This window comes from Halorubrum ejinorense, from assembly GCF_039522565.1.
GTDB lineage: Archaea > Halobacteriota > Halobacteria > Halobacteriales > Haloferacaceae > Halorubrum > Halorubrum ejinorense.
Genome location: NZ_BAAADQ010000008.1, coordinates 1 through 53,079, shown reverse-complemented (window position 1 = coordinate 53,079; position 53,079 = coordinate 1). Strand labels below are relative to the sequence as shown.

Here is a 53,079-nt window from a genome sequence, read left to right as displayed (position 1 = left end):
GCGCCCCGGCGATCGCGACGACGAGCGCGACGAGCAGAAGCGAGCTGTCCCACCCGGTCGACGCGTTGACGAGGATGCCGATCGCGACCCCGGCGAACGCCGTGTGCGCGAGCGTCTCCCCGATCAGCGCCATCTCTCGGTGAACGAGGAACGAACCGACGAGCGGCGCGACGACGCCGACGAGCACGCCGACCGCCATCGACTGCCACATGACCGGGTGCCGGAACACGTTCGTCCCGAACGCGGCGTCCATCCCCCGCCCGAGCGACCGGAACGCGTCGTACAGACCGCTCGCGACCGGGAGATCCTGCGCCCAGTAGAGCAGGAGGAAGCCGATCATTCCGGCCGCGACGACTCCCGTGAGTCCGATCCCGGCGAGCTCGATCCGTCGGCGGGTCCCGCGGTCGGGGCGGTCGAGCGCCGGCCCCTCGGCGGAGTTTCCCCCGTCCCCGTCCGTTGTCGTGGTCCCGCTCATCAGTGGTGGTGGTGGACGACCTGTCCGGTGGTGCCGTACGCCTCCGCGAGGGCGTCGCTCTCGACGAACGACTCGGTGTCACCGTGGTGGTACAGTTCGGTGTTGATACAGGCGATACGGTCCGCGCGGTCGGTGACGACGCCGATGTCGTGTTCGATGAGGATGATGGTGATACCGTCGTCGTTGAGCTCGTCGAGGAGGGCGTAGAAGGCGTCGCGCGACTCGGCGTCGACGCCGACGGTCGGCTCGTCGAGCGCGAGCAGGTCCGCGTCGCTCGCGAGGGCGCGGGCGATGTACGCCCGCTGCTTCTGCCCGCCCGACAGCTCGGAGACGAGGCGGTCGGCGAGGTCGCCGATACCGACCGTCCGGATCGCGTCGGCGACGGCGGCGCGGTCCGCCTCGGAGAGCCGCCCCCGGCCGGCGTGCGCGAACCGACCCATGGTGACGCACTCGCGAACCGTGACCGGCATGGCACCGCCCCGGCTCGTCGCCTTCTGGGAGACGTAGCCGATCCGACCGCCGTCGTCGAAGTCGTCGATCGGCCGACCGAACAGCTCGACCGTCCCGGCGTCCGGTTCGTGGAGGCCGAGCATGAGGTGAAGCAGCGTCGTCTTCCCGGAGCCGTTCGGGCCGACGAGGCCGAGGAAATCGCCCTCCTCGACCGTCAGAGAGACGTCGCTCACGGCGACCGTGTCGCCGTAGGCGAACGTCACACCGTCGAGGTCGACAACTGCGCTCACTGCGTGTGCCCGACGTGGGTCGCCCGCACGTTTAGCTCTTTTAGTCCGCCGTCGCCCCGCCCGCCACGTTGCCGGCGCGGCGCCGCACGGCTCGCCGTCGACGCGTTCGGTGCTCCGATCACTTGAGGCCGAACGCCCGCTCGAAGGCGGGCACGTTGATCTCGGTCATCTGTTCGAGGTAGCCGTAGTCTGCGTCGTTCCACTCCTCGGTCGTTCCGCCGGCCGGAGTGACCGCCCTCGTCTCCGTCGCGTCGCTGTTCTCGACTATCGTCTCGGCGAGCGTCGTCGACTCGAACCGGTCGTAGAGGACCGTGTCGATCCCCTCGGAGTTCACCAGTTCGATGGTGTCTGCGATCTCGCTCTGGCTCGGCTCGTTCTGCGGGGAGACGCCGACCGGCGAGTGGAGCCGGAACCCGTAGCGCGCCTCCAGGTACTGGAAGGAGTTGTGGCCCGCGATGACCGCCACGTCCCGGTCCGCGCTCTCGGCGATCGACTGAAATGCGGAGTCGACCGCGTCGAGCTCCTCGGCGTACGCGGCCGCGTTGTCGGCGTAGGCGTCGGCGTTTTCGGGGTCGGCCTCGCCGAGCCCGGTCGCGATGGTCTCGACCATCGTCGCCGCGAAGACCGGATCGACCCAGACGTGCGGGTCGTGCTGGCGGTCGTCGTCGTGACCGTCTTCGCCGCTCTCCTCGTCGTGACCGTCTTCGCCGCTCTCTTCGTCGTGCGAGTGGTCCCAGTCGAGGAGGTCGTCCTCGACGCCGGCGAGCGCGTCGACCACCGCGACGGAGTCGTAGTCGGCCTCGAGCGTCTCGGCGAGGTCCTGGGCCCACGCGAACTCGGGACTGTCGAGGTAGACGAACGCGTCCGTCGAGGCGACCTCCGCGGCGAGGGTCCCGTCCGGCGTCCAGCCGTGTCCCAGCCGACCGACCTCGACCGGGTCCTCGAAGCTCGCGCGGTCGGCCGCGACCTCGTTCGCCCAGTCGGTGAGCGTGAAGAAGGCGGTGTACCCGCCGTCGAACCCCGCGGAACCGCCGTCCGGGGCGCTCGAACACCCGGCGAGCGAAGCCGCCGCCCCGGCGGCCACCAGTCCGGCCCCGCGCTTCAGTACCGACCGCCGTGAGTGAGTCATACCTCCCTCTACCGCCGGTTAATAGAAAAAAGTTATTATTTCACAACTACAGATTAATAATAGGCTGCTCGAAAGCGGGGCGGATTAACAACTCGGCTCCGGAACCGGGGCCGCCGCCTCCGGATCACTCGGTGAGGTCGACGACGGTCGCGTCCGCGAGCTCGGCGAGCGTCTCAGGGTCGACCGCGAACACCGCGCTCGGCGTTCCCGCGGCGCCGTAGACGGTGTCGCACTCGGTGAGCGTCGGGTCGAAGACGGTCGGGAGCGCGGCGTCGTGACACAGCGGCGGAACGCCACCGATGCTCCACCCGACGACCTCGCGGATCCGCGCCGGGTCGGCCATCTCGACCTCGGCCGCTTCGAAGTGGGCCGCGACCGCGTCCAGGTCGAGCCGATTTGCGCCGCTCGTGATCGCGGCGACGAGACCGTCGGAAGAATCCTGACCGCCGGAGAGCGACACGACGATCGTCGACGCGATCGCGGCCGTTTCACAGCCGACAGCGTCGGCCGCCGCGGCCGCCGTCTCCGTGCCCGCCTCGAACTCTACCACGTCGGGCTCGAGGCCGTGACGTTCCCTCGCTCGCTCCGCGAACTCCGCGGCGCGTGGATGCATACTCACCGAGCCGCGTCCCGCCGGTATAAAGCCCCCGGAGCCGGTGAAACTGCGCCGTAAGTCCTCCCGGGAACGGCGTCAGCGGGTTCGAAGCTCGTCTTTGTCCTTGATCACGCGGACGTCGCCCTCGCCTGACGTGACCTCGTTGACGAGGTCATAGAGGTCGTTTTGAAGCCCGGCGGGGAAGGTGAGCACGCCGACCCACGAGCCGTCGTTCTGCCACTCCTCGCGTTCGAGGTCGCCGAACTCACGAATGCGCGCCTGGCCGGACCCCGCGTCGTCGGCCGGGAGCTGGACCGCCATCGTCACCTCCTCGAACCGGATCGGGATCACCGGACGGAGCGCGTCGAGCGCGTCGTCGACTTGGCTTTCCACCGGCTCCATCGGGTCGACCTGAAAGCCGGCCTCCTCCAGCGCGCGCTCGATCCGCTCGGGCGGGTGCGGCGAGTCGTCCATCTGCGGGTTCACCGCGTTGCGCGTGATGGTGTTGACGAGCTGGTTGTGCTTCCGCGCTTGCATCTCCTCGCGCTGCTCGGCGGTGATCTGTATCTCTCCCCGCTCGACTATCTCGGGGATGATCGCCATCGGGTCCGTGGTGCCGAAGACGGTCTCTAAGTCCTCCTCCGCTGGGCGGTCACCGCGCGAGGCGTTCTCGAAGACGTCCTCGGCCGCGATGACGTCCGCTAACTCGCCTTCGAACTCGCCGCGCCTGATCGCGAGCGCGGCGTCGGGGTCGATCAGGACTTCGAAGCGCTCCCCGTGTGACTCCAGTCGGGCCGTTACGGCCTCGTCGAGCGATATCATACCGAGAGCTACCACCCCCGCGGGCAAAAAGCCTCCCGCCGCGTCGGTCAGTCGTCCGCCGACGGTCGCTCGTCGTCCCACGCCGCGCGACACGCCTCCGAGCAGAAGTGGCGGTGGACGACGTCGGTGCCGTCGACCCACGTGATCGTCCGGTGCCCGGCGCCCAGCGCCGGGTCCCCACACGCCGCGCACCCGGGCGCGGACTCCTCGTCGACGTCTTCCTCGAGGTCCGAGGTCGGATCTACCATACCAGTGCGTTCGCCCGGGGGCACTTGAATCCGGGAAGGGCGGCAGTTCTGGCCACGGCCGTCGCGGCCGCCGGACCGACGCGACCTCGCGCGGTCGCCCGCACAGCCGAGGCCGACGCCGTCTGCGGTCTCTCGCGCGTGACGGCCGCGCCCTAGCGCGTCGTCCGGGCGTCGCGGTCGGTCGCCTTACGCGACGGGTGTTTGACGGTGATCTCTCGGTCCGCGCTCGGCCCGACGACGGTGCGCTCGCGCCCGTCCGGCCACCGCACGTCCACGCGCAGCGGCTCCGCGTTCGCGAGCCCGAAGTGCGCGACCGGCTCCGTCTGGCAGAGACAGCCGCCGCCGGCATCTATCGTCCGCCGCTGAACCCCGTCGACCGTCTCCAGGGTGACGACGGCGCCCCGGGCCGGCGCGCCGTGGCGCGTCGTCGGCCGCACGCGGAGCCACCCGTCGTCCGCCGCGTCCGGATCGCCGTACACCGTCACCGGCTGCGCGGCCACCTCCCCGTGAACGACGACGAGTTCGAGCGCGCCGTCGCCGTCGAGGTCGGCCGCGACCGCGCCCGTCCCGAACCCGTCCGGCTCCGCGGCCGCCCCGAGCGACGCGGGCTCCCAGCGCGGCGACTCGTCGGTCCGGTCGACCCGCTCGAACAGTCGGTTCTCGGCGTCGCAGACGTTGAAGAACAGCTCCTCGCGGCCGTCGTTGTCGAAGTCGGCGGCGACCACGGTCCGGACCGCCCCGATGTCGCGGAGCGCGGACGGGGCCACGTCCTCGTACCCGCCGTCGGGCGAACAGCGCAGGAGTCGGCTCGGCGCCGCCTCGTTGCCGACCGCGAGCGCGAACGTCCCTCCCTCGTCGACGAGCGCGGCGCCGCGCGTGTCGCCGCCGGGGTCCGAGAGCTCCGGCCCCCCGTCAGTCCGCGTGTAGTGGCCGTCGCGGTTGCTGAACAGTCGGTTCGGACCGCTCTCGACCCCCGCGAACAGGTCGCCCTCGCGGGAGCGGTACGGGACCGCGAGCAGCGACCGACAGCCGCCCTCGACCTCCAGCCCGACCGCCGCCGCCATGTCGGTGACCTCGCCGTCGTCGCCGAGTTCGTAGAACGCGAGCGGCGCGGCGTATCCGGAGACGGCGACCCCGTATCGCCCGGTCCCGAGCCGGTCGAGCGCGGCCACGGACCGCCCGGCGCGGACGTCGAGTCGATCCGCGTTCACCTCGCGGGCGAACACGTCGGTCCAGCGGTACCGGTCGGGCTCCAGTCGGCTCAAGAGGAGGTCCGGGTCGCCGCCGTCGACGCCGCGCGCGCAGTTGTGAACGTACACCTCCTCGCAGCCGTCGGCGTCGAGGTCGGCCGCGCAGACGCCCATCCCGTGGCGCGTCCCGTCGGCGACGATGCCGCAGGCGGTGTCGGTGAAGCGGTCTCCGTCCCGGGCGTAGAGCCGGTTCGGCTCGCCGTAGCCGGCGACGAAGACGAGCGGACCGTCGCGGCCGGGCGTCACCGCGACCCCGTATCCGCGCATCGGGCGTCCGTCGTCGACCAGCGCGGACCGCTCGGTGAACATGGCCGTCCGTCACCGCTCCGAGGATATGAACGCACGGGTTGGATACGGACGAAACTCGCCGAGAGAAATGATGGCTGAAGAACACGTCGGCGGAAAGTCGGCTACAGGTTCCGCTCGATGTAGCGGTTCACTCGGGAGATGCGCTCCGCGTCGAACGTCCACAGGCCGCGCCACGTCCGGGGGTCCGTCTCGACCGCGAGGAGCGCGACGCCGCCCTCGATTCCCCGTTCGAGGTCGCTGTCCGGATCGCTTTCGACTCGCTTCGGCCCCTCAGACGGGCGATACACCACGAACCAACTGTCCGTGAAGTCGCGGTCGTCGCCGGCGTGGATCACCGCGTCGAGGTCCCTCGGCAGTTCGTCCGCGACGCCGTAGAGGTGCGTGTCGACGCCGGTTCCGGTCACGCGCTCGTACACGTTCCGCGTGCCGACCTCGTCGTCGATCCGCGAGAGCCGCTGGAACGACGACCGCAGGGTCCCGTCGCCCGACAGCCACGCCGCCCGCTCGATGAACCGCGAGATGGTGATGAGAAGCAGCTTCTGCCGGTTCGACTCGGGATACCCCCGGAGCGTGAACGTCGCGTCGTTGAGGCCGCTTATCACGGAGGGGAGGTCAACGTCGCCGAGCGACCGACTCCCGGTGACGTACAGGTCGGAGTTGACGAACAACACCGCGTCGCCGAGTTCGGCGAGCGTCGATCCGGCCACCACATCGTCGCCTTCCATGAGCAGCACGAGGTTCTCGATATCGGCCGGGTCGCCGCCGTCGAACGGAATGTCCTCGCGGCGCCGGAGTACGTCCACGTCGAGCGAAACGTCGCCCTCCTCGACGTCCCCGTCCGCCGCGGTCAGGTCTCGGGCGGTCAGTCCCACGTCCCGGTCGGCGCCGATCGGTCCCGCCCCGTCGGTCGCGGGGCGGTCGCTCGGGTCCGGAACCGCGCTGGCGTCGGCCACCCGTACTACGTCGTCGCCGAACGTGTCCACGAGCATGTTCAAAACCGGGTCCGGGTCGGTGCGGTTGACGACGACCACGGAGCGCTCGGGCCCGTCGAAGCGATCGAGAAACTGTTCGAGAGTCACGTGCCCCACAGTGAGCGAGTTCGAATGTTAAGCGTTCTCGCGCAGTTATCGGGGCTGAGAACGAGCGCGAATCGGCTGCCGGTTCACCGGTCGCGTCCCGGGATTCGGTTACGCGACTTCCGCGTCTCACGCTCGGCGACCCGGCGATGAGACTCCGGGATCGGCTACGCGCCCAGCGTGTCCTCTAACAGCTGGAGCGGGTGTTCGATCTCGTAGCCCGTCCCGTGTTCCATCTGCATCGCGCAGGTCGGACACTCCGTCATCCCGACCTCGCCCTCGGCGTCTTCCATGTGCTCGAACATCTCCTCGCCGATCTCCATCGACTTCTCGTACTTCTCCTCCTTCCAACCGTAGGTGCCGGAGATCCCCGAACAGGAGTCGCCGACGTCCTCCATCCGGACGCCGTCGACGTCGCGGAACGTCTCGACGGCCTGCCGCGAGAGCCCCTGGTTGCGCGCGTGACACGGCGCGTGGTACGCGAACGCGCGCTCGTCGTCGAGCCCGCCTTGGGCCTCGAGTTCGCCCTCTAAGTCCTCGTGGATCCGGAGGTACTCCAGCGCCTCGAAGGTGTGCTCCGCGAGGTCCTCGATCCCGTGGAGGTCGAACAGCTCGGGGTACTCCTGTCGCAGCGACATCGAACAGGAGGTACAGGAGGCGATCACGTCGGCGCCCTCGCCGATGGCCTCGACGAGGTTCTCGACGTTCGTCTCGGCGTGCCGTCGCGCGTCCTTCAGCATCCCGTTCGCGAACATCGGCGTCCCCGAGCACTTCTGAGGCGGGACCATCACCTCGTATCCGAAGTGCTCGTAGACGCGGACCATCGCCTTGCCGACCTCGGGGGTGTTGTAGTTGGAGTAGCAGCCGTGGAAGTACGCCACGCGCTTGTCCGGGTTCTCCACCTGTGCGCCGCCGCGCGCCTTCCACCACTCGCGGAAGGTCTCCGTGGCGAACTCGGGGAAGTCGCGCTCCTTGGGGATCCCCATCACCTTCTCCATCGCCCACCGCGCCGGTCCGAAGTTCATCGCGAACGACGCCGTCCGCGGGAACATGCTCGCGAGGCTCGCCGACGTGCGGTAGTTGGCGAGGATTCGGTTCCGGACGTACTCGACCGAGAGCTTCTCCATCTGCCGTTCGACGAACTGCCCGCGGGCCTCGTTGTGCATCTGCGAGAGCGGCACCGAAGAGGGGCACGCGTCGTCACAGCGCATACAGTTCGAACAGGAGGTGATCGACTCGTCGATGTCGTGGTCGTCCTTCCGCTTGAGCCGCCACTGCTCGGGGCCCTGGAACTTCGGCCCGGGGAACTCGTCGTCGACCTCCGCCACCGGACAGGAGGTGTCACAGCTGGTACACTTGTAACAGGAGTCGGCCCCTTCACGGAGGTCGAGGTCGCCGCCCGGGAACACGTCGACGGGGTCGTACGCGTCGGGGTCGAGGTCGGTCGAGTCGGTCCCGCCGGTCGCGCTCTCGACGCCGCCGTCGGTCGCGGCGCGGTCCGCGGCGGAGTCATCCGCGGTCCCGGCTCTCCGCCCCTCACCCGCGTCCGTCTCCCCCTCGTCGGGGACGAATATCGACGGCTGCTCGTCGCGGCCCGCCTCCGGGACGCCGGGGCTCGGCGCTCCGCAGCCGCAGTTGTCGCCACACGACTCTCCGCCGTCGCCGTCGTCCGTGTCTCGTGTCATCGGTTTGCCTCCATGGCCGCCTGCCGTCCGGCCGTCAGGCCGGTCGCGAGCGACACCCCGCTCGCGGACTTCTCTCTCGCCGCGTCAGCGCCGCCGACGACGCCGCCGGCCGCGAAGACGTTCTCGTACTGTACCTCGCCGTCCGCGTCCAGCGGTCTGGTCCGCTCGTCGGGTCGGACCCCGAACCGCGCGTACGGCTGGTCGCCGAACGCGTCGTCGACGAACCACTCGTAGCGGTCGTCGGGCTGGTCGACGTGGCAGTCGAACACGGGCTCGCGAACGCCCTCGCGGTCCGAGTCCAGCCCCTTCCCGACGAGCCCGCCGGTCGCCAGCACGAACGCGTCCGCCCCGTACGGCGCCGTTCGTCCCTTCCGATCGACGGCGATCGTCTCGACGCGGCCGTCGGTCGCCGACTCGACGCCGACCACGGGGTTGCCGGTCTCGAACCGGACGCCCTCGGCGTCGAGCGCGTCGAACAGCCGGTCCTCCAGTCGGAGTCCGGGGAGGCTCGGTGGCCCGGTCGGGATCTCGAAGACGTCGGCGCCGAGTCGGTCGGCCAACTCTGCGCGGACCTCCTCGCCGCGGTCGTCGCCGAGGAACGCCGGGAAGCCAACGCGCTCGACGCGGTCGACGCCGCCCGACTCGTCGACCACGTCGTGGAGGTGGGGCGCGACCGCCTTCGCGAGCGCCTCGCGGGCGGGGACGCCCTCGATGTCCTCGTCGTGGTCGAGCGCCTTCGCGACCCGGGTGATCTTCGCGTCGGCCCGGAACGCCTCCGCGAACTCGACCTCGACGCCCGCCACGTCGAAGGGAACGCCCGCCGCCTCCAGCCGGCCGGCGAAGGCGCGGGCGTCGTACTCGGTCAGCGAGCGGAACCCGACGACGAGCATCGGCCGGTCGTCGCTCGCGAGGCCCGCCTCGGCGGCCGCGGGGTAGCGCGCGGTCGGCTTCACCGCCCCGCCGAACGTCGGGACGAGGGCGTTGCTGTCGGTGTGGCCGCCGCGGTACGCGTCGCCGGCGAGGTCGTCGAACAGCGCCAACCCGTCGCGTAAGGCGTCGGCGCCGACGACTCGGTACGGGTGCGACTCGGGCAGCCTGTCGATACCTTCGAAGGGGTCGGCGAGCGGTCCCTCCGGGTCGGGCCACTCGTCGCGGTCGAGTTCGCGGCCCGCGGTCGGCGGCCCGTCGCGGAGCGGTTTCGCCGGCTCGGTCGCCGGGACGTAGCCGAGCGCGTCGATCAGCCCCGACGCCTGCCGGAGCGTGCTCGCCTTGTGCGAGACGAGTCGCACGTCCGCGCCCTCGCGGGCCGCGGAGACGGCGGCCGAGACCGCGGCGAGGCCGCCCCCGATCACGAGGACGTCGCTGTTGATCGCCATCAGCGCCCTCCGTCGGCGGTCGTATCGTCCGCTGCGCGACCACCGTCGGCGGTCGTATCGTCCGCTGCGCGACCACCGTCGGTGCTCACGTCGTCCGTTGCGCGACCACCGTCGGTGCTCACGTCGTCCGTTGCGCGACCACCGTCCGCCGCCGCGGTCCCCGGCGACCCGGACTCGTCGGTGCCGGCCGGGCCCGACCCGGCGCCGGCGTCGAACGCGCCGAAGTCGACCGACTCGTCTAAGTTCGCCGGGTCGCCGTCGCGGTTCATGGTCGTCGCGTGAAGCATGTGGTTCAACATCGCCTGCGAGAGCTGTTCGCCCCAGAGGGCGTGTCGCTGGCCCTTCCAGCGCTCCTGATACAGCTCGTCTTCCGCGTCGCGGACCACCGGTTCGGGGTACTCCTGTGCGAGCTCCGACGCGATCCGATGCGTACAGAAGCCGCCCTGGCAGTTCCCCATCGAGGCGCGGGTCCGCAGTCGGACCGCGTTGAGGTCGGAGCCGGCGTCGTCGATGGCGTCTTGGACCTCCGCGCGGGTCACGCTCTCGCAGTTACAGACGATCGGGTTCGGGTCGGCGGTGTCGAGCACGTCGTCCGCGCGCGACCCGAGCCGCTGTCCCGAACGCCGCGCGACGGGCGAGCGCAGCCCGAACTCGTCCATCAGCTCCTCCATCCGCGCGTCGCTCTCCGAGCCCGGCAGCGGTGCTTCGGCGGTGTCGCAGGTCGCCTCGTGGCCGAGCGTCTCGCAGACGTGGTCGGAGATGGACTCGGCCATCATCCGGTAGGTGGTGAGCTTCCCGCCGACGATGGTCGTCATCCCCGGGAGGTCGTCGCGGTCGCCGTGGTCTAAGAGGAAGTAGTCGCGCGTGATGTCCGTCGGGTCCTCGGTGCCGGTTCCCGGGGGTTCATACAGCGGTCTGACGCCCCAGAAGGAGCGGAGCGTCCGGGCGTCTTCGAGCGCGGGCACCAGCTCGGAGAGCGTCTCGATCATCAGGTCGACCTCCCAGTCCTCCTCGGGGTAGTCCTCGGGGTCGTCGACCTCCTCGTCGGTCGTCCCGAGGATACAGGCCGTCTCGTGGGGGACGATGATGTCGGCGTCGCCCTTCGGCCGACAGCGGTTGATCACCGTGTCGACCTGCCGGGTGTTCATCACCGTCATCACGCCCTTCGAGGGGCGCACCTCGACGTCGACGCCGGCCATCTCGCCGACGTTACCCGCCCACGCGCCGGTTGCGTTGATCACGTGGCGCGCGCGTATCTCCTCGGTCGCCCCCGGCTCCCGGTGGACGCGCTTGCCCGGGCCGGTCTCGTGTTCGATCTCGACGCCGACGACCTCGCCGCCCTCGACGAGCACGTCCGTCACCGGGGCGTGGGTCTCGATCCGGGCGCCGTGCTCGCGGGCGTCCGCGGCGTTCGACACGCAGAGCCGGAACGGGTCGACCGCGCCGTCCGGCAGCGCGATGGCCTTCTCCACGTCACGCGCGAGGTAGGGCTCGCGGCGGCGCGCCTCCTCGCCGTCGATCACCTCGGCGGGGATGTCGCAGGCCCGACAGCCCTCCAGTTTCTCTTGGAAGTACTCCTCTGAGTCCTCCGGCCGCTTGACGAACAGGCCGCCGGTCTCCTCGACGCAGTGGCCCGCGATGTCGCGGAGCACCCGATTCTCCTCGATACACTCCGTCGCGCTCTTCTGGTCCGAGACCGCGTACCGGCCCCCGCTGTGCAGGAGGCCGTGCATCCGCCCGGTCGTGCCGTGCGTCAGGTTCCCCTTCTCGACGAGTACCGCGTCGAGCCCGCGTCGAGCCAGGTCCCTGACGACGCCGCATCCCGTCGACCCCCCACCGACGACGACGACGTCCACTTGTCTGTCCATGCTCGCCACTTGGACCCCGACCACTTTACTTTACCTCCCGGCGCGCCCTACCCATAACTATCAGGGACATTCAAGTAGTGTAGCGGCTGCCTTTGCCGTCAGAATTATATACTAGACTTTATGATTCGGGCCGATGTTCGGATTTCAACAGGAAGTTTATTATGGTAGTACATTATGTTCACGACCGGCGTGGTAGCTTCCGTGAAGATATGCCGCGGCGGCGATACGCGGTGCGGCCGACCCGGACCGGCTCCGGACGGACCGTGTCCGGTCGCCGCGCGACGCGGTGACGAACGCGGTTACGGGGTCGCTCTCGGCGGTGAGCGCGACCTCGTCACCACCGCGCACGGACCAGCGCCACAGGAGGGATCCACAACATGACACAATACGTCGGTGCGATAGACCAAGGCACGACCGGCACCCGATTCATGGTGTTCGACCATGAGGGCCAAGTCGTCGCGAACGCGTACGAACAGCACGAACAGATCTACCCGAACCCGGGTTGGGTCGAACACGACCCGATCGAGATCTGGGAGAACACGCAGCAGGTCGTTCTTGACGGGCTCGCGGACGCGGGGCTCGAAGCCGAACAGCTCGACGCGATCGGCATCACGAACCAGCGCGAGACGACCATCGTGTGGGACAAAGACTCCGGGAAGCCGGTCCACAACGCCCTCGTGTGGCAGGACCGGCGGACGACGGACCGCGTCGAGGAGATCCAGGAGGCGGGCAAGGTCGAGGAGATCCGCGAGAAGACCGGTCTGGAGTGTGACGCGTACTTCTCCGCGACGAAGACCGAGTGGATTCTCGACAACGCCGAGCCGCTCAAGATGCAGAGTTCCCGCGGCGGCGACCTCCGCGACCGGGCTCGCGAGGGCGAGCTCATCATGGGAACGATCGACGCGTGGCTCATCTACAACTTGACGGGCAACCACATCACGGACGTCACGAACGCCTCCCGGACGATGCTGTACAACATCCGGGAGATGGAGTGGGACGACGAGCTCCTAGACGAGTTCGACGTGCCGAAGGAGATGGTCCCCGAGGTACGCCCCTCGTCCGACGAGGACTACTACGGGCACACCGACGCCGACGGCTTCCTCGGCGCCGAGGTCCCGGTCGCCGGCGCGCTCGGCGACCAGCAGGCCGCGCTGTTCGGCCAGACCTGCTTCGACGAGGGCGACGCGAAGAACACGTACGGCACCGGTTCGTTCTACCTGATGAACACGGGCAACGAGGCCGTCAAGTCCGACCACGGACTCCTGACGACCATCGGGTTCCAGATGTCCGGCGAGCCCGTCCAGTACGCGCTGGAAGGCTCCATCTTCATCACCGGCGCCGCGATCGAGTGGCTCGAAGACGTCGACCTGATCAACAACGCGGCACAGACCGCGGAGCTCGCCCGCTCGGTCGACTCGACCGACGGCGTCTACATGGTCCCGGCGTTCACCGGGCTCGGCGCGCCGCACTGGGACGGACGCGCACGCGGTACCATCGTCGGGATGACCCGCGGCACGAGCAAGGAACACATCGTTCGGGCGACGCTCGAGAGCATCGCCTACCAGACCCGCGACATCGCCGAGGCGATGGAGGCCGACTCCGGCGTGGAGACGACGAGCCTGCGCGTCGACGGCGGCGCGGTCAAGAACAACTTCCTCTGTCAGCTTCAGTCCGACATCATCCAGACGGACATCGCCCGGCCGGAGGTCGACGAGACCACCGCGCTCGGCTCGGCGTACGCGGCCGGCCTCGCCGTCGGTTACTGGGACAACGTCGACGAACTTCGCGACAACTGGCAGATCGACCGCGAGTTCAGTCCGGAGAAGAGCCAAAAAGAGGTCGACAAGCTCTACAGCCGCTGGGACGACGCGGTCGACCGCTCCCGCGACTGGGCGCAGGACGACGAGGAGGAGGAGTAGATGAGCGTCGAACTGCTCCCGGAGCTGACCGTCGCGGCCGACACGCTGCTTCAGGTCGGCTACGAACCGGGTGCACCTACCGACGTCATCCAGAGTCTCACCAGTCCGGGGATACTCCTCGGCGCGCTCGCGGGAGGCGCGTTCGGTGCGGCGCTCGGCGCGCTACCGGCGTTCATCTTCACCGGCTTCCTCGTGATCGGCGGGTCGCTCGGCGGCGGCGGCTTCGGTGTCGACGTCGGCTTCGGTCCCGTCTTCGGGCCGCACATCTCCTTCGCGGGCGGTGTCGCGGCCGCCGGCTACGCGGCAAACAAGGGCTATATGGAGTCCGGATTCGACTACCACAACGCGAAGGACATCGGCTTCGCGTTGGGGAGTAAACCGGACGTCCTCGCCGTGGGCGCCGTCTTCGGGATCTTCGGCGTCCTCATCGAGCAGCTCTCCCGACAGCTCGCGCTCCCGGTCGACCCGATCCCGGTGAGCATCGTGATCAGCGCCATCGTCGTCAGGGCCGTCTTCGGCTACAGCATCATCGGCACGGTCAGCGACAAGGCGAACGGCTACTTCGACATGGGGCCGTTCGAGCGCGAGGAGATGCGCGAGCCCGGAGAGGTCAAAGGCGACGGCGGCAAGGCGAGCGAGGACCGCCTCGCCGTCGAGCCGTGGCTGCCCAACATGTACAAGTGGTCGCACGTCGCCGCGATCGGCTTCTTCACCGGTCTCGGAGCGGGCGTCATCACGTACAACATGATCAGCGGCGGCCACGGTCTCATCGCCGTGTTCGCCGGCTTCGGGATCAGCGCGGCGTCGCTGCTGTTCTTGAACCTCGGCGTCGACCGCATCCCCGTCACGCACCACATGACGCTGGCGGGCGCGACCGCCTTCCTCTCGACGTGGGAAGAGGGAATCCTCATGCTCACCGACCTGTCGGCCGCGGACCTGACCGCGCCGCTGGCGTTCGGCGCCGCGCCGGCGCTGCTCTTCGGCGCGGTGTTCGGCCTGTTCTCGGCCCTCGTCGGTGAGGCGAGTCAGCGCGTGTTCTACGCGCACTCCGACACCCACTTCGACCCGCCGGCGGCCGCCATCGTGGTCTGGACGCTGACGATCGGGCTGCTGGTCATCGCCGGCCTGCTCAACTGGGGCGTCTGGATCCCCGGCACGGGAATCTAACGCAGCCTCACCCCCGGCAGTATCCTTTTATCATGGAACGTCGCTCATCCGCGGTCGCTCGGAATCAGTCGGAGAGCGTTCCGCACGCGACCACAGCCGAGCGTGTACGCCACTCAGTCGGGGAGCAGCACCGAGAGCCCGAGAAATCCGACCACGCCGACGCCCGTCGCGGCGACGGCGACGGTGACGATCTCGCCGCCGAGGTACCGGCCGATCAGCGCGACCGCGCCGGCCGCCGCGAGCGCGACGCCGATCGCGCCGTGGTGGAAACTCCCGGCGGTCGGCTGGTCGGCGATCGTCACCGCGTCGTCGTCGACGAAGACGCGGACGCCCCACCAGACGGACGCGAAGCGGACGCCGATCCCGAACGCGGCCGCGGCGATCGAGACGAACTCGATCTCGCCGATCGTAAGTATTCCGGCACCGAACGCGACCAGCGTCGTCAGGACGGCGACCACCTTGCTTCGGTCGTCGACCGTGTGCAGCGTTTTCACGGCCGGGTCGTTCGACATACGGGCCGTAGTTCGCCCGACGGTGGTATAGGTTTCCATCGGTCCGGCTCCTCCCCCGCGCCGGCGTCGGCCGCGCGCGCCGCCGCCCCGCCGCACCGCGGTTTCGGATCGAACGGTGGGTATTTATCCGCCGCGAGCGGGATGGGGAGCTATGTTGGATCGGCTCGGGTTCGAGCGGAAGGACCGACGGAACCTCCTCGTCGTGATGGCGGTCGTGGCGACCGTGATGGCGGTCGTCTCGTCGGGGACGCCCCTCGTTCGGCTCGTCGTCGGACTGATAGCCGGCCTCATCAGCGGGTCGGTCTTCGTGGTCTCGACGGTGGTCATCAACCGCTACAAGCCCGCACACTGGTGATCGCCGGCCGGCACCTACCGCGGCGGAACCGAGCGGGAGCGGCTCGAGACGGTCACGAGCCGCGCTCCCGGCGACGAACTCCGGAGGGGCGGCCGTGAACATCGACGACCGGATCGAGCGTCGGCTCGGCTACGACGCGGGCATGAGCGTGCTCGTCGACTTCGAGGCCGTGTCGCCGGTCTCTCACGCGGAGTCGCCGATCGGTCGCGGCCCGGCGATAGAGCGTCTCCTCGACGTGTTCGCGCCCGCCTTTTCCGGGTCGCTCCCGCCGACGGCCTACGTGTACGGTCCGAAGGGGAGCGGGAAGTCCGCGGTCGTCTCCGCGCTCTTCGACCGGCTCGCGAGCCACAGCGGCCCGCGGCGAGCCATTCAGACGACGACGCGGGCGGTCGAGCCGACGATCCCCGGGTTCGTCTACGTCGACGCCCGCGAGGCGTCGACCCGCTTCCGGCTGTACCACGCGATGCTGGCCGCGATGAGCGACGAGCCCGTTCCGGACCACGGGATCGGCACCGACGACCTGGCGGAGTCGCTGCGCGACGCGATGCGTACCGGTCCGGAGCTCGTCGTCGCCGTCGACCACACGAACGAGCCCGAGACGCCCACGCCGACGACGCTGATCGACTGGCTCACCGACGTCGGGGAGCGACTCACGTCGGTGTGTCTCGGCCGCGACCCGCCCGACTCGATCGACTGGATGCCGGAGACGACCGTCGAGTTCTCGAAGTACCGCCGCCACGTGCTCGTCGAGCTGTTGACGAGCCGGTGTTCGACGGGTCTCGGCCGGGACGCGCTCTCTCACGACCAGATCCGAGAGATCGTCGAGTGGGCCGCGGGCGACGCCCACGACGCGCTCGCCGCCGTGATGGGCGCGGCCGTCAGCGCGGAGCGCGCGGGCGCGTCCACCGTCCGGTCGCGGGACGTCGACGCCGGAATCGAAGGGGTACCCCGCCCGTGCGTGGCGCTGGGCCGCGTCCTCGCGCTCCCGGAGAGCCGCCAGCGACTCCTCTACGAGCTCGCCGGCCTCTCCGAGTCGGAGCGCTCCACGGTCGGAGAGGCGACGGAAGCGATCGCGGCGCGTCCGGGCGTCGACCTCTCGGCGTCGACGGTGCGGCGCGTGCTCTACGAGCTGGCCGACGGCGGCCTGCTCGAACGCGTCACCGTCCATCAGAGCGACGGGAAGGGCCGCCCGCCGAGCCGACTGGTGCCGCTATTCCCGACGGTCGTCTTCCGCGAGCTGTTCGACCGGCGCGTCCGGGCCGGATAGCCGCCGCGCGGACGGCCACCGCGCGGGCGCCCCTTCTCGAACGGAAGACAGTTGTCGCCGAGTCTCCGACTCTGGATATATGGTTCCGCCCCTGGCGCTCGACATCGACGGGACGTTGACGACGCCGACCGGCCGCGTCGACCCCCGCGTCTTCGAGCTGTTGCCCGCGTGGGACGCGCCGGTCGTGTTCGCCACCGGGAAGGCGTTCCCCTACCCGGTCGCGCTGGCGCACTTCCTCGGCCGCGAGGAGACCGTGATCGCTGAGAACGGCGGCGTCGCGTACGTCGACGGCGAGACGACGATCGTCGGCGACCCGGACGCGGCGTGGGCCGTCGTCGAGGCGTTCCGCGAGCGCGGCGGGGCGGTCGGCTGGGGCGACGGCGACACGGTGAACCGCTGGCGCGAGACTGAGGTTGCGGTCTCGCCCGACGCCGACGAGGCGCTCTTACGCGAGGTCGCGGCCGCCGCGGGCGGCGACGTGGAGGTCGTGGACACCGGGTACGCCTTCCACGTCAAGTCCGCCGGCGTGAGCAAGGGTCGGGCGCTCGAACGCGTCGCCGCCGCGCTCGATATCGACCCCGAGTCGTTCGTCGCGGTCGGCGACAGCGAGAACGACGTCTCGACGTTCGGCGTCGCCGGCGAGTCGTACGCGGTCGCCAACGCGGACGACGCGGCCCGCGAGGCGGCCGACGAGGTGGTGGCGGAGGGGTACATGGACGGCACCGCCGCGGTGTTGGCTTCGCTGCGCGAGCGCGCTCGATAGTCCGTACCCGACGGCGGAGCGCGTCCACTCTGCTCAGCTCGTCCCGGCGACTCCGGGGGGACGCGCACGGGTCATCAGCTCGATTCGGAGGGAATCGCCCTCGTGGTCAGGATCCCGCTCACGCGTCCGTCACGGCCGCGAGTTCGCGGAGCGAGCCGATTTCGTGGGTGGGCGTGACGGAGAGGGTCGTCTCGCGGCAGTGTGGCCGTCGGACGAACGCCGAGTCCAACCCGGCCCGGTGGGCCGCTCTCACGTCGCTCTCGCTGTCGCCGACGTAGAGCGCCGACTCGGCGCCGAGCTCCGCGACCGCCCGGTCGAGATAGTGCGTGTTCGGTTTCTTCAGGTCCAGGCTCTCGACCGTCTTCTCCCGGCCGTGATAGGTGTCGAACGCGTGCCGCAGGCCGAAGAAGTCCAACACGAACTCGACCGTGCTGTGGTGGTTGTTGCTCACGACGCCGCGGGGTCGATCGAGGTTCGTGACGCTCTGAACGTCGTCGTAGAGCGTGCGTGACCCCGACTCGAACTTCTCGAACTGAGACTGCTCGTCCAGCCGCTCGCGGGCTCGCCAGAACGCCTCCACGTCGACGCCGTAGGCGGCACACATCTCACGCAGTCTGTCGACGGTCGTCCCGCGTACGACGTCGTCGACGTGTGCTTGGTTCGGGTCTCGAACGCCCACCTCCTCGAACGCTTCTCGCGTCGCTTCGACCGCCGTCTCGTGGGCCGGCGGCTCGACTAAGACGCCGTCGTTGTCGAAGAGAATCGCGTCGTATCCGGTCACGGCCTCGGTGTTTCCCAAAACCCGGATTAATCGTTTCGGTGTCCCGGTCCGCCCGGCGACACGATGGCCGCGTCGAGCGGGTGGCGTCGTAGACCGGCGACCGCGGCGATCACTCCTCGCCGTACGGATACCGCGCCGTCGCGCCGCACTCCAGACAGCGGACGACGACGCGCCCGGGTCGCGTCCGGACGCGACTCGTCCTCGCCGGCCGGAGGTAGACGGCGCAGTCGTCGCAGGCGCGTCTGGAGAGTTCGGTCGGGATCCCACACCGGTTCCGCTCCGCGATCCGGCGGGCGCGGGCGACGTACTCCCGGGCGCGGTCGTACTCGTCGTCGACGACCGCCTCGCGGGCGAGCGCGAACAGTCGCTCGATCCGCTCCGCCGGAATTCCCATGTCACGACGGCGGGGGCGCGCCGGCAAAGACGTTACCATCCCGACCGGTCGCGGCGTCCCTTCGATCCGTGCGTCCCCGAGAGGGACGCGGCGTCCGCGACCCGCACGCTTTTTTATCGGTCCGATCCAACCGAACGGTATGAAAGAGTCTCTGATGGACGTGATCTGCTGTCCGCTCGACAAGGCGACCCTCGAACTCGACGTCGACGACGAGGACGACGAGGAGGTTCTCGCCGGCACGCTCACGTGTACGGAGTGCGGCGAGACCTACCCGATCGAAGACGGGATCCCGAACCTCCTCCCGCCGGACATGCGCGAGGAGGCGACGGCGTAACCGGCTCGAACCGATCGCTTTCGGCTCGTCGGCGGTCTCGACCCCGCCGAGAGCGCCGACGGACCCCTCAGTGGTGTGAATCTTTTTTTAGTGCGGGGTCGTGGTCTCGACTGTGCCGACACTCGACGTCGAACTGAACGGGGAGGCCGTCCACGACATCGACGCGCCGGACGCGTTCGTCACGGACGGCCCGTTCCCGATCGCGTTCGATAACGACGGGCGCTCGACGCACGTTCACCTCCACTTCGACGACGAACTCGATCGGGTGGCCGCGGTCGACGAGGTAAACCACTACGTCGCCGACGAGGCTACGCGCCGGGTCCACGTCTCGACCGCCGACGTCGACGAGCCGGTCCGCGGGAAGCTGAAGATCGTCACCGGCTACGGGTCGAACACCCGCTACGTCGACGTGCGGATCGACCCCTCGCCGGACGAGCCGAGCGAGCCCGTCGCCGTCGACGAGGAGCTCTCGGCGCCCCCGGAGCGCACGCCGGACGTCCCGCCCGGACGGCAGGTGGCGAACGCGGTGGACCGACTGGTCAGACGCGGCGGGATCGCGGGCGCCGTCTTCGGGTTCCTCGCGGTCGCAGCCGGGGTCGCGCTCGCGCTCGCCGTCGACAGCGCGGTCGTCTGGGTGGTGGTGGCCGTCGCGCTGACGGTCACCCTCGGAGCGGCGCTGATCGCGGTGAGCTGACGCGACGGCGCCCGACGCCGGTCGCGGCGCGCGGACCGCGGCCGGCGTGGCTCGCTCCATCTCGTCCGATCGCCACCCCGCTCGATCGCCACCCCGCTCGATCGCCACCCCGCTCGATCGCCACCCCGCTCGATCGCCACCCCGCTCGATCGCCACCCCGCTCGATCGCCACCCCGCTCGGCCCGTATCCGCGCGCTTTTAACCGTCCCGGCAGAATGTCGCACCATGAGCTTCGAGAAGGAAGACGAGGTCGTGCTCCACGACAAACACAGCGAGTACGACGGCGAGTCGGGCACGATCACGCAGGTGATGGAGACGATGTTCGGCGACGCGACGTACACGGTCAGCTTCGAGGACGGTCAGGAGACGGGCGTCCCCGAGGACGCGCTCGACGCCGTCGAGAGCGAGGAGTAACGCCGCCCCCACTCGTTTCGCATGCCGAAAGTCCCCTTCCACTACGTCGATCTCCGCGCGTTCTCGTACGCGACGGAAGACGTGAAACGCGTCGAACAGGCGCTGTACGCGCTCCTCCCCGAGGACGTCGAGCTCGAGCGCAACGAGAACGTGGGCCATCACGGGGACCGGATCGTCGTCCTCTCGGCGCGGGTCGAGACCGCCGACGAGATGCGACACGTGCTCGACCGCCTCTCCGAGTTGGACGACCTCGACCGCGTCCTCGACGAACTCGACGACCGGATCGACGACAACTGCGCGCTGTTCTTACGCCTCGACAAGCAGGCCGCGTTCCGCGACGAGGTACGGCTCGGCCCCGGGCTCACCGTCCGCACGAAGGTCGAGGCGTACCCGGCGAAAAAGGAGAAGGCCGTCGCGAACGCCCGCGAGACGCTCTCGCGGCTAGCTGACGACGACTGACCGGCGGTCGGGGCGCGTTTCGCCGGTCGCGTGCCCCGCCCGCATCCCCGGGATGCCTTTTTCACCGCACCCGCTGACTACCGACCATGAGCGATCCGTTCGTGGTCGTCGGCGCCGACGCGGCGGGGTTGAGCGCGGCCAGCAAGTTCCGCCGCGAGGCGCCCGACCGCGAGGTCGTCGTCTTCGAGAAGGGTCAGTGGATCTCCTACGCCTACTGCGGGATGCCGTACTTCATCGCCGGCTACGTCGACCGCATGTCCGACCTCCTCTCGCTGTCGCCGAGCGACGTCGACGAGCGGGGCATCGACCTCCGTCGGGGTAGCGAGGTCGTCGGGGTCGACCCCGACGCGAAACGCGTCACCGTCGAGACCGCCGACGGAAACCGGACCGAGCAGGCGTACGACGACCTGCTCGTCGCCACCGGCGCGCGGGCGACCACCGGCCCCTTCGACGTGCGCGGCCTCGACGGCGCCTTCACCCTCCACGACATGGACGCGGCGGCCGCCATCGACGCCTACGTCGCCGACCCGGACGCCTACGACCCGGACCGCGCCGACGTGAGCGCGGTCGACCGCGAGCGCGTCGAACGCAACAGGGCGATGCCGGCGCCGGAGAGCGTCGCGGTCGTCGGCGGCGGGTACGTCGGCGTCGAGGTGGCGGAGGCGCTCACGGAGCGGGCGCTCTCGGTCCACGTGTTCCACCGGTCCGGCCACCTCCTCTCGCCGTTCGGCGAAACGGTCGGGAACCGCGTCGAGGACGCGCTCGACGCCGAGGGCGTCACGGTCCACACCGACGCGCCGGTCGACGCGCTCGTCGGCGACGACCGGATCGAGGCGGTCGAAGTCGGGGGCGACGACGCCGAGACGGTCCCCGTCGACATGGCCGTCGTCGGCGTCGGCATCCGCCCGAACACCGACCTCCTCGACGGGACCGGGGTCGATCTCGGCCCGGGCGGCGCGATCCGCGTCGACGACCACGGCCGGACGAGCCTCCCGGACGTGTACGCCGCCGGCGACTGCGCGACGGCGCGTCACGCGGTGACCGGCGAGCCGGACTGGACGCCGCTCGGGCTCACCGCCAACCGGGCCGGGCGCGCCATCGGGACGACGATCGCCGGCGACCCGACTCCCGTGGGCGACATCGCGGGCACGGCCGCGGTCAAGGCGTTCGACACGGAGGCCGCGCGCGTCGGGATCCTCGACCGCGACGCCGCCGTCGACGCCGGGTTCGACCCGGTCAGCGAGACGGTGACCGCGGGATCGCGCTCGGGCTACTACCCGGGCGCGGCCGAGACGGACGTGACGCTCGTGGCCGACCGCGACACGGGGCGCCTGCTCGGCGGGAGCATCGCCGGCACCGACCGCGCCGCGATCCGGATAGACACGCTCGCGACCGCGATCGAGGCGGACATGACCGTCGCCGAGGTCGAGCGGCTGGACCTCGCGTACGCGCCGCCGTTCAGCCCCGTGTGGGACCCCGTACTCGTCGCTGCGAAGGTGTTGAACGGGACGTTAGACGAGTGAACCGAGGGGTCAGGCCCGAGCCCGCCCGACGAGGAAGCCGATCACCGCGGCGGCGAACCCGACCGCGACGGCGACGGCGACCGCGAGGCCGAGCGGTTCGGCGACCGCGAGCGCTGACGGTCCGCCGGCGGCGAAGGGGCTGACGTACGGCGCCGGCCCGATGCCCCGGAGTAACGTCCCCGCGAAGGGCCCGTACGCGAGGACCGCCGTCGGGAGGGCGCCGCCGCCGGTCGCGGCGAACGCGAGCGCGCCGACCGCCGTGACGGCGGCGAGCGCGAGGGCGGTCTCCGGGGCGCCGACGCCGATCGCGCCGGTCGCGTCGAAGGCCACGTACGACAGCGCCAGCCCGACCGCGCTCCAGACCGCGGCGCGCTCGAAGCCGGTCTCACCGAGGAGGATCGAGCGGAACGCGCTCTCGCCGTCCGCCGACTCGCCGCTCGTCATTCCGGGCGCGTCGCGCCCCGCCCCTCGCGGTCGGGGGTGCGGTTGCCGTGTTCGTCGATCTCGCCCGCGACGATCCGGGTCGAGGAGATGCGCTCGCCGTCCTCCGCTTCGACGTGGCCGACCACGATCAGATCGAGCGGGTCGTGGCCGCGGTCGGCGCGGATCTCGTTGATGCGTTCGCCGCCGTCGCGCGTCTCCGGCGAGACCACGAGCGCGTCGAACTGCGGCTCGACCGCGATGCCGGTCGGCTCCGTCAGCTCCCGTATCGCGTACTCGCGGCCGTGGGCCTCGGCGCGCGGGGCCAACTCCGCCTCCAGGTCGCGCTCGCGCTGCTCGTAGGGACGGACGTACCGCTCGACGTGTCGGGTCTTCGGCGCCAGCTCGTCGGTGGTGAGTCCGACGGTGACGTCACCCAGTTCGAACGCCCGTTCGAACAGCTTTCGGTGGCCGTCGTGAACGGGGTCGAACGTACCCCCCAGCGCGACGTTCATGCCTCTCCGTTGCCCGGGTCGAACTTAAAACGTCCCGAACCGCGGTCGCGTCGACGGGAGGTCGCGTCCCGGTCGCCGACGCCGATCAGTTCGTGGCTTCCCGGTCGCCCGCGTCTTCCGGCTCCGCTCCGTCCTCGTCGGCGGTCGTCTCCGCCTCTGTACCCGCGTCGTCCGTCTCGTCGTGGCCGTTCTCGTCGTCCTCTCCGCCGACGGATATCTGGACGGGCTCGGTGTCGCCGTCGGGCGACTCGCCCCCGAGGCGCCGGTCGAGGTTGAACACCGCGTTCAGCTCCGCCTGAACGTCGCCGACGACGCCGCGGACGAGGTCGCTCGGCGCGATGGCCTCGTACTCGTAGGGGTTGTTGCCCGCCCCCTCGGACTTCCGTTTGTCGCGCTCGACGGTCTCTTCGTCGTGGAGCTCGGCGAGCGCCTCGCGGACGGTACTGGGGTAGAGCCCGGTGCCGTCGGCGACCTCGTCGCTCGTGCTCTGCGGGTTGTCCCGGAGGTAGACGTAGATTCGCGCCCGCGTCTCCGTGTCGAGCACCCACGCGAGGAGGTCGACGACGTTGTCGTCGAACCCCTTCACCGCGCGGTCGGCGCCCTCGCCGAGTCGTTCCTTCGTCTTCCGAAGCTCTTCGCGGGTGCGCTCCGTCGGCGACTCCTCCGCGTCGTCGCTCGAACCGGAGGGCGTCTCGTCCGTTGTCATACCGAAATCTGGGGGCTACGCGGGCAAAAGAGTTTCTCGTCGCTTTCGTTCCGACGAAAGATCCGGCGCGGGTGGGCCCGACCGGGCCCGGCGTCAGGCGCCGACGAGGAGGTCGGCACACAGCGCGTCGAGGCCGGACTCCTCGCGGAGGCGGCGCTGCCGCGTTGCGCCGCTCTCCGCCTCGTACACGTCGCGAATCCCGGAAACGCCGAGCCGGTCACACTCCCGCTCGACGACTTCGCCGAGCGAACTCGTCTCCTCGCCGTTTCGGTCGACGAACGCGGCGTCGTGGCCGCGACGGATCGCCCGCCACTTGTTCTCGTCTAACAGTTCGCGGCGCAGCGTCGGCGGGGACTCGCCGTCCTCGTAGCGCTCCGCGTAGTCGACGACGAGGGCCCGGACGTACTCGACTAAGGCGAGGGTGACTTCGGGGTCGCGCTGGGCGTCTGGCGCGCGCACTTCCACGGTACCGTGGCCGGTGTGCGGGCGCACGTCGAACCACAACTCGCCGCGGTCCGCGATGGAGTCCGTCTCGACCATCCGGCGCTCGTACCGCTGGAAGGCGTCGAAGTCGTCGAACGCGGAGGGGATCCCCGTGTTCGGGAGGTTCTCGAAGACCTTCGCGCGGGCCGAGGCGAGCCCGGTGTCGAACCCGTTCCAGAACGGGGAGTTCGCCGACAGCGCGAGCAACACGGGGCAGTGCCACCGTAGCCGGTTCGCGACCCACACGGCCTTGTCCGCGTCGTCGACGCCGACGTGGACGTGGAGCCCCGCGGTGGTGTTCCGGTGTTGCGGGTACTGGATCCGGTCCAACTGCGCCTGATACCGCGGCTTCTGAACGTGGTCGAGCTCGCGCCACTTCGCGGCCGGGTGGAGGCCGGCGGACGCGATCTGATACCCGTCGGCGGCGGCGTGTTCGACGAGCGCCTCGCGGACGGTCGCGAGCGCCTCGTCGGCGTTCGCGGGGTCTTCGATCAGCTCCGTCTGCGCTTCGATCGTACACTCGAACAGCTCGTGGTCGAACCCCTCCGGCACGGCCGCCGGCGGGTCGCGGCCGTACACGAGATCGTCGGTCCCGGACGTCGGGCGGCCCTCGGCGTCGACGATGTAGAACTCCTCCTCGATGCCGAGCGTCCCCATCCGGGAGAACGCGTCCCGCGAACCGAGTTCCATTACCGCCCCGTACCGGTCGCTCGGTCTTATATGGATTGGAAGCCGGAAGCTGCGGCGTCCGGAACGGAAATCCGCCGTCAATCGATCGGAAAACGAGTCGGACGGGTGGGTCACACCCCTGTCACACCGAGGCGTCCGGTTCAGCCGAGGACGTACCGGAGCGCCGGGAACTTCTCGATGAGCGCCTGCCCGCCGACCTGAATCTGCTCGACGTAGGCGTCGAGTCCGAGGACGCGGCCCGCACCGAACGCCGCGACCGTCAGGAACACGACCGCGTACACCAGCGTCGAGTCGAACAGCGCCAGCGCCTCGCCGCTCCACCCGCCGAGGTAGAACAGCATCATCTGCATGGCGCCGCCGAGCGCGGCCAGCCGGACGAACGCGCCGGCGATGAGGGCGAGGCCGATGAGCAGCTGCGTCACCGGGACGACGACGTTGACGAACTCCATCAGCGCCGCGTTCGACGCCATGGCGGCGTAGATCCCGCTGACCGGACTCGCGGGGTTGATGTTCGCCAGGTATCCGGCGGCGTCGAACGGCCACTCGGAGACCTTGCCGAGCCCCGCGAACAGGATCATTCCGCCGATGGTCGCCCGGAGCAGGACGATGAACAGCGCCGACAGCGAGTGCGCCTTCCCCAAGAGCGTGACGCCGCCGAACTCCCCGCCGAACTCGTTTGTGTCTGTTGTGGACATAGTGTCTCTCCTCACTTACAGATACGCCGGAGTAGGGCATAAACCGGACAGCGGGTTCTCTCTCGGCGAGACGGATTTCACCGACTCCCACGGTGGGGCGGGTCTTTTTATACGGCTCGCCGAAGGAGTTCGACTCGCGCCAGGCGTCACGGACCGTGCCTCGCCGTCTCCCGGTGTCTCCGGGCGCGGCCGGCCTACCACGCCTCGCCGCTCGCTAAGTCGACCTCGGCGTCGCCCTTCTCCGAGGGGCAGACGTCCGCCAGCACGCAGTCGGCGCAGTCGGGGTTGATCGCGGTACACGTGGCGCGACCGTGGTCTATCATCAGGTGCGTGAACTGCTGCCAATCGCTCTCGGGAACGACGTCCAGGAGGTCCTGCTCTATCGCCTCCGGGCGCTCCTCCTCCGTGATTCCGAGTCGACGGGTGAGCCGCTGGACGTGCGTGTCGACGACGATTCCCTCGACGACGTCGTGGCCGTGCTGGAGGACGACGTTGGCGGTCTTGCGGCCGACGCCGGCCAGGTCCGTCAGCTCCGACATCGTGTCGGGCACTTCGCCGTCGTGTTCCGCGGCGATGTCGCCGCACGCGGAGCGGATGTACTTCGCTTTGTTGTTGTAGTAGGTGATCGAGTTGATCGCCTCCGCGAGCTCCTCCTGTGGCGCGTTCGCGTAGTCTTCGGGCGTCTCGTACGTCTCGAATAAGTCGGCGCACACCTTGTTCACGCGTTCGTCGGTACACTGCGCGGAGAGGATCACGGCGATGAGCAGCTCCAGCCGGTTCGAGTAGTTGAGCGAGATGGTGGAGTCGGGGTACTCCTCGTACAGCCGGTCGAGGACCTCGGCGACCTGCCCTTCGCGCGTGTCGAGTGACGTGCCCATGTGACACCCTCCGTCCGGGCGACATTGAACGATCCGACTGGGACCGTCCCGGCCGCCCGGGCCGGAGGCGCGCTCCCCTCCCACCGAGTAGTAAGACAGTTACCACGCGGCGCGCTGGTGGAGGTATGGACGTACTCGACGTCGCGGCGCGCGCGACCGCGACCGGGCCGGTGTGCGACGCCTGTCTCGGTCGGCTCGTCGCCGACCGCAGCTTCGGACTGTCGAACGCCGAGCGCGGCTCGGCGCTCCGGGTGTCGCTCTCGCTGCGCGACGACGAGGACCACGAGCCGGTCGAAACGGCGGAGTGTTGGGTCTGTGAGGGGCGCTGTGCCGACTTCGACGAGTGGGCCGGTCGCGCCGCCGAAGCCGTCGACGGCGTCGAGTTCGCCACCTACAACGTGGGCACCCGGCCGCCGCCGCTGATCGAGGAGAACGAGGCGCTGTTGCGCGCGGAGGCGGGCCTCGACGAGGACGCCGGGGAGCCGTTCAAATCGGAGTTCAACCGCGAGGTCGGCAAGCGGTTCGGGCGGGCAGCGGGCGCCGAGGTCTCCTTCGACCGCCCGGACGTGCAGTTCACGATCGATCTGGCCGAAGACGCGATCGACGCGAAGGTGAACTCCACGTTCGTGTACGGGCGATACCGGAAACTGGAGCGCGACATCCCGCAGACCGAGTGGCCCTGCCGCGAGTGTAAGGGCTCCGGGCGACAGGGTCCGGACCCCTGTGACCACTGCGGCGGCTCCGGCTACCTCTACGACGACAGCGTCGAGGAGTACACCGCGCCGATCGTCGAGGACGTGATGGACGGGACGGAGGCGACGTTCCACGGCGCGGGCCGCGAGGACGTCGACGCGCTCATGCTCGGCACCGGCCGCCCGTTCGTGATCGAGGTCGAGGAGCCGCGTCGCCGCCGGGTCGACACCGACCGCCTCCAGTCGGACATCAACGCCTTCGCCGACGGCGCGGTCGAGGTCGAGGGGCTCCGGCTCGCCACCTACGACACCGTCGAGCGCGTGAAGGAACACGACGCCGCCAAGCGCTACCGCGCGCAGGTCGCGTTCGACGCCGACGTCGACGCCGACGCGCTCGCCGCGGCCGTGGCGGAACTGGAGGGGCGGACCGTCGAGCAGTACACCCCGAACCGGGTCGACCATCGGCGCGCGAGCATGACCCGCGAACGCGACGTGTACGAGGCGACCGCCGAACTGGACGCCGCGGATCCCCGCCACGCCACGGTCGAGATCCGCGGCGAGGGCGGTCTCTATATCAAGGAGCTGATATCGAGCGACGAGGGCCGCACCGAGCCGAGCCTCGCCGGCCTGCTCGGCGTCGGCGCCGAGGTGACCGCGCTCGACGTGCTCGCCGTGGAGGGCGAGGACGAACCGTTCGAGCGCGACGAGTTCTTCCGGGAGTAGCGCGCTCCGGACTCCGGGTCCGGCCTCTCGGCACACGTCTCGAACCGGGAACCAACGGGATTTATCTGACGAGCGTCAGACGTTCGCGTATGAACGGGAGCGACGCCGACGGCGGAAACGCCCGAGAGGGCGGGACGCGAAACGGCGGCGCCCGCGGCGAGTCGGGCGGTTCGGCCGGGACCGGAGGCGCCGGTCACGCCGGCTCGCCCGCGGTCGGTGACACCGTGATCCGCCCCGCGGTCGACGACGCGGCCGAGGTTCCGGCCGTCGCCGACGCGTCGCTGAACGGCGCCGACCGCGCGGAGCGCCCCGACCGCGTCTCGTCGGTCCTCGTCGCCGTGGGCCCCGGCCCGCACTCGGGGGCGACCGTCGACGTCGCGCGAGAGATCGCGGCGGCGACCGACGCGTGGCTCGAACTGTTCCACGTCGTCCCCTCGGACGCGGCGCTCGCCGACGCCGGCCCGGGCGAGGACGCCTCCGGGACCGCCGTCGACGCGGGCGACCCGGACGCCACCGACTACGCCTCGGCCGGGGAGCGGCTCCTCGATGCGGCCGAGAAGCGGCTCGGCGGCTTCGACCGCGCGGACCGCTGGCTCGTCGAGGACCGGACCGCGGCGGGCGCCATCGTCGAGCAGTCGGCGTACTACGACCTGGTCGTCGTCGGCGCGCCGACGACCGGGACCGTCGGCCGCTTCGTCTTCGGCTCCACCACCGACACCGTCGTCGGGGACGCCGAGGTACCCGTCGTCGTCGTCGAGGCCGACGGGTCGACCGCGCTCGACGCGGCGTAGACCCCCTCGACTTCTCGCCCGTTGCGCGCCCGTCTCGTCGCTCTCGCCACCCGGTTCTCGCCGCGTGTTACCGATCCGCGTCGCGGCGACAGCGTTAAATTAGTGTACATACTTGTACATCACAACGCGGAATACTACATCGGTGGACACAATGAATCTCAACGACACGGTCGAGCGCGTGACGGACGGGACGGATCTGACCCTCGAGGAGGCGCGCGAGGCCGCGCGACTGGTCTTCGAGGAGGCGACGGAGGCCCAGATCGGGGCGCTGCTCGCCGCGCTCCGCGCGAAGGGCGAGACCGAGGCGGAGATCGCGGGCTTCGCGCAGGGGATGCGCGACGCCGCGCGCACCATCGACCCCGACGGCGAACCGCTCGTCGACACCTGCGGGACCGGCGGCGACGACTACGACACGATCAACGTGTCGACGACCGCTGCCATCGTCGCCGCCGGCGCCGGCGTGCCGATCGCCAAGCACGGCAACTACTCGGTCTCCTCCTCCTCGGGGAGCGCGGACGTGCTGGAGGTCGCGGGCGCCGACGTCGAGGCCGAACCCCCGGCCGTCGAGGACGCGATCGAGACGGACGGGATCGGCTTCATGCTCGCGCCCGTCTTCCACCCGGCGATGAAGGCCGTCATCGGCCCGCGGAAGGAACTCGGGATGCGGACGATATTCAACGTCCTCGGTCCGCTCACCAACCCCGCGGGCGCCGACGCGCAGGTGCTCGGCGTCTACGATCCCGACCTCGTTCCGGTGATCGCGCGGTCGCTCGCGCACATGCCCGTCGAGCGCGCGCTCGTCGTCCACGGCGCGGGCATGGACGAGATCGGGATCCACGACGAGACGGTCGCCGCCGAGGTCGACGGCGAGGACGTGACGGAGTTCTCCGTCTCGCCCGAGGACCTGGGACTCGACCGCGCGCCCATCGAGGCCGTCGCGGGCGGGAGCCCCGAGGAGAACGCCGCCGACCTGCGCGGGATCGTCGACGGCTCCGTGACGGGACCCAAACGCGACCTGATCCTCGCGAACGCGGGCGCAGCGATCTACGTCGCCGGCGAGGCCGACACGCTCGCGGCGGGCGTCGACCGCGCGGCCGAGGCGATCGACTCCGGCGCGGCCGCAGAGAAGTTCGCGGCGCTTTGCGGCGACGGCGAGTCCGCCGGTGACGGTGTCGAGACCGCGACCGCGGAGGACGACGACTGATGGCTCGCGTGAAGATCTGCGGCATCACGAGCGAGGCCGACCTCCGCGCAGCGGTCGAGGCCGGCGCCGACGCGGTGGGCGTCATCACCGAGGTCCCGGTCGACTCTCCCCGCGAGGTCGACCCGGCGACGGCGGCCGAACTGCTGGCCGACGTGCCGCCGTTCGTCACCGCGACGCTCGTGACGATGCCCGATTCGGCCGAGCACGCGGTCGAGCTCGTCCGGACGGTCGCCCCCGACGCGATCCAGCTCCACGGCGAGTGGACGCTCGACGAGCTGCGGTACATCCGCGCGGAGACGGAGCGGAAGGTGCTGCTCACGGTGGACGCCGACGACCCGGCCCGAGCGGAGGAGTTCGACGGCGCGGTCGACGCGCTCGTCGTCGACTCCACGGACGACTCGGGCGCGGGCGGCACCGGCGAGACGCACGACTGGCGCGCGACCGGAGAGCTCGCCGAGCGACTCACCACGCCCGTCGTCCTCGCGGGCGGCCTCACGGCCGACACGGTCGCCGAGGCGGTCCGCGTCGCCGACCCCTTCGCGGTCGACGTGGCCTCCGGGGTCGAGATCGAGGGCGGCCGGAAGGACCACAACGCGGTGGCCCGGTTCGTCGCCAACGCGGGCCGGGAGATGGAGCTGGCATGACCGACCGCGACACGGCTCCCGACGGTCCCGCGCCCGCCCTCGACCGCTCGAAGGAGGCGTTCGTCGACCTCGCCAGCGACGCCGACAGGCCGGTCGTGGTCCGCGCGTCGGCCTCGCTCGACGCCGACGTGTCCCCGCTCGCGGCGTACGCGACGCTGGTCGGCGACGGGCCGTACGGGTTCCTCCTGGAGTCCGGCGAGAAGGTCGCCTCCAGCGACCCCGACGGCGCGTTCACCGCCAGCGGGAAGGCCGACAAGCACGCCCGCTACTCGTTCGTCGGCTACGACCCGGAAGCGATCGTCTCCGTCCACCCCGACCGCACCGACGTGACCGAGCTCGGCCCGGCCGCCGAGTTCGTCGGCGGCGACGAGGCGATCGGTCCCGACGCGGGCGACGCGGTCGACCGCATCCGGGCCGCGTTCCCCGACGTGAGCCTGCGCGGGTTCCCCGACACCGACCGGCAGATACTCTCCGGCGGCTTCGTCGGATTCCTCGCGTACGAGGCGGTGTACGACCTCTGGCTGGAGGAGGTCGGCGTCGATCGCCCCGAGACCGAGTTCCCGGACGCGGAGTTCGCACTGACGACCCGCACCGTCGTCTTCGACGAGAAGGACGACAGCGCCGAGGTCGTGTTCACGCCGGTGATCGGCGTCGACGACGACCCGGCCGCGGTGTACGACGACTTGGTCGCGGAGGCCGAGCGCGTCGCGACCGAACTCCGCGCGGCGCCGGCTCCGGACCCGGACGGCGTCCGCGTGCGTGAGGAGTCCGCGGACCCCCGAGAGACGTACGAGGACGCCGTTCGGACGGCGAAACGGCACGTCCTCGACGGCGACATCTACCAGGGCGTGATCTCGCGCAGCCGCGAGCTCCGCGGCGAGGTCGACTCGCTCGGGCTCTACGCGGCCCTCCGGGACGTGAACCCCTCGCCGTACATGTACGTCCTGCGCCACGACGACCGGAGTGTCGTCGGGGCCAGCCCGGAGACGCTCGTGTCGGTGAAAGGCGACCGCGTCGTCTCGAACCCGATCGCCGGCACCTGCCCGCGGGGGACGAGCCCGGTCGAGGACCGCCGGCTCGCCGGCGAGATGCTCGCCGACGGGAAGGAGCGCGCCGAGCACACGATGCTCGTCGACCTCGCGCGCAACGACGTGCGGCGCGTCTCGGAGCCGGGCTCCGTCCGCGTCGAGGAGTTCATGAACGTGCTGAAGTACAGCCACGTCCAGCACATCGAATCGACCGTGACGGGAACGCTCGCGGCCGACGCGGACGCGTTCGACGCGACGCGCGCGACGTTCCCCGCGGGCACGCTCACCGGCGCGCCGAAGGTGCGGGCGATGGAGATCATCGACGATCTCGAAACCACCCCGCGAGAGGCGTACGGCGGCGGCGTCGGCTACTACGCGTGGACCGGCGACGCAGACTTCGCCATCGTGATCCGGACGGCGACGCTCGACGAGAGCGGCGACGAGTCGGTCGTCGGCGTGCGCGCCGGAGCCGGGCTCGTCGCGGACTCCGACCCGGCCGCGGAGTACGAGGAGACCGAACAGAAGATGGACGGCGTGTTGACCGCCATCGACCGGATCCGCGACGGTAACGCGGAAGCGGCCGGATCGGACGAGTCAGCCGACGCGAACGAGCACGGCGGCGCGGACGACGGTGAACCGCTCGCCACCGGTTCGGAGGCCGACCGATGAAGGTCGTCGTCGTCGACAACTTCGACTCGTTCACCTACAACCTCGTCGAGTACGTCTCCGACCAGACGATCGACGGCGAACCGGTCGCCGTCGAGGTGTTCAAAAACACCGCGTCGCTCGCGGACATCGAAGCGGCCGAGCCGGACGCGGTGATCATCAGCCCCGGGCCGGGCCATCCGAAGAACGAGCGCGACGTGGGCGTGACGACCGCGGTTTTGCGCGATCTCTCGCCGACGGTGCCGACGCTCGGCGTCTGTCTCGGCTTGGAGGCCGCGGTCTACGAGTACGGCGGGACCGTCGGTCACGCCCCCGAGCCAGTCCACGGGAAGGCGTTCGGCGTCGACCACGACGGGACGGGCGTGTTCCGCGGGCTCGACCAGGGGTTCCGCGCCGGCCGCTACCACTCGCTCGCGGCCACGGAGGTGCCCGAGGCGTTCTCGGTGACGGCGACCACGGACCACGACGGCGAGTCGATCGTGATGGGGATCCGCCACCGAGAACACCCGATCGAGGCGGTCCAGTTCCACCCGGAGAGCGTGTTGACCGCGTCCGGCCACGACCTCATCCGGAACTTCCTCACGGGAGTCTGAGGGAGCGGCGCCTCAGGCGTCGTCTTCGGCCTCGGTCTCTTCGTTGCCGTCGGCCTCGATCTCATCGTCGCCCGCGCCGCTCTCTTCGTCGTCCGCGCCGCTCTCTTCGTCGCCCGCGCCGCTCTCTTCGTCGCCCACCTCGTCTCCTTCGTCGTCATCGACCCCTCGCCCGGCGAGGCCGACGAGGTGACCGACTTCGGGGAGGATCACCTCGTCGACGCCGAGCCGGACCGCGTTCTCCGAGCCGGGGAGACAGAACACCGGCGTCGTGGTGACGACTCCGGCGGTCGCGCGCGACCCGATCGTTCGCGTCCCGACCTCGTCGTACGAGAGTCGGCGGAACAGCTCGCCGAACCCGGGGAGCGGCTTCGCGAAGAGCCCGCGGACCGCTTCCGGCGTGACGTCGTCCGGCGTGACGCCCGTCCCGCCGGTGGTCACTACCGCGTCCGTGTCCTTCCGGCGAGCGAGTCGGTCGACGGTCCCCTGAACGCTGTCGTAGTCGTCGGGGATCAGCTCCCGGACGGCGACCTCGTGGCCCGCCTCCTCGAACGCGGCCGCGACGTAGTCGCCCGCGGGGTCCTCCTCCGCGCTGCGTGACGAGGAGACGGTGACGACCGCGACGGAGACCGCCTCCGCGTCGTGGGTGTGGTGGTCGTGGTCGTCGTCGTGGGTGTGGTGGTCGTGGTCGCCGCCGTGGCCGTGGCGGTCGTGGTCGCTCATGACTCCGCGTTCGTCGCCCTCGCCAAAACACCTCCCGGTCGTCGGAGCCGAGTCGCCTCGCGAACCCCTCGCGCGACCGCGCCGCGACCGCCGATCAGGGCCAGTCGTCGCGGGCCTGCTCGTCGGGCTCCTCGTCTCCCTGCTCGCCCGTCGCGAGGGTCCATCCCGCGGCGTCGGCGGCGTCCTCGACGTGGAGGAACTCCCACCCGGTCGCGTCGGCGACCGCCTCGTCGTCGGCGTCGACTCCCACGAAGACGTGACGGTCGGTGTCGAACTGCTGGCTGATGTTCTCTAAGCTCTCTTCGACGCCGCGCGGTCCCGAGAAGAAGTCCTGTCGCACGCGGTGTTTCCGCGTGAAGTTCGTGACGACGTAGGTGGGCTTCTCGCTGACGACGCCGACGTACTCGGTCCACTGGCGGGCGTTGTTGAACACCGCGTTGGGGTCCGCGAGCGCTTTCAGCGCCTCCAACTCGAACGCCAGCGTCATGTCCGTGGATCCACCGCTGTCCATGGAACCGCTTGCTCCCCACCGGCGAAAACAACTTCGTTTCCGGGGAGGTCACGCGTCGAGCGAGGCGCCCGGCCTCACCGCGACCGAACCTGGTAGTAATCGGTGAATTTCACCACGTCGCCGTCGTCGAGATCTCCGATCTCCGGCGCCGTCCACGGCTTGCCTGCCAGCTCCCGGACCACGCCCTGTTCGTCGTCGTCCAGTTCGTCGTAGTGGCGCACGCACGCGTCGGACGGAACGCGGCCGGTGCGGCGGAGCCGTACTTGTCGCCCGGTATCTCTGAGTGACATGTGATACCGTATGCCACGATTAATCATAAACGTTACGCGGCGAACGCCGGCGCCGACGCTCGTCTCCCGTTCGGGAACTGCGGTGACTGGCGTTTCAGCCGTCAGATCGGGGGAACGTGAGCGTGACGACGGTCCCGCGCGGGTCCGCGGTCTCGACCGCCGCCGAGCCGCCGGACTGCTGGATGACCCAGTAGACGAGCCAGAGCCCGAGACCGCTGCCGTGGTACAGCGCGTCGATCGCCGTCCCGTCGACGAGCACGTCTCGGTTCATCCCCGTCAACCCCGGACCGTCGTCGGCGACGCGGAGTTCGACCGAGTCGGCGCTCGCCTCCACAGACACCTCGACGGTCGGCCGGTCCCGGTCGCTGTGAAGGACCGCGTTCCGGACCAACTCGTCCACCGCCCGCGAGAGCCACGTCGTCGCCGACGCCCTCGCGACGCCGTCGTCCGGTCCGGACGCCTCTATCGCCGCGTCCGGGAACTCCTCGGCCGCGGTGGCGACGACCTGTCGAGCCACCCGTGCGACGTCGACCGGCTCGGTCTCCGGCGAGTCGCTCAGTATCTCGGTGATGTGGTGTGCCTTCTCGCTCGTCTCCAGCAGGTCGTCGGCCCGCGAGACGATGTACTCGGCGGCGGCGGGGTCGGCGTTCCCCGCCGCGATCTGCTCTGCCCGCCCCCGGACCACCGTCAGGGCGTTTCGGAGGTTGTGTTGGAGAACGCGGTCGACGACCCGGAGCTGGCGGGCGCGGTGTTCGCTGTCGGTGATGTCTCGCAGCACGCCGACGACGCCGGCGGGGCTCTCTTCGCCGGGGCTTTCGAGCGGGTAGTACCTCACGTCGAACGTCCGCCTCCCGCGGGTCGGGTGCGTGCGAGTCGTCCGATACTCGACCGTCTCGCCCCGGAGCGCGCGTTCGACCTCTCGCTCGACACGGTCGTAGCTCCCCTCGGGAACGACGTCGGCGAGGGTGAGGTCGGTCACGTCGCGGCCCTCGATCCCGTGGTACGCGCGGTACTGCGGGTTCGCGAACAGGAGCCGGCCGTTCCGGTCCACCGCAGCGATGAGGTCGGTCGCCCCGTTGATCGCGCGTTCGTACCGTTCTAGGTCGCGTTCGCGCTCCTTGCGGTCGGTGATGTTCCGACAGATCGCGAAGGTGCCCGCGAGGTCGCCGTCGGCGTCGTAGTAGGGGTACCGCTGCGTGCTGAACGTCGCCTCGCGACCGCTCTTCGGAAACGTCGGCGTGATCTCGTATTCGGCCACCTCCTCTGTGTCGAGCACCGCCCGCCGCCGCTCGTCGATGGTCGCCGCCGCCTCCGGGCCCATGAACGCGAACTCGTCGGTGCCGTACAGCGCCTCGCGGTCGACGCCGGCGAAATCGCTCACCGCCTCGTTCAACAGTTCGAACTCGCCGTCGCGGTTCTGGAGGAGGACGGGGTCGTCGAGTCGCTCGACGATGTCGCGGTACTGTTTCAGCCGTCCCATCGCCGCCTTCCGCTCGGTGATATCCGTCTGGATGGCCACGAACCGCGAGACCTCGCCGTCCTCGCCGACGACGGGGGCGATGGTCTGATGGGCGTGGTACAGCTCGCCGTCGTCCCGCCGGTCGATGATCTCCTCTTCCCACACCTCGCCGTCCAGCAGCGTCGACCACAGCGCGTCGAAGTACTCGCCGGGCATCTCGCCGGAGTTGAGGATCGCCGGCGTCTCGCCCAGCGCCTCGTCGGCGTCGTAGCCGGTATGGTCGGTGAACGCCGGATTGACGTACTGGATCGTCCCGTCGACGTCGGTGACGTAGATGGCGTGGCCGGCGTGTTCGACGAGGTTGCGGAACGTCTCGGTCACCGCCCCACCGACCTCCTCGACGCCGTCTCGGAAGACGCCCGTGTAGACGGCGTCTGACCCGTCTCCCTCCGCCTCGGGGTCGTCCCCCGCCGCCTCGGGGCCGTCCCCTCTCCCGTGGTTCGGGGCTTCGCTGCCGGGTGCGTGCTCGTGAAACCGTACCGAGAATGTAACGGTGTGGCCGTCCGCGTGCCGGACCGGGACCGAGAGGGTCCCGTGGCCCTCCAGCCCTTCGACCTGCCCGAGTCGCTCTCTGACCGACTGTGTCCGTTCGTCCGGCGTCTCGGACGCGACGAAAGAGGCGAGGGTCCGGCCGCGGAGGTCGGCCGGATCGTAGCCGAGAACCGCATCGGTGGCGGGATTCGCGTACACGATCGTCCCCTCGCGGTCGAGAGAGACGACCGGGTCAGAACACTCCTCGACGAAGGAGGCGAAGAAGTCGTCGGGAGGGCGTGACGATCCCAGAGTCATATACGCACGTCTAACGCACACAGCGTGAAAAGCGGTCTGAACCGTCGTCCGGAGGTCGGCGCAGTCGGGGCGGGTGGCGCCGCGGCGCCACAGGCACCGACCCCGAACGGGCGGTCCGCGACTACTGCTCGGCCGACGCCGGCAGGTCGTCGACCGAGAAGCCGGGCTCCATGAGGCGGTCGGTCTGGCCGCTCACGTCGCGTCCCTCGCGCATCAGCTGTTTGAACGCGGACTGCGGCGAGAGGTCGCCGATGAGCACGCCGCCGACGACCTTTCCGTCCTTCAGCGCGACGCGGCGCCACTCGCCCTCGGCGGTGGTCGCCTCCACCGACTCGTCGCCGAGCGTCGGGTGGCCGAACGAGAGGAACGGGAAGTCGAAGTGAGTGATCGAGTACGAGGAGACCCACTTGAACTCCTCGCTGCCGTAGTCGATCATGTTGCGCGCCGCGATCGATCCCTGCTCTTTCGCGGACCCCCACGAGCCGTTCTTCGCGTGCTCGCCGAGGATGAGGTCGTTGAATTTCGTGATGTCGCCCGCGGCGTACACGTTGTCGACGTTGGTGCGCATGAACTCGTCGACGACGATGCCGTCGTCGAGCGCTAAGGGCGTGTCCTCGACGAGTTCGGTGTTGAAATTCAGGCCGATGGCGACGCCCGCGAAGTCGCACTCGTAGCGCTCGCCGTTCGGGTCGACGGCGGCCTCGACGTGGCCGTCGTCGTCGACCTCGAAGTGGTCGACGCCGGAACCGAACACGGGCTCGACGCCGCGCTCGCGCATCGCGTCGTGCATGATCTTCGCGCCCTCCTCCGAGAGCGCGTAGCGCCACCAGTTGTCGCCGCGCATGAGATACTTCGCCTCGACGCCCTGCGCGCCGCAGATGGCCGCGAAGTCGATACCAAGCAGGCCCGCGCCGACGATGACGCCCCTCTCGGCCCCCTCGACGCTCTCTTTGATCTTCCGGGCGTCTTGGAACGTCCAGAAGTGGTGGATCCCGTCAGCGTCCGCGTTCTCGACCGGGAGCTGCTGGGGGGTGCCGCCGATGGCGAGCAGGAGGCTGTCGTACTCGAAGGTCTCGCCCTCGTGAGTGTGGACCGCGTCGTTCTCGACGTCGATGTCGACGACGACCGTGTTGAGGCGGAGGTCCACGTCGTGGTCGTCGTACCAGTCTTCCTGATGGATCGAGATGGGCGCCTCGGGGAGCTTCCCCTTCGCGTACTCTTTGATCAGGATCCGGTTGTAGAGGGACTCACCCTCGTCCGTGAGAACCGTGATATCGGCGTCCGGCGCTTCCTCGCGGAGCGTCTCGGCCGCGGACGCGCCCGCGATACCGTCACCGATGATCACGTACGAATCGCTCATGTCCCGGCGTTCGGATTCATGGTTAATGTGGGTTGTCATCCGCGTCCGAAACCGTGACAAACACACACACTGCCTGCGAAAAACGCCGATTCGGACGCCTCTCGCAACCGACCGCGTTCCGCGGGCCGGCGCCCGACGCCCCCGTCGGCGCCCTCAGTGATCCGCGCCGGCGGGCTCCGCGGGGAACTCCTTCTCCCCGGCCTCGATCGCGACGTCGAGCCAGTTCTCCGACGGCACGAGCGGGCACTCGTACGCGTGGTTGTACGCGCAGGTGGGGTTGTACGCGAGGTTGAAATCCAGCACCCACTCGCCGTCGACGCGGTCGCGTTCGGGCTCCAGATCGAGGTATCGACCCGCGCCGTACGTCTCCTCGCCGCTGGTCGCGTCGCGGAACGGCACCCAGAGGCGGTCCTCGCCGCCGACGGGTCGGTACGCCTGAACCGTCACCTCCTCGCCGTCGACCGCGAACCGGAACTCGCCCAGTCGGCTGTAGGTCTGCTCGCCGTCCGCCGTCGTCTCGACGGTGACCGTCTCCGCCTCGTCGTGTTCGTGGAGCGGGAGGACGAACCGATACGCGGGATCGGCCTCGTAGTAGTCGAGGCCGGGGAACGCGTCGCCCCGCATCGACGCCGGCAGCGGCGACCGCGGCGAGTCGCGGAAGTGTTCGCGTTTCGCCCGTCGCTGTGCCTCGACCTGTCCCGCCCAGTCGTCGGCCTCGCTCGGTGACATCGTTGTCTCGGTGTCGGTCCCTGCGAACAGTAATACTTCCGCGGTCCGGTCGGTTTCGCGCACGACCACGGCGCTCGCGTCGGTCACGAGGGCACGTCGAGACGGCCTCGCGAGCCGGGCCGAGGCGACCGCGACGCCACAGATTCAAGAGCGTCCCGTCCCAACGACGCGTATGAAAATCCGGCAGAACATCCGCCACTGGGCCGCGAAGAAGGCGTTGACCACGCCGGTCGTCGGCGACGTCGCCAACGACAAACTGGTCGACCTCCACACGAGCATCTTCCTCAACAAGGCCGACGAGGACCGCCGCGAGGAGCGTCGCGACCACCTCGACAGCTTCTTCGACGCGACGATGGACACGTACGTCGCCGCGCTGGAGGACGGGTTCCCGGAGGCGGAGGCCCGCGAGATCACGCACGTCCAGGCGAACTTCGACTTCTTCAACCACGGCTGGACGGAGATGATGGAAATCCCGGGCGACGAACTGGAGGCGCACTACCGCCGGTACGAGTCCTTCTTCGCCGACTACGGGATCACGATCGACGACCCGCTCGGCGAGTTCCGCCCGGTCGACGGCGTCGTCGACGCGCCCGAAACGCCCGAGAGGCTCGCCTCGCCCGAGTACGAGAACGCGCTGGCCGGCTTCGCCGACGACGTGTACGTCGAGACCGACGAGGGCGAGACGGTCGTCGGCGGCGACACCGAGGAGCCCGACGAGGTCGACGCCGCGGCGGCGCCCGGCCTCGACGAGGACGAAGCGAGCGCCTGACGCCGTCGGGCCGAGACGACGGCGCCCCGCTTCACCACTCGTCTCGCGGTCTCGCCTCTCGCCTTCGCCCCCTCGACGCGCTCGCGGTCGCCCTCCGGCCACGTTTATAACCTACCGGGAAGACGGACCTGCATGAACCGCGGGCAATCGTTCCTCCTGCTCCTGATGGGCGCGGTCGCGCTCCTGACGCTCTTCGTCATCCTCCCGTTCGTCGAATACGTGATCGCCTCGGCGATCCTCGCGTTCATCCTCTACCCGTTCCACCGGCGGCTCACCCGCTGGCTCCGGGCTCGGTTCTCGACACGGTTCGGCGAGACGCTCTCGGCGCTTCTGCTCATCCTCTCCTCTATCGTCGCCGTAATCCTCCCGGTCGCGTACATCACGTGGGTTTTCATCCGTGACCTGACCGCGATCGCCGCCGGTGAATCGTCGATCGACGTCGCGGCGATCGAAGCGGAGATAGCGGCGCTCACCGGACAGGACCCGGAGATCGGCGACGCGCTCCAGATGATCGGCGAGCTCCTCGTCCAGACGCTTTTCGGCGGCTTGAGCGGCGTGTTCACCACGACGATTCGAGCGTCGGTCGGGCTGTCGCTCGCGCTCTTTTTAGTGTACTACACGCTCATCGACGGCCCGGCGTTCGTCAAGTGGGTCCGGGCGACGAGCCCGCTGCCGTCGGGCGTCACCGCGGACCTCGTCGACCGCGTGAACGTGATGACTCGCGGCGTCGTCATCGGTCACATCGTCGTCGCGCTGCTTCAGGCCCTCGTGGCCGGGCTCGGGCTGTGGGTCGCCGGCATCCCTAACGTGGTGTTCTGGACGTTCGTGATGGCGGTTCTGGCGCTCCTCCCGCTCATCGGCGCCTTCTTCGTGTGGGGACCGGCGGCCGCCTACCTCGTGGTCATCGACCAGGTGACCGCCGGAGTGTTCCTCGCCGTGTACGGCGTCGCGGTGATCGCGATGGTCGACAACTACGCGCGGCCGCTCGTCATCGACCAGCAGGCGCACCTGAACCCGGCGATCATCCTGCTCGGCGTGTTCGGCGGGATCTACTCGGTCGGGTTCACCGGGCTCTTCGTGGGCCCTATCGTGATCGGCGTGCTCGCGGCCACGCTGGAGACGTTTCGAGAGGACTACGACGCGATCTGACGCCCGCGGAGCCGACTCGGCTTTAACCGGGTACGGAACGTACCGCCGATATGGCGACGACCACCTCCGGACGACTTCCGGACCGACGAGACGCGCTGATCATCGCGGCCGCGGCGGTCGCGGTCAACCTGATCGGAGCGGTGGGCGTCCCCTTCACCGCGACCGGGAGCGCCTGGTTCGCGGCGCTGGAACTCCCCGGCTTCTACCCGCCGAGCTGGGCGTTCGGCGTCGTCTGGCCGACCCTGTACGCCCTGCTCGGCACCGCCGCCGCCATCGTGTACTTCGCCGGCCGCGACGGCGCGGCGTCGGCGGGACGCGTCCGGACCGCGCTCGCGCTGTTCGGCGTCCAGCTCGCGGTCAACGTCGCGTGGTCGCCCGTCTTCTGGGGGCTCGAACGCCCCGGCCTCGGGCTCGTCGTCCTCGTCGCCCTCCTTCCGCTGGTCGTCGCGACCATCGCCCTCTTCGACCGGATCGACCGCCGGGCTGCGGCGCTGCTCGTCCCGTACCTCGCGTGGGTCTGTTTCGCGACCGCGCTCAACTACGGCATCTGGGCGCTCAACTAGTTCACCCCTCGCTCCCGTCATCGTCGACCGCCGGCGGCCCGCGCTCCAGCCGCTCCGCGACGAACCGGCGCTCCGCGCGGGTCAGTTCCCCGTCGGTCTCGCGGAACGCCGCCAGCCCCTCGCGGTACCGCTCGGGCTCGACGGGCGCGGCCGTCGCGGTCGGCCGTTCAAGCTCCAACTCGGCGATGCCCGTCCGCTCTCCCGTGTAGGCGAAGCCGCACTTGTGACACGCCTCGTAGGCGAACGGGTTGTTCACGGCGATCTTCACGCGATCGAAGCCGTCGGCGGCGAGGTCGGCGGCGGTCTCGCAGATCAGCCGCGGGCCCACCTCCTCGCCCCGCCGCGCCGCGTGGACCGTGACGTATCGGAGCCGACAGCAGTCGGGGTCGGTGCGGTCGGGCGAGAAGGAGACGGCCGCGACGACCTCGTCGTCGAACGCCTCGGGGTCGACCGTGTCCGGCAGCGGCTCGTCGGGCTGCCAGCCGGGCGCCGCCGGGCTCCCGTCCGCCGTTCGGATCACCGACTTCCCCGGCGCGCCGACGACGAACTTCCCGGCGTACGCGAACGCTCGGTAGTCCAGTCGCAGGGTCGCCCCCTCGCCGGGACGACAGACGAGCGCGTACTCCATGGGTCTCATACGGCGTCGAGCGGATAAATGGGGTCGGTGGCTCTTTGCCCGTCCGGGCGCTCGCTCCGCGTATGTACGGCCTCGGCGACGTGGACTTCTTCGACCGGATAGCCCCCCTGTACGACCTCGTGATGCCCTCGGCGGACGGCGCGGCGCTCGCCGCCGGCCTCGATCACGCCGCGCGCCCGATCGAGCGTCTCATCGACGTGGGCGGCGGGTCGGGCCGAGCGGCGGCCGCGCTGATCGGCCCGGAGATCACGGTCGCCGACGCCTCCCTCGGAATGCTCTCGCGGGCGCGGCGCGTCCGCGGCCTCGACGGGGTCGCCGTCGACGCCGGACGACTCCCGTTCCGCGACGGGAGCGTCGACGCGGTCACGGTCGTCGACGCGCTCCATCACCTGCCGGACCGAGAGGCCGCGCTCGCGGAGGCGGCGCGCGTGCTCGCGCCCGGCGGCGCGCTCGTCGTCCGCGAGTTCGACCCCGAAACCCTCCTCGGGCGGGTGCTAGTCGCCGGCGAGCACGCGATCGGGATGGGCTCTCGGTTCTACACGCCGGCGGCGCTCGCGGACGCGATGGACGCCGTCGACCTCGATCCCCGGATCGTCGACCGCGGCTTCGGCTACACGGTCGTCGGCGTTCGGCGGTAGCGGGAGAGACGCCCTCCGTGCTGGAGACGGTCCCGATCGGAAAAACAGCGGCCTCAGTCCTGCGTTCGTCCGTGCGGTTCGGCGCCGGGGCTCGCGTCTGCCGACCCTTCCCCGTGTCCGCCCTCCTCGCCGTGGGCGTGGTCGTGGTCGCCGTGGTCGTGGGCGTCGTTCGCGCCGGTCTCGCCGAGGACTTCGGCGCCCTCGCCGTCGATCATGTCCATGTTCTTGAGGTTGTCGCGCTCCTCGAAGTCCTCGACCGCCGCCATCACGTCCGCTTGGGTGATCGTCATCCGGTCCTCGGTGAGCGCGCCGAGGACGGCCTCCCGGAGCACCATCCGGAGGTCGGATCCGGTGAGCCCGCTCGTGCGGTCTGCGACCTCCTCGGGGTCGAAGTCGGCGATCTTCATCTCCTTGGTGACCACGCGGAGGATGTCGGCGCGCATGTCGCGGTCCGGCTTGGGGAAGTTGACGATCTCGTCGAACCGGCGCCACGCGGCGGCGTCGAGCTGGTCGGGGTGGTTCGTCGCGCCGATGAGGAGGACCTCGTCGCGGACCAGCGACACCTCGTCGATCGACTTGAGGAGGGTGTTGACCGCGCGCTTCAGGGCGGCGTGTTCGTCCGAGCGGCGGGTCTTCGCCACGGAGTCGAACTCGTCGATGAAGAGGATACACGGAGAGAGCCGCTTGGCGACCTCGAAGGTCTTCTCGACGTTCTTCGACGTCTCGCCGAGGTACTGGCTCGTGATCATCGAGAGTTTGACCTCGACGAACGGGAGTCCGAGTTCGTGAGCGAGCGCGCGCGAGACGGTCGTCTTCCCGGTCCCCGGCGGGCCGACGAACAGCAGCTTCCCGATCTCGCGGAGCCCGATGCTCGCGAGGTACTCGCGGTGTTCGATCGCCTTGACGATCTTCTGTATCTCGCCCTCCTGATCGCCGGTCAACACGAGGTCGGCGAGCGTGGTCTCGATCTCCTCGGGCGCGCGGACGTTGACGAGGTCGAGCATCTCCGCGTCGTCGTCCTCGTCGAAGTACTCCCCGAGCAGCGCGTCGATCCAGACGCGGTCGGCCTGGATCGGCCGCACGTCCGATCTCGCCTCCTCGTGGGTCACCGGGGGGCTGAGGTCGCCCGCGTCCTCCAGGGCGGCGACGATCGTGGGGTTGCCCGCGATCCGCTCGTCGTCCGCGCGGTCGCGGTACCACTCCAGCCCCATCGCCGGCTGTGTCAGCGATATCTCGCCCGAGAACTCCGTCCGTTGGGTGAAAAGGAGGTCTGAGACGGCGTCCCACGGTCGCTCGACACCGGTCGCGGTGCGGGTCGTCTCGTCCGTCGCTTTCAGCGGTCGCTCCACGCCGCCGGGAGCGTCCTCGGCGGCGTCGGCCGACCAGAACACCTGCCGAAAGCGAGGTGGGAGATCGTTCTCGTCGAGGTCGCGGTCCTCCGTGTAGAAGTGCGTCGTCAACACGAACTCGACGACGTCGAGCGCCGGGTCACTCATCCGGGTCTAGTAGCGCCGGGATGCGGTTAAGACCGTCGAAGCGCCGGCGGGGTCGACCGCCGGGCGGCGTATCGAACCCTTATTAGCCCTGGTGCGCGACGTAACGCGCATGAGTTCCGAAGACGCGACTGCGGCGGGAGACCCCGGCGGCGGCGCGAGCGAGACCGACCACGAGAACGCGCTTCAGGACGTCATCGCCGTCGACCCGGACGACGTCGCGCAGGGCACGGTGAACCGGCTCGACGCGCACACCGGCGACGGGATCCGTCACCGCGCGTTCACGTGTCTCGTCTTCGACACCGAGGGTCGAATTCTCCTGGCCCAGCGCGCGCCGAACAAGCGCCTGTGGGACGGCCACTGGGACGGCACCGTCGCCTCCCACCCGGTCGAGGGGCAGTCGCAGGAGGACGCGACCGAACAGCGCCTCGAGGAGGAGCTCGGGATCTCGCCCGACCAGTACGACGACCTCCGCGTGACGGACAAGTTCGAGTACAAGCGGTACTACCCCAACGAGGGCGTCGAATGGGAGGTCTGTGCGGTGCTGAAAGTCACCCTCGACGACACCTCGCTCGACCCCGACGACGACGAGATCGGCGGCATGCTGTGGGCCGACTACGAACACCTCCACGAGCACCCCGAGCTGTACCGCCAGCTCCGACTCTGTCCGTGGTTCGAGATCGCGATGCGGCGCGACTTCGCCTGACCGGTCTCGGGACCCGATCTCCGCCCGTCTCGCGGTTCCTTCTCTCGGTCGCGCTCGCCGGATCGAAGCGGCGAGTTGAAGGCGCTCCCGAGCCGCCATCAGGTATGACCGTCGTCGCCCTGCTGGCGAACCCGCCCCGCGAGGGGCTCGTCGGAACCGCGCTCGCCGAGTCGACGCCGCTTTCGACCGCCGAGGCCGCCGACCTCTACGAGGCCCAGTTCCGCGACGCCGTCCTCGCGGTCGAGCGCTCCGGCGGCGAACTCCTCGTCAACTACCCCGACGAAGAGGACCTCCCCGCGGCCCACCGGACCGACACGAAGCCCGAGGCCGAACTGCGCACGCTCGTCGCCGACACCCTCGGCGGCACGGACGGCGTCCGCTTCGAGCGACAGGTCGGCTCCTCGTTCGGCGCGCGCGCCGGGAACACCGTCACCCACCTCCTGCGCGAGGAGGGCGCCGACTCGGTCGCGGTCGTCACGCCGACCGCGCCGCTGCTGTCACGGACTATCGTCGACTCCGCGGCGATGAAGCTCCGGACCACCGAAGTCGTGATCGGCCCCTCCTCGGACGGGCGGGCGTACTTCGCCGGCTTCACCGAACCGATCGACTTCGACGGGGCGTTCGAGGCGCCGGCCCTGCCGACGCTCGCTGAGCGCGGCCGCGACGCGGACCGCTCCGTCGACTTCGTGGAGCCGTCCCCGTCGCTGGAGACCGGCGCGGACCTCTTCGACGTGGTGCCGATGTTGCGGGCGCGGTTCGCCGCCGAGCGCGTGGTTCCCGACTACACCGCGGCGTTCGTCCACGAACACGGCCTCGACGTGACGGTCGAGGACGGCGAACAGCAGATCGTCCGGGACTGACGGTCCTCAGCCGTCGCGCGGTCGGCCCGGACGAACACCGATATTCATTAGTCGGACGCTCCCGAGCGTCGAAGTGTGGTGGGATGGCAGAGCGGCCCATTGCGCCTGCCTTGAAAGCAGGTAGCCTCACGGCTTCCTGGGTTCAAATCCCAGTCCCACCGTGTCGAGCGCCGCGCACTTTCGCGCCGCGCGAGTTCCGTGCGTGGATTTGAGCCCTGCCAGTCGCAGCGCCCGAGCGGAAGCGAGCGGCGGAGCCGCGAGCAGCGAGGGCGACCGTCTGGCACCGGTTCAAATCCCAGTCCCACCGTGATGCGTCCGGCGCAACTCCGCGCCGGACGCGATTCGTGCGGGATTTGAATCAGAGAGCGACTGGAAGGGAGCGACCGTGGTTCAAATCCCAGTCCCACCGTGTCGAGCGCCGCGCACTTTCGCGCCTGTGTTCTGTACGAAAACTCGAGTTCTGCCGGCGACCGCGCCGAATACTGCGGGCACGTCCAAAGCTACTTCCATTGTGGGTTCATTCAGTTGTACATGAATCGGACACTCTGGTTATCGATCGCCTTCGGGACCGTGTTGCTGCTGTTTACCGGCGTTGCCAGCGCCGAAACGGGCATCGTACCCACGGACAGCGAAATCGAGTTCCTCACGCAGCTGCTCGACATCCTCGATACCTTCGTCGACGGCGTACGGAGCCTGTTGAGCGAAACGTCGAACTGACCCCTTCCTGCTTCCGGGCCGAACTCCCCGGTTGCGGTCGCCGCGGCGGACGGTGACATCACTTTTCGTTCGGAACTCCGGTCGGAGTCGGTCCCCCTTCGGCTCGCCCCCGAGACTGCGATCCGAAGGCATCGCTGTCTGCGCATCTCGACCGGTAGAAACCGAAATCAGTTACACGGCTTTACTCCGGGTGTCGCTCCGCGGGCCGCTGATTCCGGCCGGAACCGCAACGACACCGCTGCCGGCACGAACCATCCGGTAACACTCACGTCTGGTGACGCGTGCTATCACGTGCCGCATTATCTTTAACAGCGTTCCGACACATGTTCGTGATAGGTGATACAAGCATGAGCTACGAACTCGATCCGCTACCGTACGATTACGACGCGCTGGAACCGCACATCTCCGAGCAGGTGCTCGAATGGCATCACGACACCCATCATCAGGGGTACGTAAACGGCTGGAATTCCGCCGAAGAGACGCTCGAAGAGAACCGTGAGTCGCACGACTTCTCTTCGTCGGCCGGCGCCATCCGCAACGTGACCCACAACTCCTCGGGTCACATCCTCCACGACCTGTTCTGGCAGAACATGTCGCCGGAGGGCGGCGACGAGCCCGAGGGTGCGCTCGCCGACCGCATCGCCGAGGACTTCGGCTCCTACGAGGCCTGGAAGGGCGAGTTCGAAGCCGCGGCGGGCGCGGCGAGCGGATGGGCGCTGCTGGTGTACGACACGTTCTCGAATCAGCTCCGCAACGTCGTGGTCGACAAGCACGACCAGGGCGCGGTCTGGGGCGGTCACCCCGTCCTCGCGCTGGACGTCTGGGAGCACTCCTACTACCACGACTACGGTCCGGCTCGCGGCGAGTTCGTCGACAACTTCTTCGAGGTCGTCGACTGGGAGGAGCCGGTCGCTCGCTACGAGCAGGCCGTCGAGCTGTTCGAGTAAGCGCGTCCGAGAGGGCGCGTTACGCGCGTCGAGATCCGCATTTTTTCGCAGTACGTCGCCCGGTGAGCGATGGGTCCGTTCCGGTTGGTGATTTATAACTGGGGTCGCCGATCGAACGGCTGAGAACACCACGAAATCCCAGCTGCTCGCTGATAAATACCAGACCGCAATTGGCGGTGAACACCTCTAAAGCCCCAGTCGCCTCGCGACTGCCCCTTTGAGTCCCACCCCGCACCGTTCCGCACAGCACCTCTCACCTCCCCAGCCTCGTCGCGGCCGGTTAAAAGCGGGCGCGATCCCCTCGCGCGTGCTGATCGAGACCTGTCGGCCGCTCGCAGGCACGCGCCACCGCATCGGATCGAGTGGTGTCGGATCGATTCGAACCGTATCGGCAGCGTTTACGGACGCCGTCGCGTACACCCGCGCATGCCCGAACCGAAGTCGGCGTTCGACGCCACCTACCCGTGCGACTTCTACGAACCGGCAGAGCTGTTCGACCCGGACCAGATGTACACCGTGCCCGAGATCGGTCGCCTCCTTCAGGGGCTCGAACCGGACGCCGAGGTCGACCCCGACACCGAGGCGGTGTTGGTCGACTGGGCCGTCCCGTGGGTGATGGTCCACGCCGACGGCATGGTCGTCGCCGAGCCGCTGGAGGAGGACGGCCCGGGGTACTACGGACTCGCACCCGAGGCCGAGGACGCGGCGGAGGCGGCGACCGACGCCGCCGCCGACGAGTGAGCGTGACCGGGGGCGCCTCGGAACCGCCGGTGTACCTCGTCGCCGGCGGCTCGCGCGTCGACGCCGGGAAGACGACGTTCTCCGCGGGACTGGTCGCACACCTCGCCGAGCGCGCGGGCGACGCGGTCGGCGTCAAACCCCGCGCCGGCAACGACTACTGGTTCGATCACGACGACTACCGAGTCGCGACCGACCGCGGACGCCTCTACGGCAAGGACGCCCGGACCCTCGCGGCCGCGAACACCCGCGCCCTGACGGCGGTCGACGACTCGTCGCCGTCGCCCTCGACGGTCACCCCCGAGTCGGTCAATCCCGTTCACCGTCTCTGGCGACCGACCCCGGGCCGAACGGGAATGCTGGGCGACGCCGACCGCACCTTCCTCTGTGACCGCGTGACGACCGACTCCGGGTCGCGGTTCGTCGTCAACGGGGCGGCCGAGGAGACGGGGCTGCTTCCCGAGGCGCTCACGGAGCGGCTCCCCCTCGCGGACGCGACTCGCGTGCGCGACGTGCCGGCGTTCAACGAGGCGATGGCCGAGGCGCACCTCCCCGCGATCGAACGCCTCGCCGCGCGCGTGGCGCGGACGCCGGTCCCGGTCGTTGTCGAGTCGTACGCCGACGTCGCGGGGACGCTCCCCCGCGACGGCCCGGTCGCGCCCGACGCGGTCGCCGTCGTCGACCCCGGCCGCGCCCGTCTCTACGCGGGCGACCGGTACGCGAAGGCGCGAGCGGTCGCCGCCGGGAGCCCGCGCGAGGGGAGTCGCGAGGAGCACGTCGACGCGGTCACGGAGATGATCGAACCGCTCTCGACGGTCGCGCTCCCGGCGCTGCCCGGCGACGTTCGCGGGGATCCCGACCGGATCGCGGCGCGGTACGAACAGGCGTACGAGTCGCTCACGACCGCGGTCGACGAGCGGTAAGAAGGAGTCCGCGACCGCCGGTTCAGGCGTTCCGCTTCGTGTAGTGGTTCAGCGCGGACTCGATCGACGAGAGGTCGGCGGTGACCCGGCTGTCCGCGACGCGCATGAAGCCGGGCGTGTACGTCGACGAGTAGTCGAAGATCCGGTTGACGGCGCGCTTGGGCGCGGAGACGGGGTTGTAGTCGGTGACCGTGTAGACGCGCGTGGTCGGGAAGGCGGTCCAGAACGTCCCGCTCGCCCAGCGGTCGTCGTCTTCGAACGTCTCGCCGACGCGCGCGGTCGCGATGTACTCGTCGTCCGTGTAGAACAACAGGAGGTCGCCGGATTCCATCTTCTCGAACGTCGACCCGTTGCCGCTGTCGTCGTCGACGGCCCACAGACGGGCCTCGTCGAGGTCCGCGAGGGGTTCGGGACGGTCCGCGTAGTTGGTCAGATCGACGGCGGACCGGACCGTTCGGTCGAAGTTCTCCGGGTCGATCGGGACCAGGAAGACGTTCTCGCTCATTACCCTTCGTTTCGCCGGGAGGGGTTTAAACTCGTTCGTTGATGTGTCAGATCACTCCTCGGCGTCCGCGTACAGTCGGTCCATCTTCGCCGCCATCACGAAGTCGGCGCGGGTGAGCCCGCCCACCTCGTGGCTCCACAGCTCGACTCCGACCTCCCCCCAAGACAGCGCGATGTCCGGGTGGTGCCACTCCCGTTCGGCGAGTTCCCCGACCTCGTTCGTGAACGCCAACGCGCTCTCGAAGTCGGGAAACTCGTAGCTCGCCTCCAGGTGATGGCCGTCGATTACCTCCCACGCGTCGCCGAGTTCGGCGAAGTGGTCGGCGTACTCGTCTTCGGTGAGCGGCTCCGCGTCGTCGCCGGCCGGCTCGACCGGCTCGTCCGCGAGCGGTGAGGACATACCTCACGTTGGGCGACGAGCGGTTTGTACTTTCGGTGGGCGAGGAGCGTCCGGCGGCCGGTCGTTCCGCGGCCGACCGGCGAGCGGAGTCACCGGAACCGAGAGAGCGCCTCCCGAAGCGCCCGCCGCAGCCTCGCGAGCCGTCCCCCCGAGCCGCTTCGCGTCGTCCCCCCGGGCGTCCCCGGCTCGGTGAGCGTCCAGTCCGCCTTCTCGGCGGCCTCGTCGACGGTGAGGAACTCGTAGCCCGTGTCGGTCGCGACGCGCTCGTCGGCGCGCGTCGTGCCGACGAACACTCGTCGCGGGGCGTCGCTCTCGTCGCGGACGTCCGCGAGCGTCCCCCACTTGTCCCAACTCGTGAGCGCGTAGTCGTTGTCGACCCCGTATGACCGAGCGAACTCGGCGACCGCGTCGGCCTCGTTCGCGACGATCCCGACGTGACGGCTCCACCGGCGCGCGTCGGCGAACGCCGCGGCCGGGTCGGCGAGCGACCGCGCGGCGCCGAGCGAGAAGACGAGCGTCACCTCTCCGTCTCCGGGCTCCGTCACGTCGATTCCCATCTCGACCGAACCCACACGACCCGCGGCCTAAACGCTGTGGGGAGGCTTATGCCCGGTCGACTCGTCGGGCCCGACGATGGAGTTCGAATCCACCTTCGGCACGGCCGAGCCGCTCCTCGGCATGGTCCACCTCCCGCCGCTGCCGGGCGCGCCGCGCGCGCCGGACGACGGCCGCGAGGCGATGCGGGCGGCGGTCGACCGGGCGGCGAGCGACGCGCGGGCGCTCGACCGCGGCGGCGTCGACGGTATCGTGATCGAGAACTTCGGCGACGCGCCGTTCTACCCCGACGAGGTCCCGCCCCACGTCGTCGCCGCCGTGACCCGCGCCGCGACCGCGGTCGCTGCCGAGACGGACCTCCCGCTCGGGATCAACGTCCTCCGGAACGACGCCGAGGCGGCCCTCTCGGTCGCCGCCGCGGTCGACGCCGACTTCGTCCGCGTGAACGTCCACACCGGCGCCCGCGTGACGGATCAGGGGATCGTACAGGGGCGAGCCCACGAGACCCTCCGGCTGCGCGACCGCCTGGGCGTCGACGTCGGCGTCTTCGCCGACACAGACGTGAAACACTCCGCGCCGCTGACGCCGGCGGGCTACACGGCCGAGTCGTTCGCGGACACCGCCGAGCGCGGCCTCGCCGACGCCGTGATCGCCTCCGGCTCCGGAACTGGCCACGCGGTCGACCGCGACGCCCTGGAGTCCGTCGTCGCCGAGCGGGAGTCACACGGCCTCGACACGCCTGTCCTCGTCGGCAGCGGCGTCACGGCCAAGACGGTCGCCGACCTGCTCTCGGTCGCCGACGGCGCCATCGTGGGCACCGCGCTCAAGCGCGACGGCGAGACGACGGGCCCCGTCGACGCCGACCGCGTCGCGGACCTCGTCGCGGCCGCCGACGCGGTGCGGTGACGGGCCTGTACTCTCGACTCACTCCCGACCGGCCGCGTCGCGTTCGGCCAGGAACGCCTCGACGTCGCTCCGACTCGGCAGCCCCGGCTGCGTGAACCGCGCGGTACAGTTGATCGCGGCGACGGCGGCCGCGAACCTGACGCCCGTCGCGACGTCGTCGCGCTCTTCGGGGTCGCGCCCCTCGGATCCTTTCACACCGGAGCCACCCGCGATCCACCGGTCGATCAGGCCGGCGGTGAACGCGTCGCCCGCGCCGGTCGCGTCGACGGTCTCGACGTCGAACGCGTCGAACTCCTCGACTTCACCGCCCGTGATCGCCGTCATTCCGTCGGCACCGTGCGTGAGGACGGCCCGAGGCCAGGTCCGCCCGCCCCTCGGCCCTCGTCGTGACCCGGTCGCCGAGACGTGTGCGGCGGCGATCCTGTCGACCGCGCCGGCCGCGGAGCCGAAGAACGCGGGGGCGGCGACGCCGCCGGCGACGAACAGGTCGGCGGCGTGGAGGATCCGGTGGATGGTCTCCGGTTCCGTCCCGCGACCGACCAGCTCCTCGACCGGACCCGAGAGGTCGAAGACGAGCGCGGGAGCGCTCGACGGTTCGCCGGCGGCGGCCGCGCGGAGGGACTCGACCCGGTCGAGCACCTGACGCGTCGCGCGGTCGGGGGTGTACGCGGTGAGGAAGACCGCGTCGGCGTCGGCCATCGCGGCGAGCGCGTCGCCGTCCAATCTGAGCCCGCGGAAGCTCTCGCCGGCGGTCACGATGGCCCGTTCGCCGTCCGGGTCGCGGAGGATGAGCGACCGGGTGTGGGAGTCGTCACAGACCGCGACGTGCGTGGCGTCGACGCCGGTGTCGGCGAGGTACTCGCGGGCCCGTCGCCCGTACTCGTCGTCGCCGACGCGGCTGACGAGCCCCGCGTCGCGGCCGAGCCGGTCAAGTGCGACCGCGACGTTCGCGCCGACGCCGCCGAACGCGGTCGTGACCTCGTTCGCGAACGCGCCGCCGTCCGGCTCCGGGAGGTTGCTGACGGCGTACCACTCGTCGATGGCCGCGGCGCCGACGGCGAGGACCGCCGGCGACCCGTCCGCGGTCACGGCTCCCCGTAGAACGACTCGTGGACCGCCGTCGCCGCGTCGACGGCGATCGGTCCCTCGACCGTCGTCTCGCCGCCGGCGCGCCGGATCACCTCCTCGCAGGGAATCGGCACCACGCCGCCGGTGAGCTCGCCGAGGGTCCCGCCGTCGACGCCGAAGACGACCCGGCCGAGCCCGGCGTAGTGGACGCCGGTCGCGCACATCGGGCACGGCTCGGTGCTGGCGTACATCGTACAGGCCGCCCGCTCGTCGTCGTCGAGTTCGCGCGCGGCCCACCGGGCGAGCGCGAGCTCGGGGTGCGCCGCGATGTCGTCGCCGGTCCGCGTCTCGTTGCGCGCCTCGCGGACCACCTCGCCGTCGACGACGAGTAACGCGCCGAACGGCGTGTTCCCGGCCTCGACGGCCGCCTCGGCGAGTCGGATCGTTCGCTCAACGTACTCCCGGTCGGTCGGGTCGTCCGGCAGGTCGTCGAGGTCGCGGACCTCGTCGACGTCGTCGCCCGCGTTCGCGTCGGTCATGTCCTCACGTTCGCCTCGGGGCACCTAACGGTTGGTGCCGGCGTCGGTCGCTCCCGAGGGCGACGGTCCATCCCGTCGTCCGCGTCGGCGGCGTCCGCGTGGTCGTGTTAACTTAAGCATCGGTTCCAGCAGACGGCGAAGGCTCGGAGCCATGATTCTGCCGCCG

At 70.0% G+C, this 53,079-nt stretch carries 60 protein-coding genes and 1 tRNA gene (1 of these 61 only partly in view); 28 read left to right on the top strand and 33 right to left on the bottom strand.

Going from position 1 to position 53,079, the window contains the following annotated elements; genetic code table 11:
• The 11 genes from ABDZ89_RS08800 to glpA all read right to left on the bottom strand — a co-directional run.
• Positions 1-475, bottom strand: partial view of a metal ABC transporter permease gene (locus ABDZ89_RS08800; RefSeq protein WP_343778332.1) — the 5' portion only. It extends 608 nt beyond the left edge of the window; 475 of the gene's 1,083 nt are visible here — the first part of the coding sequence; it begins with the start codon at positions 473-475; the stop codon falls past the left edge of the window.
• Positions 475-1,215 carry a metal ABC transporter ATP-binding protein gene (locus ABDZ89_RS08795; protein ID WP_343778330.1) on the bottom strand — a complete coding sequence of 247 codons (741 nt, stop codon included), beginning with the start codon at positions 1,213-1,215 and terminating at the stop codon, positions 475-477. Before ABDZ89_RS08795 ends, ABDZ89_RS08800 begins: the two co-directional genes overlap by 1 nt.
• Before the next feature lie 118 nt (positions 1,216-1,333).
• On the bottom strand, positions 1,334-2,344 hold the full coding sequence (locus tag ABDZ89_RS08790; protein WP_343778329.1) for a metal ABC transporter solute-binding protein, Zn/Mn family: 1,011 nt from the start codon (positions 2,342-2,344) through the stop codon (positions 1,334-1,336).
• Positions 2,345-2,468: 124 nt separating this feature from the next.
• Positions 2,469-2,957 (bottom strand): YbaK/EbsC family protein, encoded by a 489-nt coding sequence (locus tag ABDZ89_RS08785; RefSeq protein WP_343778328.1) that lies wholly within the window; start codon positions 2,955-2,957, stop codon positions 2,469-2,471.
• A 78-nt stretch (positions 2,958-3,035) separates the two neighbouring features.
• The gene (locus tag ABDZ89_RS08780; protein WP_343778326.1) at positions 3,036-3,761 is read right to left on the bottom strand and encodes a ribosome assembly factor SBDS; all 726 of its coding nucleotides are present in this window, start codon (positions 3,759-3,761) and stop codon (positions 3,036-3,038) included.
• A 47-nt stretch (positions 3,762-3,808) separates the two neighbouring features.
• Positions 3,809-4,009: a DUF7576 family protein gene (locus tag ABDZ89_RS08775; RefSeq protein WP_343778324.1), complete on the bottom strand. Its 201-nt coding sequence runs from the start codon at positions 4,007-4,009 to the stop codon at positions 3,809-3,811.
• Positions 4,010-4,161: 152 nt separating this feature from the next.
• Positions 4,162-5,568 carry a CRTAC1 family protein gene (locus ABDZ89_RS08770; protein ID WP_343778323.1) on the bottom strand — a complete coding sequence of 469 codons (1,407 nt, stop codon included), beginning with the start codon at positions 5,566-5,568 and terminating at the stop codon, positions 4,162-4,164.
• A 101-nt stretch (positions 5,569-5,669) separates the two neighbouring features.
• Entirely contained in the window at positions 5,670-6,647 is a 978-nt protein-coding gene (locus ABDZ89_RS08765) for a hypothetical protein (RefSeq protein ID WP_343778322.1), read from the bottom strand.
• 164 nt (positions 6,648-6,811) lie between these two features.
• Complete coding sequence (locus tag ABDZ89_RS08760; protein WP_343778321.1) at positions 6,812-8,329, bottom strand: anaerobic glycerol-3-phosphate dehydrogenase subunit C; 1,518 nt, start codon at positions 8,327-8,329, stop codon at positions 6,812-6,814.
• Positions 8,326-9,705 (bottom strand): glycerol-3-phosphate dehydrogenase subunit GlpB, encoded by a 1,380-nt coding sequence (glpB, locus tag ABDZ89_RS08755; protein ID WP_343778320.1) that lies wholly within the window; start codon positions 9,703-9,705, stop codon positions 8,326-8,328. Before glpB ends, ABDZ89_RS08760 begins: the two co-directional genes overlap by 4 nt.
• The gene (gene glpA, locus ABDZ89_RS08750; RefSeq protein WP_343778319.1) at positions 9,705-11,573 is read right to left on the bottom strand and encodes an anaerobic glycerol-3-phosphate dehydrogenase subunit GlpA; all 1,869 of its coding nucleotides are present in this window, start codon (positions 11,571-11,573) and stop codon (positions 9,705-9,707) included. The genes glpB and glpA overlap by 1 nt, the downstream gene beginning before the upstream one ends.
• A gap of 377 nt (positions 11,574-11,950) precedes the next feature.
• Between glpA and glpK the strand changes: the two genes are divergently transcribed.
• Complete coding sequence (gene glpK, locus ABDZ89_RS08745; protein ID WP_343778318.1) at positions 11,951-13,492, top strand: glycerol kinase GlpK; 1,542 nt, start codon at positions 11,951-11,953, stop codon at positions 13,490-13,492.
• Positions 13,493-14,659, top strand: coding sequence for a DUF7973 family transport facilitator (locus ABDZ89_RS08740; protein ID WP_343778317.1), 1,167 nt, complete (start codon positions 13,493-13,495; stop codon positions 14,657-14,659).
• 113 nt (positions 14,660-14,772) lie between these two features.
• Here the strand turns inward: ABDZ89_RS08740 and ABDZ89_RS08735 are convergent, their stop codons facing one another.
• Positions 14,773-15,171, bottom strand: coding sequence for a hypothetical protein (locus tag ABDZ89_RS08735; RefSeq protein WP_343778316.1), 399 nt, complete (start codon positions 15,169-15,171; stop codon positions 14,773-14,775).
• Between the two features lie 151 nt (positions 15,172-15,322).
• On the opposite strand from ABDZ89_RS08735, the gene ABDZ89_RS08730 reads away from it, so the two are divergent.
• The 3 genes from ABDZ89_RS08730 to ABDZ89_RS08720 all read left to right on the top strand — a co-directional run bounded on the left by ABDZ89_RS08730 (position 15,323) and on the right by ABDZ89_RS08720 (position 17,556).
• Entirely contained in the window at positions 15,323-15,526 is a 204-nt protein-coding gene (locus ABDZ89_RS08730; protein ID WP_343778315.1) for a hypothetical protein, read from the top strand.
• Positions 15,527-15,620: 94 nt separating this feature from the next.
• On the top strand, positions 15,621-16,793 hold the full coding sequence (locus ABDZ89_RS08725; protein WP_343778314.1) for a Cdc6/Cdc18 family protein: 1,173 nt from the start codon (positions 15,621-15,623) through the stop codon (positions 16,791-16,793).
• Positions 16,794-16,872: 79 nt separating this feature from the next.
• Positions 16,873-17,556, top strand: coding sequence for an HAD-IIB family hydrolase (locus ABDZ89_RS08720; RefSeq protein ID WP_343778313.1), 684 nt, complete (start codon positions 16,873-16,875; stop codon positions 17,554-17,556).
• A gap of 118 nt (positions 17,557-17,674) precedes the next feature.
• On the opposite strand, the gene ABDZ89_RS08715 is transcribed toward ABDZ89_RS08720, so the two are convergent.
• Complete coding sequence (locus tag ABDZ89_RS08715) at positions 17,675-18,337, bottom strand: HAD family hydrolase (RefSeq protein ID WP_343778312.1); 663 nt, start codon at positions 18,335-18,337, stop codon at positions 17,675-17,677.
• Positions 18,338-18,446: 109 nt separating this feature from the next.
• Positions 18,447-18,731, bottom strand: a complete 285-nt coding sequence (locus tag ABDZ89_RS08710) for a ribonuclease P protein component 4 (protein WP_343778310.1) — start codon at positions 18,729-18,731, stop codon at positions 18,447-18,449.
• 139 nt (positions 18,732-18,870) lie between these two features.
• Here ABDZ89_RS08710 and ABDZ89_RS08705 point away from each other — a divergent pair, with 139 nt between their 5' ends.
• The 5 genes from ABDZ89_RS08705 to ABDZ89_RS08685 all read left to right on the top strand — a co-directional run bounded on the left by ABDZ89_RS08705 (position 18,871) and on the right by ABDZ89_RS08685 (position 22,155).
• Positions 18,871-19,065: a methytransferase partner Trm112 gene (locus ABDZ89_RS08705; protein WP_343778309.1), complete on the top strand. Its 195-nt coding sequence runs from the start codon at positions 18,871-18,873 to the stop codon at positions 19,063-19,065.
• Positions 19,066-19,177: 112 nt separating this feature from the next.
• Entirely contained in the window at positions 19,178-19,759 is a 582-nt protein-coding gene (locus ABDZ89_RS08700; protein ID WP_343778308.1) for a DUF7524 family protein, read from the top strand.
• 225 nt (positions 19,760-19,984) lie between these two features.
• A complete protein-coding gene (locus ABDZ89_RS08695; protein WP_006113388.1) occupies positions 19,985-20,173 on the top strand; it encodes a hypothetical protein in 189 nt (62 codons plus the stop codon).
• A gap of 21 nt (positions 20,174-20,194) precedes the next feature.
• Complete coding sequence (locus ABDZ89_RS08690) at positions 20,195-20,632, top strand: RNA-binding protein (protein ID WP_343778306.1); 438 nt, start codon at positions 20,195-20,197, stop codon at positions 20,630-20,632.
• Positions 20,633-20,718: 86 nt separating this feature from the next.
• Entirely contained in the window at positions 20,719-22,155 is a 1,437-nt protein-coding gene (locus ABDZ89_RS08685; protein WP_343778305.1) for an FAD-dependent oxidoreductase, read from the top strand.
• A gap of 9 nt (positions 22,156-22,164) precedes the next feature.
• Here ABDZ89_RS08685 and ABDZ89_RS08680 read toward each other — a convergent pair whose 3' ends face one another.
• The 6 genes from ABDZ89_RS08680 to nth all read right to left on the bottom strand — a co-directional run bounded on the left by ABDZ89_RS08680 (position 22,165) and on the right by nth (position 26,542).
• Entirely contained in the window at positions 22,165-22,599 is a 435-nt protein-coding gene (locus ABDZ89_RS08680) for a hypothetical protein (protein WP_343778304.1), read from the bottom strand.
• On the bottom strand, positions 22,596-23,090 hold the full coding sequence (locus ABDZ89_RS08675; RefSeq protein WP_343778303.1) for a phosphopantetheine adenylyltransferase: 495 nt from the start codon (positions 23,088-23,090) through the stop codon (positions 22,596-22,598). Before ABDZ89_RS08675 ends, ABDZ89_RS08680 begins: the two co-directional genes overlap by 4 nt.
• 85 nt (positions 23,091-23,175) lie before the next feature.
• Positions 23,176-23,796 (bottom strand): helix-turn-helix domain-containing protein, encoded by a 621-nt coding sequence (locus tag ABDZ89_RS08670; protein ID WP_343778302.1) that lies wholly within the window; start codon positions 23,794-23,796, stop codon positions 23,176-23,178.
• A 93-nt stretch (positions 23,797-23,889) separates the two neighbouring features.
• Complete coding sequence (locus ABDZ89_RS08665; protein ID WP_343778301.1) at positions 23,890-24,969, bottom strand: glutamate--cysteine ligase; 1,080 nt, start codon at positions 24,967-24,969, stop codon at positions 23,890-23,892.
• A gap of 140 nt (positions 24,970-25,109) precedes the next feature.
• Positions 25,110-25,664, bottom strand: a complete 555-nt coding sequence (locus ABDZ89_RS08660) for a DoxX family protein (RefSeq protein ID WP_343778299.1) — start codon at positions 25,662-25,664, stop codon at positions 25,110-25,112.
• Between the two features lie 194 nt (positions 25,665-25,858).
• Complete coding sequence (gene nth, locus ABDZ89_RS08655) at positions 25,859-26,542, bottom strand: endonuclease III (RefSeq protein ID WP_343778298.1); 684 nt, start codon at positions 26,540-26,542, stop codon at positions 25,859-25,861.
• Positions 26,543-26,667: 125 nt separating this feature from the next.
• Here nth and ABDZ89_RS08650 point away from each other — a divergent pair, with 125 nt between their 5' ends.
• From ABDZ89_RS08650 to trpG, 6 genes are all read left to right on the top strand, one after another.
• Positions 26,668-27,957 carry a tRNA pseudouridine(54/55) synthase Pus10 gene (locus tag ABDZ89_RS08650; protein WP_343778297.1) on the top strand — a complete coding sequence of 430 codons (1,290 nt, stop codon included), beginning with the start codon at positions 26,668-26,670 and terminating at the stop codon, positions 27,955-27,957.
• An 89-nt stretch (positions 27,958-28,046) separates the two neighbouring features.
• Positions 28,047-28,748 (top strand): universal stress protein, encoded by a 702-nt coding sequence (locus tag ABDZ89_RS08645; protein WP_343778296.1) that lies wholly within the window; start codon positions 28,047-28,049, stop codon positions 28,746-28,748.
• A gap of 151 nt (positions 28,749-28,899) precedes the next feature.
• Positions 28,900-29,952 (top strand): anthranilate phosphoribosyltransferase, encoded by a 1,053-nt coding sequence (trpD, locus tag ABDZ89_RS08640; RefSeq protein WP_343778294.1) that lies wholly within the window; start codon positions 28,900-28,902, stop codon positions 29,950-29,952.
• A complete protein-coding gene (locus tag ABDZ89_RS08635) occupies positions 29,952-30,596 on the top strand; it encodes a phosphoribosylanthranilate isomerase (RefSeq protein ID WP_343778293.1) in 645 nt (214 codons plus the stop codon). The genes trpD and ABDZ89_RS08635 overlap by 1 nt, the downstream gene beginning before the upstream one ends.
• Positions 30,593-32,293 (top strand): anthranilate synthase component I, encoded by a 1,701-nt coding sequence (gene trpE / locus ABDZ89_RS08630; protein WP_343778292.1) that lies wholly within the window; start codon positions 30,593-30,595, stop codon positions 32,291-32,293. Before ABDZ89_RS08635 ends, trpE begins: the two co-directional genes overlap by 4 nt.
• Positions 32,290-32,883: an anthranilate synthase component II gene (gene trpG, locus ABDZ89_RS08625; protein ID WP_343778291.1), complete on the top strand. Its 594-nt coding sequence runs from the start codon at positions 32,290-32,292 to the stop codon at positions 32,881-32,883. Before trpE ends, trpG begins: the two co-directional genes overlap by 4 nt.
• Positions 32,884-32,895: 12 nt before the next feature.
• On the opposite strand, the gene ABDZ89_RS08620 is transcribed toward trpG, so the two are convergent.
• The 6 genes from ABDZ89_RS08620 to ABDZ89_RS08595 all read right to left on the bottom strand — a co-directional run bounded on the left by ABDZ89_RS08620 (position 32,896) and on the right by ABDZ89_RS08595 (position 38,801).
• Positions 32,896-33,603: a MogA/MoaB family molybdenum cofactor biosynthesis protein gene (locus ABDZ89_RS08620; protein WP_343778289.1), complete on the bottom strand. Its 708-nt coding sequence runs from the start codon at positions 33,601-33,603 to the stop codon at positions 32,896-32,898.
• Positions 33,604-33,697: 94 nt separating this feature from the next.
• Positions 33,698-34,114 (bottom strand): DUF7124 domain-containing protein, encoded by a 417-nt coding sequence (locus ABDZ89_RS08615; RefSeq protein ID WP_343778288.1) that lies wholly within the window; start codon positions 34,112-34,114, stop codon positions 33,698-33,700.
• 74 nt (positions 34,115-34,188) lie between these two features.
• On the bottom strand, positions 34,189-34,404 hold the full coding sequence (locus tag ABDZ89_RS08610; RefSeq protein ID WP_343778286.1) for a DUF7979 domain-containing protein: 216 nt from the start codon (positions 34,402-34,404) through the stop codon (positions 34,189-34,191).
• A gap of 94 nt (positions 34,405-34,498) precedes the next feature.
• Positions 34,499-36,712 (bottom strand): PAS domain S-box protein, encoded by a 2,214-nt coding sequence (locus ABDZ89_RS08605; RefSeq protein WP_343778285.1) that lies wholly within the window; start codon positions 36,710-36,712, stop codon positions 34,499-34,501.
• A 121-nt stretch (positions 36,713-36,833) separates the two neighbouring features.
• On the bottom strand, positions 36,834-38,072 hold the full coding sequence (locus tag ABDZ89_RS08600; RefSeq protein WP_343778284.1) for an NAD(P)/FAD-dependent oxidoreductase: 1,239 nt from the start codon (positions 38,070-38,072) through the stop codon (positions 36,834-36,836).
• A 153-nt stretch (positions 38,073-38,225) separates the two neighbouring features.
• The gene (locus ABDZ89_RS08595) at positions 38,226-38,801 is read right to left on the bottom strand and encodes a DUF1684 domain-containing protein (protein ID WP_343778369.1); all 576 of its coding nucleotides are present in this window, start codon (positions 38,799-38,801) and stop codon (positions 38,226-38,228) included.
• A 172-nt stretch (positions 38,802-38,973) separates the two neighbouring features.
• Between ABDZ89_RS08595 and ABDZ89_RS08590 the strand changes: the two genes are divergently transcribed.
• The 3 genes from ABDZ89_RS08590 to ABDZ89_RS08580 all read left to right on the top strand — a co-directional run bounded on the left by ABDZ89_RS08590 (position 38,974) and on the right by ABDZ89_RS08580 (position 41,282).
• Positions 38,974-39,570 (top strand): DUF6149 family protein, encoded by a 597-nt coding sequence (locus ABDZ89_RS08590; RefSeq protein ID WP_343778283.1) that lies wholly within the window; start codon positions 38,974-38,976, stop codon positions 39,568-39,570.
• 132 nt (positions 39,571-39,702) lie between these two features.
• Positions 39,703-40,719 (top strand): AI-2E family transporter, encoded by a 1,017-nt coding sequence (locus ABDZ89_RS08585; protein WP_343778282.1) that lies wholly within the window; start codon positions 39,703-39,705, stop codon positions 40,717-40,719.
• A 50-nt stretch (positions 40,720-40,769) separates the two neighbouring features.
• Entirely contained in the window at positions 40,770-41,282 is a 513-nt protein-coding gene (locus ABDZ89_RS08580) for a TspO/MBR family protein (RefSeq protein WP_343778281.1), read from the top strand.
• A gap of 1 nt (position 41,283) precedes the next feature.
• Here ABDZ89_RS08580 and ABDZ89_RS08575 read toward each other — a convergent pair whose 3' ends face one another.
• The gene (locus tag ABDZ89_RS08575; RefSeq protein WP_343778280.1) at positions 41,284-41,910 is read right to left on the bottom strand and encodes a GNAT family N-acetyltransferase; all 627 of its coding nucleotides are present in this window, start codon (positions 41,908-41,910) and stop codon (positions 41,284-41,286) included.
• 71 nt (positions 41,911-41,981) lie between these two features.
• Between ABDZ89_RS08575 and ABDZ89_RS08570 the strand changes: the two genes are divergently transcribed.
• A complete protein-coding gene (locus ABDZ89_RS08570) occupies positions 41,982-42,557 on the top strand; it encodes a class I SAM-dependent methyltransferase (RefSeq protein WP_343778279.1) in 576 nt (191 codons plus the stop codon).
• 53 nt (positions 42,558-42,610) lie between these two features.
• Here the strand turns inward: ABDZ89_RS08570 and ABDZ89_RS08565 are convergent, their stop codons facing one another.
• Positions 42,611-44,053: an ATP-binding protein gene (locus tag ABDZ89_RS08565; RefSeq protein ID WP_343778277.1), complete on the bottom strand. Its 1,443-nt coding sequence runs from the start codon at positions 44,051-44,053 to the stop codon at positions 42,611-42,613.
• Positions 44,054-44,162: 109 nt separating this feature from the next.
• Here ABDZ89_RS08565 and idi point away from each other — a divergent pair, with 109 nt between their 5' ends.
• The 7 genes from idi to ABDZ89_RS08530 all read left to right on the top strand — a co-directional run bounded on the left by idi (position 44,163) and on the right by ABDZ89_RS08530 (position 48,941).
• Positions 44,163-44,756: an isopentenyl-diphosphate Delta-isomerase gene (gene idi / locus ABDZ89_RS08560; RefSeq protein WP_343778275.1), complete on the top strand. Its 594-nt coding sequence runs from the start codon at positions 44,163-44,165 to the stop codon at positions 44,754-44,756.
• Positions 44,757-44,860: 104 nt separating this feature from the next.
• On the top strand, positions 44,861-45,616 hold the full coding sequence (locus ABDZ89_RS08555; protein WP_343778274.1) for a DUF2064 domain-containing protein: 756 nt from the start codon (positions 44,861-44,863) through the stop codon (positions 45,614-45,616).
• 77 nt (positions 45,617-45,693) lie between these two features.
• Positions 45,694-45,777, top strand: a tRNA-Ser gene (locus ABDZ89_RS08550).
• Between the two features lie 370 nt (positions 45,778-46,147).
• Entirely contained in the window at positions 46,148-46,333 is a 186-nt protein-coding gene (locus ABDZ89_RS08545) for a hypothetical protein (protein WP_343778273.1), read from the top strand.
• A 347-nt stretch (positions 46,334-46,680) separates the two neighbouring features.
• Positions 46,681-47,280, top strand: a complete 600-nt coding sequence (gene sod, locus ABDZ89_RS08540) for a superoxide dismutase (protein WP_343778272.1) — start codon at positions 46,681-46,683, stop codon at positions 47,278-47,280.
• Between the two features lie 426 nt (positions 47,281-47,706).
• Positions 47,707-48,021 carry a DUF5827 family protein gene (locus ABDZ89_RS08535; RefSeq protein ID WP_343778270.1) on the top strand — a complete coding sequence of 105 codons (315 nt, stop codon included), beginning with the start codon at positions 47,707-47,709 and terminating at the stop codon, positions 48,019-48,021.
• A gap of 2 nt (positions 48,022-48,023) precedes the next feature.
• Positions 48,024-48,941: an ATPase gene (locus ABDZ89_RS08530; protein ID WP_343778269.1), complete on the top strand. Its 918-nt coding sequence runs from the start codon at positions 48,024-48,026 to the stop codon at positions 48,939-48,941.
• A 22-nt stretch (positions 48,942-48,963) separates the two neighbouring features.
• Here the strand turns inward: ABDZ89_RS08530 and ABDZ89_RS08525 are convergent, their stop codons facing one another.
• The 3 genes from ABDZ89_RS08525 to ABDZ89_RS08515 form a co-directional block, all read right to left on the bottom strand.
• A complete protein-coding gene (locus tag ABDZ89_RS08525) occupies positions 48,964-49,446 on the bottom strand; it encodes a hypothetical protein (protein ID WP_343778268.1) in 483 nt (160 codons plus the stop codon).
• A 51-nt stretch (positions 49,447-49,497) separates the two neighbouring features.
• On the bottom strand, positions 49,498-49,845 hold the full coding sequence (locus ABDZ89_RS08520; RefSeq protein WP_343778267.1) for a 4a-hydroxytetrahydrobiopterin dehydratase: 348 nt from the start codon (positions 49,843-49,845) through the stop codon (positions 49,498-49,500).
• An 89-nt stretch (positions 49,846-49,934) separates the two neighbouring features.
• Positions 49,935-50,402, bottom strand: coding sequence for a DUF7124 domain-containing protein (locus tag ABDZ89_RS08515; protein ID WP_343778266.1), 468 nt, complete (start codon positions 50,400-50,402; stop codon positions 49,935-49,937).
• 76 nt (positions 50,403-50,478) lie between these two features.
• Between ABDZ89_RS08515 and ABDZ89_RS08510 the strand changes: the two genes are divergently transcribed.
• Positions 50,479-51,306, top strand: a complete 828-nt coding sequence (locus ABDZ89_RS08510) for a BtpA/SgcQ family protein (RefSeq protein WP_343778265.1) — start codon at positions 50,479-50,481, stop codon at positions 51,304-51,306.
• A gap of 18 nt (positions 51,307-51,324) precedes the next feature.
• Here ABDZ89_RS08510 and ABDZ89_RS08505 read toward each other — a convergent pair whose 3' ends face one another.
• Positions 51,325-52,395, bottom strand: coding sequence for a carbohydrate kinase family protein (locus ABDZ89_RS08505; protein ID WP_343778264.1), 1,071 nt, complete (start codon positions 52,393-52,395; stop codon positions 51,325-51,327).
• Entirely contained in the window at positions 52,392-52,913 is a 522-nt protein-coding gene (locus tag ABDZ89_RS08500) for a nucleoside deaminase (protein ID WP_343778263.1), read from the bottom strand. Before ABDZ89_RS08500 ends, ABDZ89_RS08505 begins: the two co-directional genes overlap by 4 nt.
• Positions 52,914-53,079 lie beyond the last annotated feature (166 nt).

What these genes read in the sequence shown, in the direction of transcription:
- ABDZ89_RS08635 (WP_343778293.1), top strand. Translation starts at nt 29,952, where the DNA reads ATGGCTCGCGTGAAGATCTGCGGCATCACGAGCGAGGCCGACCTCCGC.
- ABDZ89_RS08705 (WP_343778309.1), top strand. Translation starts at nt 18,871, where the DNA reads ATGAAAGAGTCTCTGATGGACGTGATCTGCTGTCCGCTCGACAAGGCG.
- glpK (WP_343778318.1), top strand. Translation starts at nt 11,951, where the DNA reads ATGACACAATACGTCGGTGCGATAGACCAAGGCACGACCGGCACCCGA.
- ABDZ89_RS08660 (WP_343778299.1), bottom strand. Translation starts at nt 25,664, where the DNA reads ATGTCCACAACAGACACAAACGAGTTCGGCGGGGAGTTCGGCGGCGTC.
- ABDZ89_RS08720 (WP_343778313.1), top strand. Translation starts at nt 16,873, where the DNA reads ATGGTTCCGCCCCTGGCGCTCGACATCGACGGGACGTTGACGACGCCG.
- ABDZ89_RS08575 (WP_343778280.1), bottom strand. Translation starts at nt 41,910, where the DNA reads ATGGAGTACGCGCTCGTCTGTCGTCCCGGCGAGGGGGCGACCCTGCGA.
- ABDZ89_RS08730 (WP_343778315.1), top strand. Translation starts at nt 15,323, where the DNA reads ATGTTGGATCGGCTCGGGTTCGAGCGGAAGGACCGACGGAACCTCCTC.
- trpE (WP_343778292.1), top strand. Translation starts at nt 30,593, where the DNA reads ATGACCGACCGCGACACGGCTCCCGACGGTCCCGCGCCCGCCCTCGAC.
- ABDZ89_RS08500 (WP_343778263.1), bottom strand. Translation starts at nt 52,913, where the DNA reads ATGACCGACGCGAACGCGGGCGACGACGTCGACGAGGTCCGCGACCTC.
- ABDZ89_RS08790 (WP_343778329.1), bottom strand. Translation starts at nt 2,344, where the DNA reads ATGACTCACTCACGGCGGTCGGTACTGAAGCGCGGGGCCGGACTGGTG.
- idi (WP_343778275.1), top strand. Translation starts at nt 44,163, where the DNA reads ATGAGTTCCGAAGACGCGACTGCGGCGGGAGACCCCGGCGGCGGCGCG.
- ABDZ89_RS08605 (WP_343778285.1), bottom strand. Translation starts at nt 36,712, where the DNA reads ATGACTCTGGGATCGTCACGCCCTCCCGACGACTTCTTCGCCTCCTTC.
- ABDZ89_RS08685 (WP_343778305.1), top strand. Translation starts at nt 20,719, where the DNA reads ATGAGCGATCCGTTCGTGGTCGTCGGCGCCGACGCGGCGGGGTTGAGC.
- ABDZ89_RS08600 (WP_343778284.1), bottom strand. Translation starts at nt 38,072, where the DNA reads ATGAGCGATTCGTACGTGATCATCGGTGACGGTATCGCGGGCGCGTCC.
- ABDZ89_RS08620 (WP_343778289.1), bottom strand. Translation starts at nt 33,603, where the DNA reads ATGAGCGACCACGACCGCCACGGCCACGGCGGCGACCACGACCACCAC.
- ABDZ89_RS08515 (WP_343778266.1), bottom strand. Translation starts at nt 50,402, where the DNA reads ATGGGAATCGACGTGACGGAGCCCGGAGACGGAGAGGTGACGCTCGTC.
- ABDZ89_RS08665 (WP_343778301.1), bottom strand. Translation starts at nt 24,969, where the DNA reads ATGGAACTCGGTTCGCGGGACGCGTTCTCCCGGATGGGGACGCTCGGC.
- ABDZ89_RS08615 (WP_343778288.1), bottom strand. Translation starts at nt 34,114, where the DNA reads ATGGACAGCGGTGGATCCACGGACATGACGCTGGCGTTCGAGTTGGAG.
- ABDZ89_RS08645 (WP_343778296.1), top strand. Translation starts at nt 28,047, where the DNA reads ATGAACGGGAGCGACGCCGACGGCGGAAACGCCCGAGAGGGCGGGACG.
- ABDZ89_RS08680 (WP_343778304.1), bottom strand. Translation starts at nt 22,599, where the DNA reads ATGACGAGCGGCGAGTCGGCGGACGGCGAGAGCGCGTTCCGCTCGATC.
- ABDZ89_RS08525 (WP_343778268.1), bottom strand. Translation starts at nt 49,446, where the DNA reads ATGAGCGAGAACGTCTTCCTGGTCCCGATCGACCCGGAGAACTTCGAC.
- ABDZ89_RS08710 (WP_343778310.1), bottom strand. Translation starts at nt 18,731, where the DNA reads ATGGGAATTCCGGCGGAGCGGATCGAGCGACTGTTCGCGCTCGCCCGC.
- ABDZ89_RS08590 (WP_343778283.1), top strand. Translation starts at nt 38,974, where the DNA reads ATGAAAATCCGGCAGAACATCCGCCACTGGGCCGCGAAGAAGGCGTTG.
- ABDZ89_RS08520 (WP_343778267.1), bottom strand. Translation starts at nt 49,845, where the DNA reads ATGTCCTCACCGCTCGCGGACGAGCCGGTCGAGCCGGCCGGCGACGAC.
- glpB (WP_343778320.1), bottom strand. Translation starts at nt 9,705, where the DNA reads ATGGCGATCAACAGCGACGTCCTCGTGATCGGGGGCGGCCTCGCCGCG.
- nth (WP_343778298.1), bottom strand. Translation starts at nt 26,542, where the DNA reads ATGGGCACGTCACTCGACACGCGCGAAGGGCAGGTCGCCGAGGTCCTC.
- ABDZ89_RS08610 (WP_343778286.1), bottom strand. Translation starts at nt 34,404, where the DNA reads ATGTCACTCAGAGATACCGGGCGACAAGTACGGCTCCGCCGCACCGGC.
- ABDZ89_RS08775 (WP_343778324.1), bottom strand. Translation starts at nt 4,009, where the DNA reads ATGGTAGATCCGACCTCGGACCTCGAGGAAGACGTCGACGAGGAGTCC.
- ABDZ89_RS08770 (WP_343778323.1), bottom strand. Translation starts at nt 5,568, where the DNA reads ATGTTCACCGAGCGGTCCGCGCTGGTCGACGACGGACGCCCGATGCGC.
- glpA (WP_343778319.1), bottom strand. Translation starts at nt 11,573, where the DNA reads ATGGACAGACAAGTGGACGTCGTCGTCGTCGGTGGGGGGTCGACGGGA.
- ABDZ89_RS08555 (WP_343778274.1), top strand. Translation starts at nt 44,861, where the DNA reads ATGACCGTCGTCGCCCTGCTGGCGAACCCGCCCCGCGAGGGGCTCGTC.
- ABDZ89_RS08650 (WP_343778297.1), top strand. Translation starts at nt 26,668, where the DNA reads ATGGACGTACTCGACGTCGCGGCGCGCGCGACCGCGACCGGGCCGGTG.
- sod (WP_343778272.1), top strand. Translation starts at nt 46,681, where the DNA reads ATGAGCTACGAACTCGATCCGCTACCGTACGATTACGACGCGCTGGAA.
- ABDZ89_RS08780 (WP_343778326.1), bottom strand. Translation starts at nt 3,761, where the DNA reads ATGATATCGCTCGACGAGGCCGTAACGGCCCGACTGGAGTCACACGGG.
- ABDZ89_RS08545 (WP_343778273.1), top strand. Translation starts at nt 46,148, where the DNA reads ATGAATCGGACACTCTGGTTATCGATCGCCTTCGGGACCGTGTTGCTG.
- ABDZ89_RS08570 (WP_343778279.1), top strand. Translation starts at nt 41,982, where the DNA reads ATGTACGGCCTCGGCGACGTGGACTTCTTCGACCGGATAGCCCCCCTG.
- ABDZ89_RS08585 (WP_343778282.1), top strand. Translation starts at nt 39,703, where the DNA reads ATGAACCGCGGGCAATCGTTCCTCCTGCTCCTGATGGGCGCGGTCGCG.
- ABDZ89_RS08740 (WP_343778317.1), top strand. Translation starts at nt 13,493, where the DNA reads ATGAGCGTCGAACTGCTCCCGGAGCTGACCGTCGCGGCCGACACGCTG.
- ABDZ89_RS08675 (WP_343778303.1), bottom strand. Translation starts at nt 23,090, where the DNA reads ATGAACGTCGCGCTGGGGGGTACGTTCGACCCCGTTCACGACGGCCAC.
- ABDZ89_RS08735 (WP_343778316.1), bottom strand. Translation starts at nt 15,171, where the DNA reads ATGTCGAACGACCCGGCCGTGAAAACGCTGCACACGGTCGACGACCGA.
- ABDZ89_RS08760 (WP_343778321.1), bottom strand. Translation starts at nt 8,329, where the DNA reads ATGACACGAGACACGGACGACGGCGACGGCGGAGAGTCGTGTGGCGAC.
- ABDZ89_RS08565 (WP_343778277.1), bottom strand. Translation starts at nt 44,053, where the DNA reads ATGAGTGACCCGGCGCTCGACGTCGTCGAGTTCGTGTTGACGACGCAC.
- ABDZ89_RS08690 (WP_343778306.1), top strand. Translation starts at nt 20,195, where the DNA reads ATGCCGAAAGTCCCCTTCCACTACGTCGATCTCCGCGCGTTCTCGTAC.
- ABDZ89_RS08695 (WP_006113388.1), top strand. Translation starts at nt 19,985, where the DNA reads ATGAGCTTCGAGAAGGAAGACGAGGTCGTGCTCCACGACAAACACAGC.
- trpG (WP_343778291.1), top strand. Translation starts at nt 32,290, where the DNA reads ATGAAGGTCGTCGTCGTCGACAACTTCGACTCGTTCACCTACAACCTC.
- ABDZ89_RS08595 (WP_343778369.1), bottom strand. Translation starts at nt 38,801, where the DNA reads ATGTCACCGAGCGAGGCCGACGACTGGGCGGGACAGGTCGAGGCACAG.
- ABDZ89_RS08580 (WP_343778281.1), top strand. Translation starts at nt 40,770, where the DNA reads ATGGCGACGACCACCTCCGGACGACTTCCGGACCGACGAGACGCGCTG.
- trpD (WP_343778294.1), top strand. Translation starts at nt 28,900, where the DNA reads ATGAATCTCAACGACACGGTCGAGCGCGTGACGGACGGGACGGATCTG.
- ABDZ89_RS08670 (WP_343778302.1), bottom strand. Translation starts at nt 23,796, where the DNA reads ATGACAACGGACGAGACGCCCTCCGGTTCGAGCGACGACGCGGAGGAG.
- ABDZ89_RS08510 (WP_343778265.1), top strand. Translation starts at nt 50,479, where the DNA reads ATGGAGTTCGAATCCACCTTCGGCACGGCCGAGCCGCTCCTCGGCATG.
- ABDZ89_RS08785 (WP_343778328.1), bottom strand. Translation starts at nt 2,957, where the DNA reads ATGCATCCACGCGCCGCGGAGTTCGCGGAGCGAGCGAGGGAACGTCAC.
- ABDZ89_RS08535 (WP_343778270.1), top strand. Translation starts at nt 47,707, where the DNA reads ATGCCCGAACCGAAGTCGGCGTTCGACGCCACCTACCCGTGCGACTTC.